The organism is Hymenobacter metallilatus, assembly GCF_003944705.1.
Taxonomy (GTDB): Bacteria; Bacteroidota; Bacteroidia; order Cytophagales; family Hymenobacteraceae; genus Hymenobacter; species Hymenobacter metallilatus.
The window spans coordinates 344,895-402,565 of sequence record NZ_RWIS01000002.1 but is presented as its reverse complement, the minus strand read 5'-3'; the positions used below and the strand labels follow the sequence as shown (position 1 = coordinate 402,565).

43 protein-coding genes (2 of these 43 cut by a window edge) are annotated in these 57,671 nt (G+C 60.8%); 23 read left to right on the top strand and 20 right to left on the bottom strand.

The window, feature by feature from the left end; translation table 11 throughout:
* Positions 1 to 27, top strand: the final stretch of a protein-coding gene (locus tag EI290_RS05055) for a DUF6799 domain-containing protein (RefSeq protein ID WP_125427382.1). 555 nt of this gene lie to the left of the window's left edge; only the last 27 of its 582 coding nucleotides appear in the window; the start codon falls outside the window, past its left edge; the stop codon is at positions 25 to 27.
* Between the two features lie 100 nt (positions 28 to 127).
* Here EI290_RS05055 and EI290_RS05050 read toward each other — a convergent pair whose 3' ends face one another.
* Complete coding sequence (locus EI290_RS05050; RefSeq protein WP_125427380.1) at positions 128 to 1,129, bottom strand: dipeptide epimerase; 1,002 nt, start codon at positions 1,127 to 1,129, stop codon at positions 128 to 130.
* 178 nt (positions 1,130 to 1,307) lie between these two features.
* On the opposite strand from EI290_RS05050, the gene EI290_RS05045 reads away from it, so the two are divergent.
* The 5 genes from EI290_RS05045 to EI290_RS05025 all read left to right on the top strand — a co-directional run bounded on the left by EI290_RS05045 (position 1,308) and on the right by EI290_RS05025 (position 8,812).
* Positions 1,308 to 2,729 carry a dicarboxylate/amino acid:cation symporter gene (locus EI290_RS05045; protein WP_125427378.1) on the top strand — a complete coding sequence of 474 codons (1,422 nt, stop codon included), beginning with the start codon at positions 1,308 to 1,310 and terminating at the stop codon, positions 2,727 to 2,729.
* 217 nt (positions 2,730 to 2,946) lie between these two features.
* Positions 2,947 to 3,603 (top strand): hypothetical protein, encoded by a 657-nt coding sequence (locus tag EI290_RS05040; protein ID WP_125427376.1) that lies wholly within the window; start codon positions 2,947 to 2,949, stop codon positions 3,601 to 3,603.
* A gap of 144 nt (positions 3,604 to 3,747) precedes the next feature.
* Positions 3,748 to 5,391: a CTP synthase gene (locus tag EI290_RS05035; RefSeq protein ID WP_125427374.1), complete on the top strand. Its 1,644-nt coding sequence runs from the start codon at positions 3,748 to 3,750 to the stop codon at positions 5,389 to 5,391.
* Between the two features lie 250 nt (positions 5,392 to 5,641).
* The gene (gene yidC / locus EI290_RS05030) at positions 5,642 to 7,528 is read left to right on the top strand and encodes a membrane protein insertase YidC (RefSeq protein WP_125427372.1); all 1,887 of its coding nucleotides are present in this window, start codon (positions 5,642 to 5,644) and stop codon (positions 7,526 to 7,528) included.
* Between the two features lie 135 nt (positions 7,529 to 7,663).
* Entirely contained in the window at positions 7,664 to 8,812 is a 1,149-nt protein-coding gene (locus EI290_RS05025) for a DUF6438 domain-containing protein (protein WP_125427370.1), read from the top strand.
* A 163-nt stretch (positions 8,813 to 8,975) separates the two neighbouring features.
* Here the strand turns inward: EI290_RS05025 and EI290_RS05020 are convergent, their stop codons facing one another.
* A complete protein-coding gene (locus EI290_RS05020; RefSeq protein WP_125427368.1) occupies positions 8,976 to 9,725 on the bottom strand; it encodes a superoxide dismutase in 750 nt (249 codons plus the stop codon).
* 209 nt (positions 9,726 to 9,934) lie between these two features.
* On the opposite strand from EI290_RS05020, the gene EI290_RS05015 reads away from it, so the two are divergent.
* Complete coding sequence (locus tag EI290_RS05015) at positions 9,935 to 11,224, top strand: carboxypeptidase-like regulatory domain-containing protein (protein WP_125427366.1); 1,290 nt, start codon at positions 9,935 to 9,937, stop codon at positions 11,222 to 11,224.
* A 169-nt stretch (positions 11,225 to 11,393) separates the two neighbouring features.
* Here EI290_RS05015 and EI290_RS22370 read toward each other — a convergent pair whose 3' ends face one another.
* Positions 11,394 to 11,534, bottom strand: coding sequence for a hypothetical protein (locus EI290_RS22370; RefSeq protein WP_185816852.1), 141 nt, complete (start codon positions 11,532 to 11,534; stop codon positions 11,394 to 11,396).
* Between the two features lie 96 nt (positions 11,535 to 11,630).
* Here EI290_RS22370 and EI290_RS05010 point away from each other — a divergent pair, with 96 nt between their 5' ends.
* The gene (locus EI290_RS05010; protein ID WP_125427364.1) at positions 11,631 to 12,662 is read left to right on the top strand and encodes an alkaline phosphatase D family protein; all 1,032 of its coding nucleotides are present in this window, start codon (positions 11,631 to 11,633) and stop codon (positions 12,660 to 12,662) included.
* A 102-nt stretch (positions 12,663 to 12,764) separates the two neighbouring features.
* Here the strand turns inward: EI290_RS05010 and EI290_RS05005 are convergent, their stop codons facing one another.
* Positions 12,765 to 14,471 (bottom strand): cellulase family glycosylhydrolase, encoded by a 1,707-nt coding sequence (locus EI290_RS05005; RefSeq protein ID WP_125427362.1) that lies wholly within the window; start codon positions 14,469 to 14,471, stop codon positions 12,765 to 12,767.
* A gap of 99 nt (positions 14,472 to 14,570) precedes the next feature.
* A complete protein-coding gene (locus EI290_RS05000) occupies positions 14,571 to 15,680 on the bottom strand; it encodes a pectate lyase family protein (RefSeq protein WP_125427360.1) in 1,110 nt (369 codons plus the stop codon).
* Between the two features lie 645 nt (positions 15,681 to 16,325).
* On the opposite strand from EI290_RS05000, the gene EI290_RS04995 reads away from it, so the two are divergent.
* The 3 genes from EI290_RS04995 to EI290_RS04985 all read left to right on the top strand — a co-directional run bounded on the left by EI290_RS04995 (position 16,326) and on the right by EI290_RS04985 (position 21,702).
* Positions 16,326 to 19,577 (top strand): glycoside hydrolase family 3 N-terminal domain-containing protein, encoded by a 3,252-nt coding sequence (locus tag EI290_RS04995; RefSeq protein ID WP_246008855.1) that lies wholly within the window; start codon positions 16,326 to 16,328, stop codon positions 19,575 to 19,577.
* Between the two features lie 58 nt (positions 19,578 to 19,635).
* The gene (locus EI290_RS04990; RefSeq protein ID WP_125427358.1) at positions 19,636 to 20,013 is read left to right on the top strand and encodes a GxxExxY protein; all 378 of its coding nucleotides are present in this window, start codon (positions 19,636 to 19,638) and stop codon (positions 20,011 to 20,013) included.
* A gap of 66 nt (positions 20,014 to 20,079) precedes the next feature.
* Positions 20,080 to 21,702, top strand: a complete 1,623-nt coding sequence (locus EI290_RS04985) for a 3-(methylthio)propionyl-CoA ligase (protein WP_246008854.1) — start codon at positions 20,080 to 20,082, stop codon at positions 21,700 to 21,702.
* Between the two features lie 162 nt (positions 21,703 to 21,864).
* On the opposite strand, the gene EI290_RS04980 is transcribed toward EI290_RS04985, so the two are convergent.
* The 3 genes from EI290_RS04980 to EI290_RS04970 form a co-directional block, all read right to left on the bottom strand.
* A complete protein-coding gene (locus tag EI290_RS04980; RefSeq protein ID WP_185816851.1) occupies positions 21,865 to 22,374 on the bottom strand; it encodes a DUF2059 domain-containing protein in 510 nt (169 codons plus the stop codon).
* Between the two features lie 41 nt (positions 22,375 to 22,415).
* Positions 22,416 to 23,549: an acyltransferase family protein gene (locus EI290_RS04975; RefSeq protein WP_125427354.1), complete on the bottom strand. Its 1,134-nt coding sequence runs from the start codon at positions 23,547 to 23,549 to the stop codon at positions 22,416 to 22,418.
* Positions 23,550 to 23,625: 76 nt separating this feature from the next.
* The gene (locus EI290_RS04970; RefSeq protein ID WP_125427352.1) at positions 23,626 to 24,804 is read right to left on the bottom strand and encodes an acyltransferase family protein; all 1,179 of its coding nucleotides are present in this window, start codon (positions 24,802 to 24,804) and stop codon (positions 23,626 to 23,628) included.
* A 412-nt stretch (positions 24,805 to 25,216) separates the two neighbouring features.
* Here EI290_RS04970 and EI290_RS04965 point away from each other — a divergent pair, with 412 nt between their 5' ends.
* The 3 genes from EI290_RS04965 to EI290_RS04955 all read left to right on the top strand — a co-directional run bounded on the left by EI290_RS04965 (position 25,217) and on the right by EI290_RS04955 (position 31,328).
* Positions 25,217 to 28,345, top strand: coding sequence for a SusC/RagA family TonB-linked outer membrane protein (locus tag EI290_RS04965; RefSeq protein ID WP_125427350.1), 3,129 nt, complete (start codon positions 25,217 to 25,219; stop codon positions 28,343 to 28,345).
* Between the two features lie 94 nt (positions 28,346 to 28,439).
* Positions 28,440 to 30,008 carry a SusD/RagB family nutrient-binding outer membrane lipoprotein gene (locus EI290_RS04960; RefSeq protein WP_125427348.1) on the top strand — a complete coding sequence of 523 codons (1,569 nt, stop codon included), beginning with the start codon at positions 28,440 to 28,442 and terminating at the stop codon, positions 30,006 to 30,008.
* 45 nt (positions 30,009 to 30,053) lie between these two features.
* Positions 30,054 to 31,328 carry a hypothetical protein gene (locus EI290_RS04955; RefSeq protein ID WP_125427346.1) on the top strand — a complete coding sequence of 425 codons (1,275 nt, stop codon included), beginning with the start codon at positions 30,054 to 30,056 and terminating at the stop codon, positions 31,326 to 31,328.
* Between the two features lie 96 nt (positions 31,329 to 31,424).
* Here EI290_RS04955 and EI290_RS04950 read toward each other — a convergent pair whose 3' ends face one another.
* The 4 genes from EI290_RS04950 to EI290_RS04935 form a co-directional block, all read right to left on the bottom strand.
* Positions 31,425 to 33,206 carry a glycoside hydrolase family 10 protein gene (locus tag EI290_RS04950; RefSeq protein WP_125427344.1) on the bottom strand — a complete coding sequence of 594 codons (1,782 nt, stop codon included), beginning with the start codon at positions 33,204 to 33,206 and terminating at the stop codon, positions 31,425 to 31,427.
* A 91-nt stretch (positions 33,207 to 33,297) separates the two neighbouring features.
* Positions 33,298 to 33,933 carry a M15 family metallopeptidase gene (locus tag EI290_RS04945; RefSeq protein ID WP_125427342.1) on the bottom strand — a complete coding sequence of 212 codons (636 nt, stop codon included), beginning with the start codon at positions 33,931 to 33,933 and terminating at the stop codon, positions 33,298 to 33,300.
* A 67-nt stretch (positions 33,934 to 34,000) separates the two neighbouring features.
* Positions 34,001 to 35,248, bottom strand: a complete 1,248-nt coding sequence (locus EI290_RS04940; protein ID WP_125427341.1) for a serine hydrolase — start codon at positions 35,246 to 35,248, stop codon at positions 34,001 to 34,003.
* A gap of 89 nt (positions 35,249 to 35,337) precedes the next feature.
* Entirely contained in the window at positions 35,338 to 35,535 is a 198-nt protein-coding gene (locus EI290_RS04935) for a hypothetical protein (RefSeq protein WP_125427339.1), read from the bottom strand.
* Between the two features lie 293 nt (positions 35,536 to 35,828).
* Between EI290_RS04935 and EI290_RS04930 the strand changes: the two genes are divergently transcribed.
* From EI290_RS04930 to EI290_RS22365, 4 genes are all read left to right on the top strand, one after another.
* Entirely contained in the window at positions 35,829 to 36,962 is a 1,134-nt protein-coding gene (locus EI290_RS04930) for a hypothetical protein (protein WP_125427337.1), read from the top strand.
* A gap of 89 nt (positions 36,963 to 37,051) precedes the next feature.
* The gene (locus EI290_RS04925; protein ID WP_125427335.1) at positions 37,052 to 37,903 is read left to right on the top strand and encodes a rhomboid family intramembrane serine protease; all 852 of its coding nucleotides are present in this window, start codon (positions 37,052 to 37,054) and stop codon (positions 37,901 to 37,903) included.
* Positions 37,904 to 38,046: 143 nt separating this feature from the next.
* Entirely contained in the window at positions 38,047 to 38,955 is a 909-nt protein-coding gene (locus tag EI290_RS04920; protein WP_125427333.1) for a T9SS type A sorting domain-containing protein, read from the top strand.
* Complete coding sequence (locus tag EI290_RS22365; protein ID WP_185816850.1) at positions 38,952 to 40,145, top strand: esterase/lipase family protein; 1,194 nt, start codon at positions 38,952 to 38,954, stop codon at positions 40,143 to 40,145. Before EI290_RS04920 ends, EI290_RS22365 begins: the two co-directional genes overlap by 4 nt.
* A 124-nt stretch (positions 40,146 to 40,269) precedes the next feature.
* Here the strand turns inward: EI290_RS22365 and EI290_RS04905 are convergent, their stop codons facing one another.
* From EI290_RS04905 to EI290_RS04895, 3 genes are all read right to left on the bottom strand, one after another.
* Positions 40,270 to 40,989: a hypothetical protein gene (locus EI290_RS04905; RefSeq protein WP_125427327.1), complete on the bottom strand. Its 720-nt coding sequence runs from the start codon at positions 40,987 to 40,989 to the stop codon at positions 40,270 to 40,272.
* Positions 40,990 to 40,991: 2 nt separating this feature from the next.
* Entirely contained in the window at positions 40,992 to 41,837 is an 846-nt protein-coding gene (locus EI290_RS04900) for a hypothetical protein (protein WP_125427325.1), read from the bottom strand.
* 244 nt (positions 41,838 to 42,081) lie between these two features.
* Positions 42,082 to 44,511 carry a glycoside hydrolase family 31 protein gene (locus EI290_RS04895; RefSeq protein WP_246008853.1) on the bottom strand — a complete coding sequence of 810 codons (2,430 nt, stop codon included), beginning with the start codon at positions 44,509 to 44,511 and terminating at the stop codon, positions 42,082 to 42,084.
* Positions 44,512 to 44,714: 203 nt separating this feature from the next.
* Here EI290_RS04895 and EI290_RS04890 point away from each other — a divergent pair, with 203 nt between their 5' ends.
* Together EI290_RS04890 and EI290_RS04885 are read left to right on the top strand one after the other, a co-directional pair.
* Complete coding sequence (locus EI290_RS04890) at positions 44,715 to 45,848, top strand: glycosyltransferase (protein WP_125427323.1); 1,134 nt, start codon at positions 44,715 to 44,717, stop codon at positions 45,846 to 45,848.
* On the top strand, positions 45,845 to 46,327 hold the full coding sequence (locus EI290_RS04885) for a YdeI/OmpD-associated family protein (protein ID WP_125427321.1): 483 nt from the start codon (positions 45,845 to 45,847) through the stop codon (positions 46,325 to 46,327). The genes EI290_RS04890 and EI290_RS04885 overlap by 4 nt, the downstream gene beginning before the upstream one ends.
* 119 nt (positions 46,328 to 46,446) lie before the next feature.
* Here the strand turns inward: EI290_RS04885 and EI290_RS04880 are convergent, their stop codons facing one another.
* Entirely contained in the window at positions 46,447 to 48,501 is a 2,055-nt protein-coding gene (locus EI290_RS04880; RefSeq protein WP_125427319.1) for an alpha amylase C-terminal domain-containing protein, read from the bottom strand.
* A gap of 365 nt (positions 48,502 to 48,866) precedes the next feature.
* Between EI290_RS04880 and ggt the strand changes: the two genes are divergently transcribed.
* Entirely contained in the window at positions 48,867 to 50,600 is a 1,734-nt protein-coding gene (gene ggt, locus EI290_RS04875; protein WP_125427317.1) for a gamma-glutamyltransferase, read from the top strand.
* A gap of 156 nt (positions 50,601 to 50,756) precedes the next feature.
* Here ggt and EI290_RS04870 read toward each other — a convergent pair whose 3' ends face one another.
* On the bottom strand, positions 50,757 to 51,098 hold the full coding sequence (locus EI290_RS04870) for a hypothetical protein (RefSeq protein WP_125427315.1): 342 nt from the start codon (positions 51,096 to 51,098) through the stop codon (positions 50,757 to 50,759).
* A 214-nt stretch (positions 51,099 to 51,312) separates the two neighbouring features.
* On the opposite strand from EI290_RS04870, the gene EI290_RS04865 reads away from it, so the two are divergent.
* Complete coding sequence (locus EI290_RS04865) at positions 51,313 to 54,348, top strand: TIM-barrel domain-containing protein (protein ID WP_125427313.1); 3,036 nt, start codon at positions 51,313 to 51,315, stop codon at positions 54,346 to 54,348.
* A gap of 186 nt (positions 54,349 to 54,534) precedes the next feature.
* On the opposite strand, the gene EI290_RS04860 is transcribed toward EI290_RS04865, so the two are convergent.
* The 3 genes from EI290_RS04860 to EI290_RS04850 form a co-directional block, all read right to left on the bottom strand.
* Positions 54,535 to 55,092: a YceI family protein gene (locus EI290_RS04860; protein ID WP_125427311.1), complete on the bottom strand. Its 558-nt coding sequence runs from the start codon at positions 55,090 to 55,092 to the stop codon at positions 54,535 to 54,537.
* A gap of 200 nt (positions 55,093 to 55,292) precedes the next feature.
* Positions 55,293 to 55,811, bottom strand: a complete 519-nt coding sequence (locus tag EI290_RS04855) for a hypothetical protein (protein ID WP_125427309.1) — start codon at positions 55,809 to 55,811, stop codon at positions 55,293 to 55,295.
* A gap of 296 nt (positions 55,812 to 56,107) precedes the next feature.
* Complete coding sequence (locus tag EI290_RS04850) at positions 56,108 to 57,283, bottom strand: helix-turn-helix domain-containing protein (RefSeq protein ID WP_125427307.1); 1,176 nt, start codon at positions 57,281 to 57,283, stop codon at positions 56,108 to 56,110.
* A gap of 60 nt (positions 57,284 to 57,343) precedes the next feature.
* On the opposite strand from EI290_RS04850, the gene EI290_RS04845 reads away from it, so the two are divergent.
* Positions 57,344 to 57,671, top strand: partial view of a hypothetical protein gene (locus tag EI290_RS04845; protein WP_125427305.1) — the 5' portion only. It continues 140 nt past the right edge of the window; the window shows 328 of its 468 coding nt (coding positions 1–328); the start codon lies at positions 57,344 to 57,346; its stop codon lies beyond the right edge, outside the window.

Genomic DNA, 57,671 nt, shown 5'->3' with positions numbered 1-57,671 from the left:
CAGGCCATTGACGCGAAGCTGAAATGAGGTAGTGGGATGAGGGATGAAGAGGTAGTGGGATGAGGGATGAAGGTAGTAGGATAAAGGACTTTTGTTCAACGGTATCCTTCATCCTACTACCTACTACCTATATCCTCAACCTTCCCTCCTGTTCCCACACCAGCCCAAAGGGCTCGTGTTGCAGAATGACGAAGCCGTCCAGGTCGTGCACGTCAGCCAGGGCGCTTACCTGCAGCGCCGACCAAATTCCCAGGGAAGTTTCTACCATGCAGCCGAGCATGGTTTGCAAGCCGTGGGTACGGGTTTCACGCAGAATTCGCAAGCCGTTGAGGTAGCCGCCGGCTTTCATCAGCTTCATATTCACCCCATCGAACTGCCGGGCTATGTCGGCAAAATCGGCCGCATCAGTTACCGACTCATCGGCGAAAACCGGGCAGTGCAGCTGGCCTTTCAGCGCCCGATAATCATCGGTACAGGCAGCAGGCAGGGGCTGTTCCAGCAGGCGCACGTGCAGGCCGGGCAAGGCCCGTATCTGCTCCCAGCTTCGGCGCAGACTGTCGGCATCGGTCCAGGCCTCGTTGCCATCCACAATCAGCGGATGCCCCGGCAGCAGGCGCGTTACCTCTCCCAGCAGGTCGGTGGCTCCTTCCCGGTTTACCTTCACTTTCAGCACCGGGAACCGGCCCAGCCCCTGCGCCTGCACAAAGCCCGCCACCTCGCCCGGCTCCATGATGGGCAGGGTAACGGCCGTGCCCACGTCTGCTGCCGGCGCTGGCACTCCCAGCCACTGCGGCACCGTTTGGCCTGTACGGGCGGCCTCCCGATGCACAAAGGCTGCCTCCAGCGCGAAGCGCAGGGCATGTGCCGGTTGCTGCTGGCTCAGGAAGATGGTCAGTTCCTCCAGGGTTTCACACTCGCCCAGGCCGGCTGCCTGCAACTGGGCAAACTCCTGCTGCAGGCCCTCCGGCGACTCATTGTACCGCACGTTGGGAGCAGCTTCGCCCTGCCCGCTCCATGCACCGCCTGTTACCTGCACTAGCAGGTTGGTTTTGGAGGTGGAGGCATTGCGGGAGATTTTCCAGGTGTAGCGCAGCGGCAGCACCAGGGGAGTAATGGACCAAGTAAGCATGGTGGAAGGCAGAGCGGAGGGGCAGAAGTGACGTGAGAAAAAGAAAGGCGTAATAATCCGGCAGAGACGCAAAATCGGGAAGCCCGGGCCAAGCTACTTCTTCGGGCACATTTCTCAGCTATAGGAACCCTATCTTTGCCTGATTCCCACTGTTTCCTTTCCCCCTGAATTGCCGCGCATGAAGTTTTCGCGACTCTCGCTTCTCGTTCTTATTCTGTTCCTGGTAGCGGCTGTACTCACGGTGCTGACCGCCCAAACGCCTCCCGCCCTCGACCCCACAATAGCGTTGATTGTGCGCTGGCTAGCCCTGGCCGGAGTAGGTGCGCTGGCCATCCAGCGCCGCTCCATTACGTTCTGGATTGTGGTAAGCATGTTGGTAGGGGCCGAAATCGGCCACGATTTCCCGAAGCAGGCCGTGGAGCTGAAAGTACTCAGCGACGTATTTCTGCGGCTGGTGAAGACTATTATTGCCCCGCTGGTATTTGCCACACTGGTAGTGGGCATTGCCGGCCACGCCGACCTTAAGCAAGTGGGCAAGATGGGACTCAAGGCGCTGGTGTACTTTGAGGTAGTTACCACCTTCGCCCTGTTTATCGGGCTGGCGGCCATCAACCTCACCCGGGCCGGGGAGGGCGTGGACCGCAGCGGCCTTGCGGCTGACACCGAGCAGCTGGCCACCGTGAAGCAAACTACCGCCGACATTATTCTGCACATCTTCCCCGAAAACATTGCCAAATCGGTTGCTGAGGGGCAGGTGCTACAGGTAGTGGTGTTTGCCATCATTTTTGCCATTGGCCTGGCGATGGTACACCAGAAACACCGGCAGCCCATGCTGCAGTGGACGGAAAGCCTCTCGGAGGTGATGTTCAAATTCACCAATGTAGTAATGTTTTTTGCTCCCCTGGGCGTGGGCGGAGCCCTGGCTTATACGGTAGGTAAAATGGGGTTTGCCCCTTTGCTCAACGCATTTAAGCTGCTACTTACGCTGTACGGAGCCCTGTTTGCCTTCGTGCTGCTTATTCTGGTGCCTATTGCCCTGCTGGCCCGTATTCCGCTCAAGCGGTTTGTACAGGCCATTGCCGAGCCGGTGAGTATCGCCTTTGCCACAACCTCCTCGGAGGCCGCTCTGCCCCGGGCCATGGAAGCCATGGAAAGCATTGGGGTGCCGCGCCGCATTGTGGCCTTCGTGATGCCCACGGGCTACTCCTTCAACCTCGACGGCACCACGCTCTACCTCTCTCTGGCCGCCATCTTTGTAGCCCAGGCTGCCGGCGTCGACCTCACGTTTGGCCAGCAGCTGGTGATGGTGTTTACGCTGATGCTGACCTCGAAAGGCGTAGCCGGGGTACCACGCGCCTCGCTGGTGATTCTGCTGGCTACGGTAGCCTCCTTTAACCTGCCGTCCTGGCCGGTGTTCATCATCCTGGGTATTGATGCGCTGATGGACATGGCCCGTACCGCCGTGAACGTAATGGGCAACTGCCTGGCCACGGCTGTGGTAGCCCGCTGGGAGGGTGAGTTTATCGACAACTACGTGGCCCCGGAACCCTTGCAGGACCTGGCCGAGGCCGACAGCTCCCTGGCCCGGCACGCGCACTAGGCGGCGGTGCCCGTTCGGATTATGCCAACATTTCCCTGCCGGTTGCCCCGGCAGGGAAATGTTTTTTCGGCCAGATGTAGTACTCGGTAATCGACTGATTCTCGGCTGTTCATCGAGTTTCTACGTACTTTCTATCTACGCGAGTACCATAAGGGGCACTTACCAGTTATTTTTGGACTTCTTCCTGAATAGCCGCCTTCTGCTTATCCTCTTTCGAATGATGCACCGCTACACTTTTCTCCTTTGTTTAGGGGGGTTTCTGGCCCTTGCCGGCTGTAAATCAACGGAAAAGGCCGTTTACCGGACCATTCGCTCCAACAACTCGGTAGCACTGGGCCGATTGCCCAAACTGGAAGCCGTGGTGGAACCCGGCCCGCTGAATTCGGCGGAAGGTGAAGGCGCCCACCCCGATGATGCCAGTAAGGTGTTCCGGCAGGAGCTGGCCTACCACCTGGCCGAGCCCCAGGATGACACCGTCCGCTACGGCTACGCTAAATTTATGGTAACCAAGGTGGAGCAGCAGCGCACCGGGCACCTGCTGCAGGCTGTGCAGATGCTTACCCTAATGACCCCCAGCCTGTTGGGCGTACCGCTGGAGTGGTACCGCACCAACGTAACGGCCGAAATTCAAATTATCAACGCCCGGGGCGAGGTGATTGGTACTTACGCCGGTTCTGGCCGCAGCAAGGTGCGCGTGGCCATGTACCACGGCTACAGCCAGTCGAAAGCCGCCCGCCTCTCCGACGTGCAGGCCCTGCGCCTGGCCCTCGACCAGATCCGCCCCCAGCTGGATGCCGACGCCGATACGCTGCGCTTGCAGCTGGCTACCTCCGGCCCGCTGGAGGAGGTAATTGGCTCAGCGGAGTTGAAGTAGAGTGAACCTGGGTGAACTTCCTTCCTCGGCTTCGCTCGGAAGGAAGTTCTATGTTTGTTAGACAAAAACCCTGTCTTCTTACCCCAAAAAAAACAACCTGCAAGCCCGGCCGGCCGGAGATAAAGCCTACCTTTGTTTCCCGTTATGCCAGACCGAAATTCCACTTCCGCGGCTGCCACTACGGCCAAATTCATTTTTGTAACGGGCGGCGTTACTTCCTCGCTGGGCAAAGGCATCATTTCGGCCTCCCTGGCCAAGCTGCTGCAAGCCCGCGGCTTCCGGGTGACCATCCAGAAGTTCGACCCGTACATCAACATCGACCCCGGCACGCTCAATCCCTATGAGCACGGCGAATGTTACGTAACCGACGACGGCGCTGAAACGGACCTGGACCTGGGCCACTACGAGCGGTTCCTGAACGTGCCCACCTCCCAGGCCAACAACGTAACCACCGGCCGCATTTACGACCACGTGATTACCAAGGAGCGGGAAGGCGCGTACCTGGGCAAAACCGTGCAGGTGGTGCCCCACATTACCGACGAGATTAAGCGCCGTATGCTGCTGCTGGGCCAGACCGGGCAGTTTGACGTGGTGATTACCGAAATCGGGGGGTCCATTGGCGACATTGAAAGCCTGCCCTTCGTGGAATCGGTGCGGCAGCTGCGCTGGGAGCTGCCCGAGAACAGCTCCCTCGTGATTCACCTTACGCTGCTCCCCTACCTGAAGGCGGCCGGCGAGCTGAAAACCAAGCCCACTCAGCACTCAGTGCGTGATTTGCGCAGTGCCGGCCTGCAGCCCGATATTCTGGTGTGCCGCTCCGAGTACCCAATTCCGGCCGAGATGCGCCGCAAAATTGCCCTGTTCTGCAACGTCAACATCAACTCCGTTATCGAGAGTCTGGATGCTGACAGCATTTACTCGGTACCCCTGCTCATGCTGAAAGAGCATCTGGATGAGCGGGTTATCAAAAAGCTGAAGCTTCAGGGCGGAGCTCACCCCGACCTGGAGGCCTGGAAGGATTTTCTGGGCCGGTTGAAAAACCCTACCGAGGAAGTTACCATTGCCTTGGTGGGCAAATACGTGGAGCTGCCCGACGCCTACAAATCCATTAACGAGGCCTTCGTGCACGCCGGGGCCCAGAACGAGTGTAAGGTGACGGTGCGCAGCATCCAATCAGACCACCTCAACGCCGACAATGTGGCCCAGCTGCTGCACGGCGTGGATGGGGTGCTGGTGGCACCGGGATTTGGGGAACGGGGCTTCGAGGGGAAAATTCAGGCCGTGAAATACGTGCGGGAAAATGACATTCCTTTCTTTGGCATTTGCCTGGGTATGCAGGTGGCCGTGGTGGAGTTTGCCCGCAACGTGCTGGGCCTGCCGGAAGCGTCGTCGACGGAGATGAATGCCCAGACGCCCGACCCGGTTATTGCCATGATGGAGGAGCAGAAGAGCATCACCCAAAAGGGCGGCACCATGCGCCTGGGAGCTTACGACTGTGAGCTGCGCAAAGGCTCGAAAGCGGCCAAAGCCTACGGCCGCAACCACATCAGCGAGCGGCACCGCCACCGCTACGAATTCAACAACGAGTACCTGCAACGCTACGAAGAGGCCGGGATGCTGGCTTCGGGCCGCAACCCTGAAACCGGCCTGGTAGAAGTGGTAGAGCTGCCCAACCACCCCTGGTTTGTGGCCGGGCAGTTTCACCCCGAGCTGAAAAGCACCGTGCAAAACCCCCACCCGCTGTTCGTGCGCTTCGTGCGGGCGGCCATTCAGTTCCGGAAAGGGTAGGTGAGCTAGTGAACTGGTGAAATGGTGAGTTTCCTGTTTGAGAAGGCTCAGAGGTCCGGTGCTGCGCAAGCCGCGCCGTAAGCGGCAGCCGAATATAAAACTCACCATTTCACCACCTCACCATTTCATCTTTCCTGACAAAAAAGCCGCCGCGAAAAATATTCGCCTGACAACACCGACCTTTGTAGCAGGGTTGCCGGATTTTTGCTGGTGGCCCTGCTTCTTATTTGTTTGCTTCACCAGTACCTGAATGGACAGAAATTCAGCAATTGGCGTCTTCCTGATGGCCGCCTTGCTTCTGATTTACCTCCAGTTTGCGCCTAAGCCGCAGCCGGAGAAGGCCGCCCCCGCCAAAACCACGGCTGCCGCTGCTCCCAGCGCGCCCGGTGCCACTCCCGCGGCTCCCGATTCGGTGGCGCTGGCCCGGCAGCTGGGCTCGTTTGCCGCCGCTGCCCAAGGCACGGCCCAAACCCTGGAGCTGAAGAATGACCGGCTTACGGTAACGTTTTCCTCGAAAGGCGGCCGGGTGCAGGCTGCGCGCCTGAACAAATACAAAACGTTCTTTGGGCAGCCGCTGGATATTTTTGACGCCAAAAGTGCCCAGCTCGATACCCGCTTCCGCACCACCGATGGCCGCCAGGTGAAGCTCTCGGACCTGTATTTCCGGGCCGAGCCCCAGGGCAGCAACGCTCTGCGCTTCGTGGCCGACGTGGCCGGAGGGCAGATTGAGCAGTTGTACACGTTGCCGGCTACTAGCTACGAGCTGAGCTATAACCTGCGCTTCAATGGCCTGACGGCTTCCATGGCCCAGGAGCCGCTTACGTTTACGTTCGTGGACAACGTGCGCCAGACCGAGCAGGACCGTAAGCAGAACCGCAACCACACCACCATCAACCGGTACCTGAGCTCCGGCGACCATACAGCCCTAGCCGAAGCCTCGGAAAACCCCGAGGAAATTAAGGTAACTGAGCCCATGAAATGGGTGGCCCACAAGCACGACTTCTTCGTGGCGGGTATTGTAGCCGACCGGGAGTTCTCCTCGGGGCAGTTGAACGCTACCGTTGACCTCAACGACTCTACTTACATTAAGACCCTGACCTCGACCCTGGCAATTCCGGTGGCCGATGTGCAGCAGGGCAAGGCGAATTTCCGCTTTTACTTCGGTCCGAACTCCTTCAATATTCTGAAGGAAGTGGCGCCTGATTTTGACCGGAACGTGTACCTGGGCTGGGGCTTATTCCGGTGGGTAAACCGCTTCGTGGTACTGCCGGTGTTTCACTTCCTGGAGCAGTTCATCAGCTCCTACGGCATTATCATTGTGCTGCTGGTAGTGTTGATTAAGCTGGTAACCTGGCCGCTCACGTACAAAACCTACGAGAGCCAGGCCAAAATGAAGGTGTTGAAGCCGGAGCTGGACGCCATCAAGGCCAAGTACCCCGACGACCAGGTGAAGCAGCAGCAGGAAACCATGAAGCTGCACCAGAGCATGGGCGTAAACCCGCTCAGTGGCTGCGTGCCCACCCTGCTCACCATCCCGATTCTGTTTGCCATGTTCCAGTTCTTCCCGAACGCCATTGAACTGCGCCAACAGCCCTTCCTCTGGGCCCATGACCTGAGTACCTACGACGACCTGATTAAGCTGCCGTTTACGGTGCCGTTCCTGGGCAACCATATTAGCCTATTTACGGTGCTCATGACCATTTCTACGCTGGCCATGACCTACCAGAGCAACCAGAGCAACCCGGCCGCCATGCAGGGTCCGATGAAGTTCTACAGCTACCTGATGCCGTTGATTTTCTTCTTCGTGCTCAACAGCTTTGCCGCCGGCCTGACTTGGTACTACCTGGTATCCAACCTGGTAACAATGGCCCAGCAGGCCATTACCCGCCGCTTCGTGGATGATACCAAGGTGCGGGCCAAGCTGGAAGCCAACAAAGAGAAGAATAAGGACAAGAAGCCCAGCGGCTTTGCGGCCCGCCTGCAGGATGCCATGAAGGCTGCTCAGGAAAAGGAAGCCCAGTCGAGGCAGACCAGCCGTACCGCAGCTACTGCTCCCGACGAAGATACCGACGCAGAGTCCGGCACGGGCGCGGCGGACATCTCGCCCAAAAAACCCCGCAAAACGCGCCGTTCCTAATCGGCCGCCTGCTACGGACCCCGCAAAACGCCCCGTTACCCGCTGTGGTAGCGGGGCGTTTTTCAGATCTGGCATCAAGTTTGGCTATAGGGTTTCAGCTATATTGCTGTTCGCACCTCTCTCCCGTTTCCCGCCATGCGCTCTTCTCTACTCGTTCCGATTATTACCCTGCTGGGACTGGCAGCCTTGCCGGCCTGCACGGTAAACTACTACGTGCCGGCTGCTACTGATGGGCCTACGGTAAGCAACGGCCCCCGGCGGCAGCCCCCGCGCGGCCGGTGGGAGCCGGCTCCGGGTCCCCGTACCGCGTACCCGACGGTAGCCACGGCCCCGCCGCCGTCGTATCCGGGTCCCGTCCGGCATACGCCGGCACCGGCACCGGCCCCACCTCATCATGGCCCCGTAACGCCGGCTCCGGGCACCGGCCCTACCCGCCAGAACCCGGTGCCCACCCCGGCCCCACCCCAGACGTATCCGTACCCAACGGGTGGGGTGAAGCCCCCGAAACCAGTGACGCCTACGCCGGCCCCTACGCCTACACCGGCCCCCACGCCAAGCCCGGCTCCCACGTATCCGTACCCCACTGGCGGTATCAAGCCCAGTAAGGATATAGCCGTGCCCACGCCTACCCCCGCGCCCGGTGGCCTGGAGCAAACGTATCCGTACCCGACCGGGGGCATTAAGCCCAGCAAAGAAAGCCTGACCGAAACGGTACCCGCTCCTGGCCCAACGCCAGTTGTGGTAGCGGTGCCGGCTCCGAGCCCGGCTTCTGCTGCTGAAACCATAGCCGAAACCGGGGGCATCAAACCCAGCAAAGAAAGTGGCCCCCTGGTAGATGTAGTGCCGGTTATCCAGGCAGAAAATGGCGGGGTGCGGCCTACCAAGGAGCAGCAAGCCGCCGCTCAGGACCCCGTACTGGTGTTCAGCCGGACGCCTTGTCTGGGCACCTGCCCCCACTTCACGGCCCGTTTATTCGCCGACGGCCGCGTGCAGTACGAAGGCTTCCGGTATGCGCCGGTGGAGGGCCAACGTGACACGAAGCTGGACCCAGCCATTATCAGCGGCCTGCTGCGGGAATCGGAGCTGATTGGGTTTCAGAAGCTGGAAAGCAGCTACCTCAGCGGCGCCACCGACCTGCCCGCTACCATTCTGACCATTACCTACCCTGATGGCTCCAGCAAAACGGTGCGGGCCGAGGATAACGCCCCCGTGGAGCTGCGCAACCTGTTTGCTACCATCAACGCCCACCTCAACAAAGCCCTGGGCGTTACGGCCGACCAGTAGGGCATACAATGCGGGTAAGCCGGAGCCCGGCGCTGGCTGTAAGAACGTGTACCCCGAAGCAGTGCTTCGGCTCGCGTGAGAAGGTAATTCCCGGGTTGGGTTGATTACTTTCTGACGTAAGCCGAAGCACCGCTTCGGGGTACACGTTTTAGTAGGCTGAAACTTAGCCTTTGCGGGCTTCGTCGTAGCGGCTGCTGACCTCGCCCCAGTTCACCACGTTCCAGAACGTTTTGATGTAGTCGGGGCGCTTGTTCTGGTGCTTGAGGTAGTAGGCGTGCTCCCACACATCCAGGCCCAGGATGGGCGTGCCGCGCTGAATACCGGCAATATCCATCAGGGGGTTGTCCTGGTTGGCGGTGGAGGTAACCATCAGCTTGCCGGCTTTTTTATCATACAGCAGCCAGGCCCAGCCGGAACCGAAGCGGCCGGTAGCCGCCTTGGTAAATTCCTCCGTGAATTTGTCGTAGCTGCCAAAATCCTTGTTGATGGCTGCCGCCAGGCCGGCGGTGGGCTGGCCGCCGCCTTTGGGCGAGAGAATCTGCCAGAAGAAAGAGTGGTTCCAGTGGCCGCCCGCATTGTTGCGGATGGCGTCGGGCTGCTTGCTGGCTGAGGCCAGCAACTGGGCCAGGCTCATTTTTTCTTCGGGCTTGCCCACCACGGCTTCATTCAGCTTGGATACGTACGTTTTGTGGTGCGCATCGTGGTGAATTTCCATGGTTTTGGCGTCGATGTGCGGCTCCAGGGCGTTGAAGGCGTAAGGCAGCGGCGGCAGCGTGAAGGGGCCGTCGGCCAGGGGCGTGGCCCGGGCTTCGCGCAGCAGGTTTTCTTCGTGGGCAGCGGCCAGCACGGCGGGACTGACCATAGCGCCCACGGCCGTGAGCAGGGCATTTTTCAGGAAATCTCGCTTCAGCATGGGAAATGGAAGAGAAGATAGAATGGAAGGACACAGTAGCAGCTACAGGCCGGCGGTGGCCGGAGCACCGCGCCCAAGGTAGAACTACTTACCCGGATTGAGTGCTTCCTGTTGCGTTTGGCGGCTACTTTTGTGCAAGCGGGCACGGTTTTGGGTCGGGTCTGCGTTCCACTGTCAGCCTTTGCGCTGTTTCATCTGTCTGTTTTCGTATGCTGTCTACCCAACTTCGCTCCTTCGTGCTGTCCACAGTAATTTTTCGGCGCATTTTGCCGCTTCTGTTTCTGCTGCTCGGCCTTACTTTCCGGGGGCAGGCCCAGGTGCAGCTGCGCGGCGTGGTGCGCGACAAGGACACCAAGGAAGCCCTGCCCTTTGCCAGCGTGGCCGTGCCCGGCACCACCAACGGTACCACTACCAACCTGGAAGGCGAGTTTACGCTGGTGGTAAAGCAGCTGCCCGTGACGCTGCTGTTCTCGGAGTTGAACCACGTGAAGGACACGCTACGCATCACCTCGGCCGCGGAGACACTGAATATTTCCCTGGCTGAGGCCACGGTGGTGCTGCCCGAGGTGAAGGTGGCCAGCTTCCCGTTTCAGTTGGTGGATAGAGCCTTCCGCAACCTCCAGCGCAACTACCGCCGCAGCTACTACGGCAAGGCCTTCTACCGGCAGATAACCCGCATCGATAAGCAGCCCACGGAACTGCAGGAAGTGGTCTGGAACGTGAAGTCGAACCCGGCGCGCATTGTGGGCACCACGCTGGCCCAGGGCCGCTACGCTGCCGTGCAGGCCCCCATCAACCTGAGCAACTTCTCGGTGTACCCCCGCAAGTTCGGCCTCTTCGACCCCGGCCAGGACAGCACCACCTCCCTAGCTTTGCTGAGCCCCAACGTGGAGAAAAACTACCTGCTGGAGCTGAAAGGCATCGTGGGCGAGGACTCGACGGGCGGGGTGGCGGAAATTACTTTTGAGACCCGCCCGGAGGTGAAGTACCGCGCCCAGGGTACCATCTGGATTGATATTGAAACCGACCAGGTGGTGCGCTACCGCATGGTGCAGCCCAGCTTTACGGGCAGCACCAATAACCCCCGTCAGCAGTTCACCAATGCCAAGCTCAGCATTGAAATGACCTTCCACCAGGGCGGAAAAGCCGCTGTGGCCCCACTGGAGCTGATAAAAATGGACCTGACCACCGACCTGACCGAGCCCGGCAAGCAGCCGCTGGCCATCAGCGTGTCGTCGTTTACCTATTTCTTCGACCAGAGCACTAAGGCCCAGAGCCTGCCCTACGCCCGCGCCAACCTCACCGACCGGGACCTGGACGCCATCCGGGCCAAGCCTTACGACCCCGAATTCTGGGCCAACAACCCGGTAGTAAAGCGCACCCCCGCCGAAGACGAAGTAGTGAGTGCCTTCGAGAAGAAGGGTGCGTTTGGCTCCATGGTGAAGAAAGCCACCCCAAAGTCCGACGTTATTATCCGCAACGGCCAGATCCAGAAGTAAGAGCCAGTTTGGGGCGTTACGAACACATTGTATCCTTCTTCCTGCGGAGCGCAACGGAGTTGAAGCAGAAAGTCCTATTGCAGATGCCTACATCAATGGGTATACCCAGTCGGCTCCATTACCGCGTGGCAGCCGAAGACACGCGAACAATGCTATAGTTCCCGCTAACTCACCCCAGAAACGCCACCAGCAGCATCAGCAGCAAGCCCACCAGAAAAGAGCAGCCGATACCGATGCCAATGGCTTTGAGCAGGCGGGCGTCGTCGGAGGTGAAGTGGTTGGGTCGGTCGTCGGGGCGGCGTACAGGCATACCAGGGTAACCGCTGAAACCCGAAAAAGTGCGGCGGGCAGCATGATTCTTACGGGCCTCAACGCAGCGTTGAGCTCCCAGCTGCATCTTTAGCCCATGAAAACAACCTTGCTCTGCCTGCTGACGGCGGCTCTGCTTCTGGAGAAGCGGCCGACGGCACAGGCCCAATCTGTAGTCCGCGCTTCCCCTGAATTCCGCGTGGCGTTCGGCTCCTGCAACCGCCACGATTTACCCCAGCCCCTCTGGGATGATATTGCCCGGGATACGCCCAACGTGTGGATCTGGCTGGGCGACAATATCTACGGCGACTCCGATGACCCCGCCGTGCTCCGCGCCAAGTATCAGGCCCAGCTCAACCAGCCCGGCTACCGCCACCTGCGCGAGCAGGGCACCCAGGTAATCGGGACCTGGGATGACCACGACTACGGCCGCAACGACGGCGACAGGAACTACCCCTTCAAGGCTCAGAATCAGCAGCTGGCTCTTGATTTTCTGCAGGAACCCGCCGCCAGCCCCCGCCGTCGGCAGGAGGGTATTTATGTCGCGTACACGTATGCGGTGGGCAAGCAAACAATACGGGTGATTCTGCTGGACGACCGGTACTTTCAGGACCCGCTGCTGCGCGACTCAGCTTTGGTGTACCACCCCAACCCCACCGGCGACATATTGGGCGAGGCGCAGTGGCAGTGGCTGCGGCAGCAGCTCCAAACCTCCGACGCCGACGCCCATATCATTGCCTCGGGCATTCAGTTTCTGCCCCAGGAGCACCGCTTCGAGAAGTGGGCCAACTTCCCGGCGGCCCGCCAGCGGCTGCTCGCACTACTGGCCGAAACCAAGCCCAAAGGCCTGCTGCTCATCAGCGGCGACCGGCATATTGGCGAAATATCCCGGGTACCAGTGCCGGGCCTGAAACGGCCAGTGTATGAAATAACTTCCAGTGGCCTCACCCACCCCGCCACCCACAATACCAATGAGCCCAACCGATACCGCGTGGGGCCATTAGTCAACCAGAAACACTACGCGCTGTTTCAGTTCCGGCCCCACGGCCGCCGCCTGAGCGTGACTGCTTCTCTGCGGGGTGATGAGGGGCTTGTGATTTACACCGAGAAAATTCGGCTGAATCGTTAGCCCGCCCCCTGCCAAAGGCTTCTATCCACCCCTGCTCTCCTACACAACCGGCCCGCCCAGATACCTGAGCGGGCCGGTTGTGTAGGAGGCAACAGAAAGCGGCTAGCGCTTTACAAAGCGGTGCGTGGTTGTGGCGCCATTCTGCGTCACCTGCACGGAGTAGATACCGGCTTCCAGCTCTGCTACGGCCAGCTGTATGGGTTTGCCGCCGGCAGCAACCGTGCGCGCGAGTACCTGCCGGCCCCGGGAGTTGAAGACAGCGACCTGCACACTTTCTTGGCCCGGAGCCACCTGTATATTCAGCTGACTTTCGGCGGGGTTGGGATACAGGGCCCCGGCAACGGCCGATGGTACCTCCAGAGCTGCACGGCTGCCGGTTGCGACCTTGCTGAAACTCCACCAGTTGATGTTATAACCGCCGGCCGGCACCCCAATGGCAATATCCTGGCGGCCCGCCGGCAGCGTTACGGTATGCGACACGGTGGTCCAGTTTTGCCAGCCGCCGGTGGCAGGCACGCTCACGGTGCCCCGCTGAATGGTACCGGCATTTTGCTCCAGGCTGATGCGCCCGCCCCCGCCGGGGCTGGCCACCCGGTACTGAATCAGGTAGCTGCCGGCCGTCGGCACGTCCACGGTGTAGGCCATCCAGTCGCCGGCGTCGAGCCAGCCCACGTTCTGGCCGCCGCCCGCATCGGTGGTGGTTTCCGTCTGCACCCCGCTCATGGTATGGTAGCTTTCCGCCTGCACCGTGGTGGCCCCGCCGGTGCCAGGGGGCGGTGGGGGCGGCGTGGTGGTCGTACCATTCCAGTTCTGAATGTAGCCTTTCACCAGGGAGCCGGAGGTGGTCAGGTAGTTATCCGACCAGGCGGCCGTGGGGCTGGTACCGGGCTTGAGGGCCGAAGCCGCTTCGCCTTTGTCATTGAAGGCCCAGTTGGCATGGCTAATGCCTTTCTGCCGAAGAAAATTCATCCACTCCTGGGTTGAGGCGGCATCGATGTAGCCATTGCCCGAGGCTTCGGTGGTGCCGTACTCCGTCACGAACAACGCCACGTTCCGGTTGAGGGCCGTCTGGGCTTTGTCGCGCAGGCTTTGTTTGTGGGTGGCGGCGTAGAAGTGCAGGGTGTAGGCAATGTTGGGGTAGCGCGTAATGGGGTCGGCGGCGGCCACATCCACATCCTGCGACCAGGTGGGCGTGCCCACAATGATGAGGTTATCGGGGTCGATGGCCCGGATGGCTCCGGCCACGGCCTCGGCGTAGGGCTTGATGGTACCGCTCCATGACACCTGCAAGGGCTCGTTGTACACCTCATAGATGACGTTGGGCGAGGCGCCGTAGCTGCGGGCCATGTCCTGAAAAAAGCTGATAGCCTGCTGCTGGTAGCTCTCGGCGTGGTGGGAGTGCCAGTCGATGATGACATACAGGCCCTGTGCCAGGGCGGCATCTACCATGGTTTTCACCTTCTGGCGGTTGCCGGTGGGGTTGCTGATGTAGCCGCCGCTGTCTTCCACGCCCATGGCTACGCGCACGACTTTGCTGTTCCAGCTGTTGCGCAGCCAGCTTACGGTGTTGGCCGTGTAGTATTTCTCGCCGCCCCAGCCGTCGTTGCTCCAGAACAGGCTGTTGCCGGCCAGACTCACGGGCTGGTTGTTTTTATCCACGATTTTGTTGCCGGCCACTTTCAGCAGGCCGTATTGCTGCACGGGCGTCTGGGCCAGCACGGAGCCGCTCAGCAGGCCGCCAAGCGCCAGCAGGGTGCCCCCGAGGCCGGCACGCCAGGCCGGAGTCTGGGAAGAAGTTGTTTGTTTCATAGGGTTGTGGTAGATGGGAAACAGAAAGAGAAGGTACGCACTGGAAAGCATTCCACCGCCTACCTTCTCTTACTCAATTACATAACCTGACTTAAGGCATCAGATTCCGCTGTTGGTGCACACGTTGCCGCCCACGGTAGCACCCGCGCCATTAGAGGCTGTTACGGCCGACTTCACGCTCGAAGCCGCCAGCACCGACACCGTGTAGGGCGGGGTGAAGGCCGTTTTGCCGTTGCCCACCTTCGCCCCGCTCACGCTGGTAAACAGGTTACTGATTTCCTGCACCGCCGTCGACTTCTGGTCCATCAGATCAATCGGGTTGGTTACACTCTCGAACACGTTGGCCTGAATGCGGATATCGGCCTCGAATCCGGCCTGCACGCCCGATTTGCTGGCCGGGCTGTTGAACAGGCTGTTTACTACATGCACCTTACCAAACCGTACCCGTGGCATACGGGCCACGCAGCCCGGGGCCCACCAGCAGCGGGCAAATGTGATGCGCAGCTTGCCCCGGTCGCCGGTTGCGCCGTCGGAGGAGCCAATGAGATTGGAGAAGCGGTGGTCGTCGGAGCCGCCGGAGCCGCCCGCGCGGGGTGCTTTCAGGTAGGCGAACTTGGTCCAGGAAACGGTGATGTAGTCGGAGGCATTCTTGATGTCGAAGTTACCATCCACCCCGTCCCGGAACTCGCAGTGGTCCACCCACACGTTGGTGGAGGCATCAAGAGTGCAGTTGTCCCAACCGTCGGTATCATAGGCGCCGGGGCCCTCGAATACCAGGTTGCGCAACAGGATGTTCCTGCAGCGCTTCACGTACAGGATACCCGAGTTATTCTGGCTTTGGTCGGCGGAAACCAGCCGGGCCCCGGCCGAGCCAAAAAGAGTTTTGCCGGTCTGATCCTGCAGGGAAATTCGCCCGCCTGAGGGAATGGTAATAGTGCCATTTACCTGTACCACCTTCACGCTGCTGTTCTCAAGAGCAGCTTTCAGCTGTGCGTAGGTAGCTACTACCGTGGGCGTGGCAGTGCCCCCGCCGGTAGTACCGCCGTTCTGGGAGGCCCAGCCTTGGGCTCCGCAGGTAGCGGTAGTGGCATCGGCCAGTTGGGCGGTGGTGGTAGCGGCGGGCATCGGGCCGCTGGCTTCGCAGGCCGCGAGCAGGCCGGCCAGGCCCAGCACCGACATGAGGTGGAAGGAGAATGTGGGAGTTTTCATGGGGTAGAAATGGTTGTGTGGGTAAGTGGCAGGAAGAACGAGCCCGCTGCCAATGCGCGGGCAGAGCGGGTAAAAACGGATACACTCCGGCCCAGCCCGACCGGTCCGGATAAGGCATACCAGTCCTGTTGGCCAGGGGGCCGCGAAATAGTTTGGGGCAATACAAACGAGCAACCAGGTGAGGGCCTAAGACACCGTTTGCATCACGCAAAACGGTCGGCATCGGAGCAAGAGCGGGCACTGGTAAGCCACTTCCTCAGGCAGCCGGACTCTGGGGCAGAGGCGACATACCCGGGCCACTGATGAGCAGTGGAAAGAGCACAGAAACCGGCGGCTTTCTGTACGGCGGTAAATGTTGGGGTTAATCCTCCGTACTCAAAGCATTCTGGCACATTTATCTATGCAAACGATGCCGACAACGTTACCAACTGACAATCAACGTAATTACCCCCTTGCAAACAGCTGACTGATCTGCCAGCAGCCCTGTCGTGCTTGGTGCCAGGTGTGAGCCGGGCTTACCCCGGCCGGGCCAGCCGCCGGGGTGGCAAAACGGCTGGCCCGGCCGGGATGCTCATTGGCGGCGGGCCACTCGGTTACTGCCCGACTTCGCCTAACTTCGCAACCTCACCTCATTGCTCCGCCGTTTTGTCCTTCTTCCGCTTTCTTTCCTTCCTGCTGCTGGCCCTGGTGCTGCTCAGCCCCGATACTGGTTCAGCTCAGCGCCGTCGCAAAAAATCTGCAGCCCGCAACACCACCCGTACGGTAGCTCGCCGGGCACCCGTCAGGAAAGTACGTACCGTAGGGCCGGCTCGTCGGGCAACGTCGGCCCCAGTACAGGCCCCAGTTCGGTTTGGTCCTTCCAAGCCTGTCCTGCACGAAGAAATCATGCGCAAGCCGGCCCCCACCAAGAGCCGCAACCAGCCGGTTCCGTTTGCGGGCCATCTCAGCCAGTCGCGCTGGGTTGACTCGGTGATGCAGACACTTACCCCCGACCAGCGGGTGGCGCAGCTGTTTATGGTGGCTGCTTACTCCAACCGCACCCGCGTGGATGAGGATTCAATTTCGACCCTGATTCAGCAGTACGGCATTGGGGGCCTGATTTTCTTTCAGGGCGGGCCCGTGCGCCAGAGCCGCCTGCTGAACCGCTACCAGAGCCAGAGCCGGGTGCCCCTGCTGGTAGCCATGGATGCCGAATGGGGCGTGGGTATGCGCCTGGACAGCGTGGTGCGCTTCCCCTACCAGATGAGCATGGGCGGCCTGCGCGACAACCAGCTCCTGTATGACATGGGCACCGAGGTAGCGGCCCAGTTCAAGCGGCTGGGTATGCACGTCAACTTTGCCCCGGTGGTGGATGTGAACAACAACGCTCAAAACCCCGTCATCGGCTTCCGGAGCTGGGGCGAAAACCGGGAAGAAGTAACGGAGAAAAGCTACCTCTACATGAAGGGTATGCAGGACGCGGGCGTGCTGGCCGTAGCCAAGCACTTCCCCGGCCACGGCGACACCGACACGGACTCTCACCTGGCCCTGCCCCTGCTGCGCATTGACCGCAAGCGGATTGACACCCTGGAGCTGTTTCCGTTCAAAAGCCTGATGAAGCGCGGGCTGGGCGGGATGATGGTGGCCCACCTCAATATTCCGGCCCTCGATACCACCGGCCTGCCTTCCACCCTCTCGAAGCCCATTATTCAGGGGCTGCTGCAGCAGAAGCTGGGGTTTGAGGGCCTCATCTTCACCGACGCCATGAACATGAAGGGTGTCATCAGCAAGTATCCGCCCGGCGAGGCCGACGTGCGGGCCCTGGTGGCCGGCAACGATATTCTGGAGTTCAGCAAGAACATTCCGCTGGCCCTGCGTATGGTGCGCGAGGCTATCAACCGGGGCGAGCTGACCCAGGCCGACATTGACCGGCGCTGCCGCAAGGTGCTGGCCCTGAAACAGTGGGCCGGCCTCGATAAGTACCGCCCTATTAGCCTGCCTGGCCTCACCCAGGACCTGAACACGCCCCATGCCCAGTACCTGAGCCGCCAGCTCACGGAGCTGAGCGTAACGGTGCTACGCAACCAGCGCACATTGCTGCCTCTGCAGCGCCTGGATACGCTGCGTCTGGCCACGCTCACCATCGGCACCCGGGACACTACCGATTTCCAGCGCATGGTGGCCGACTATGCGCCGGTACGCCATTTCTGGCTGCCGGCCGCGCCCAGCCTGGATGAGCTGGCCCGTATGCGCGAAACGCTGAAAGCCTACAACACCGTGCTGATTGGCCTGAATAACCTGGGCCGCCTGCCGGCTACCAACTTCGGTGTAACGCCCGAAACCAATGTGCTGCTGCGCGAGTTGGGTGGACCAGGCCAGCGGCTGGTTGTGTCGGTATTTGGCTCGGCGTATGCCGTGGCGAAAGTCCGGGACCTGGACCGCGCCGATGCGGTGGTGCTGGCTTATCAGGAAAGCAAAAACGCCCAGGAAGTAGCAGCCGAGGTTATTTTCGGGGGTATTTCGGCCAGCGGCCACTTGCCCGTTACCGTATCGGACCGCTACGCTTACGGCAAGGGCCTGGCTACTCAGGGCGGTATCCGGCTGCGTTACAGCCAGCCGGAGGCCGTGGGCATGAACAACAACCTGGAAAGCCGCGTGGACTCGCTGATAAACCTGGCCATTGCGGCCCGGGCCTTCCCCGGGGCGCAGGTGGTTATTGCCCGCCGCGGCACGGTAGTACTGCAGAAAAGCTACGGCACCCACTCCTACCCCACCGCCGGCCAAGCTGCCCGCCCCGTCCGCAGCACCGATTTGTATGATCTGGCTTCTCTGACCAAAGTATCGGCCGCGCTGCCCTCGTTGATGAAGCTCCAGGACCAGGGCAAGTTCAACCCCGACATGACCATGGGCCAGCTGTTTCCCGAGCTGATGGGCACCAACAAGCAGGACCTCAAGCTGCGCGACGTGCTTACGCACCAGGCCCGCCTGAAAGCCTGGATTCCGTTCTGGAAGGACTACACCAAGCCCCGGGGCTTCTTCAACGGCCTGCTCGGCAAAAGCCCCGAGGCCAAAGACGTATCCACTACCCAGCCTTCGGAGCTGAACCGCCGCTACTTCCGCCCCGATTCGTCGGCGCGGTTTCCGCTGCCGGCCGGCCCCCGCCTCTGGGCTCGTAAAGACTTCCCGGCGCGGATTCTGAAGGCCATTGCCGAGTCGCCGCTGAACGAGAAGCCGGGCTACGTGTACTCCGATCTGTCGTTTATCCTGTACCCGCGCTTTGTGCAGCGCGTGTCGGGCAAGCCGCTGGGCCAGTTTGTGACGGATGAGGTGTACCGGCCGCTGGGGGCTCCTACCCTGGGCTACAACCCTACCCGCCGCTTCCCGCTCAGTCGCATTGCCCCCACCGAATACGACTCCCTGTTCCGCCACGGCCAGCTGCACGGCACCGTGCATGATGAGGGCGCAGCTCTGCTGGGCGGCCTCTCCGGCCACGCCGGCCTGTTCGGCTCGGCCACCGATTTGGCTAAGCTGGTGCAGATGTATGCCTGGAACGGCCGCTACGGCGGGCAACAACTCCTGAAAGCGGAAACCGTGCAGGAGTACATCCGCTGCCAGTTCTGCCCCGATAACCGCCGCGCCCTGGGCTTCGATAGGCCCGCCGCTAACCCGGCCGTGAATTCGGCTCCGCTGGCCTCGCCCCAGAGCTACGGCCACACCGGCTTCACGGGCACCTATTTCTGGGTCGACCCCAAGGAGGAAATTACCTGCGTGGTACTCACCAACCGCGTAAACCCCACCCGCCGGAATAATAAAATCACGGAGTTGAGCGTGCGCAGCGGCGTTCTGCAAATTGCTTTGCAAAGCGTGCGGCAGGCGCAGAAGCAGGAAGTGGAAAGTACGGTGCCGAAAGAGGAGTAATAAGGGGTTTTCTCGCAGAGGTCCGCAGAGGGATGCGCTGAGGTTAAAAGGAGGTAAAATGAGCGAGAACGATATTGCTTACGTAATTCGGGGAGGGGCTTTTAAGGTACATACTGCCTTGGGGCCGGGGCTGTTGGAGTCGGTGTACGAGGCTGCTTTGGCGCATGAAATCCGCAAAGGCGGCTTGCTTGTAGCCACGCAAGTCGGTTTGCCGGCGTATTACGATGAGGTGAAACTAGACCTGGGCTTCCGGCTCGATATGCTGGTGGAAGACAAAGTAATTGTCGAAATTAAATCAGTAGATGCGCTGCTGGACGTGCATCACAAGCAACTGCTGACCTATCTGCGGCTCTCGAAACGGAAGCTGGGCCTACTCATCAACTTCAACATGCCACACGTCAAAGACGGCATCGTCCGCCTCGCCAACGGCCTGTAGCAGAACGACCTCCCTTTACCTCAGCGCATTCCTCTGCGGACCTCTGCGAGAAAACCCCATCCGAACATGCTACAAGGCCTCATGATGAACACGCCCCTGCGCATTGCGGGGCTGCTGGAACATGCCGAGAAATGGCACGCCGACACGGAAATTGTAAGCCGTTTGGCCGAAGGGGGCCTGCACCGCACTACCTACGCCGGCCTGGGCCGCCGCAGCCGCCAACTGGCCAATGCCCTGCAACGGCTGGGCATTAGCTCAGGCAACCGGGTGGGCACGCTGGCCTGGAACACCCACCGCCACCTCGAACTGTACTACGCCGTGTCGGGCAGCGCGGCGGTGTGCCACACCATCAACCCAAGGCTGTTTGCCGAGCAGCTGGTGTACATCATCAACCACGCCGAGGACCGGGTGCTCTTCTTTGACCTTACCTTTCTGCCCTTGGTAGAAAAGCTGGCTCCCAGCTGCCCCACCGTGGAAACCTGGGTGCTGATGACCGACCGGGCACACATGCCCGAAGCCACCACCCTGCCCGACCTGCGCTGCTATGAGGACTTGCTGGCCGCCGAAAACAACGAGTTCGAGTGGCCGCTGTTCGATGAAAACACCGCCTCCTCCTTGTGCTATACCTCCGGCACCACCGACCAGCCCAAGGGCGTGCTCTACTCCCACCGCTCCACGCTACTGCACAGCTTTGCGGCCGGACTGCCTGACTGTTTCAACTGCTCGGCCCGCGACGTAATTCTGCCGGTTGTGCCCATGTTCCACGTCAACGCCTGGGGTATTCCCTACCTGGCCCCCATGCTAGGCTGCAAGCTGGTGCTGCCGGGACCGGGGCTGGATGCAGCCAGCCTCTACGAGCTGTTCGAGACGGAAGGCGTGACCTTCACGGCCGGGGTACCCACCATCTGGTTCGGGCTGCTCACCTTCATGCGCGAAAAGCAGCTGCGGTTTTCCACGCTGCGCCAGATGATTGTGGGCGGGGCCTCCTGCCCGCCGGCTTTGCTGCGGGCTTTCGATGAAGAACTGGGCGTGACCATCCGCCACGCCTGGGGCATGACGGAAACCTCGCCCCTGGGCACCGTCTGCACCCTTAAGCCCCAACAGCTCCGCCTCAGCCCCGACGAGCAGTTTGCCATTCAGACCAAGCAGGGGCGGGTAATTTTTGGAGTAGATATGCAGATTGTGAACGACGAGGGCCGGGCGCTGCCCCACGACGGCGTAGCTTTCGGCGACCTGCTGGTGCGCGGGCCCTTCATCGTGGCCGACTATTTCGGCACTGAGCCCGGCCAGCTGACGCCCGACGGCTGGTTTCGCACCGGCGACGTGGCCACCATTGATGCGGCCGGCTTCATGCAGATAACTGACCGGAGCAAGGACGTCATTAAATCGGGTGGGGAGTGGATTTCAAGCATCGAGCTGGAAAACCTGGCCGTGGGCCACCCCAGCGTGGCCGAAGCCGCCGTAATTGGCGTGCCCCACCCTAAATGGAGCGAAAGGCCTTTGTTGGTAGTAGTGCGCAAGCCCGGCCAGGAAATCAGCCAAGAGGAGTTACTGGCTTACTACGACGGCAAAGTGGCCCGCTGGTGGGTGCCGGAAGCCGTGGAATTCGTAAACCAACTCCCCCACACCGCCACCGGCAAACTGCTCAAAACCCAGCTCCGCAAGGATTTCGACGGGTACCAGTGGTAAGTTGCTGATTGCTGGTTTCAGTTGTTGGTCTCAAATAGAATGGTCATGCTGAGCGGAGTCGAAGCATCTCTACCGCTTCGCTTTCATTGTTAAGTTATCCAGTGGTAAGGTCCTTCGCCCCACGAAGGATGACACCGGATTTCAGTACCGGCAACCAGCAACTCATTTCACATCAGACGGGGCTTGCGTCTTCATCTTTTCGGCAATGGCCTGCTGCAGCTCGGGTAAATGCTCCTGCACCCGGCGTTGGCCCATTTCCATACCGGCTACCATCAGCTGCGGCATTTTTTCAATGGTTTTGCGGCCGATGGGTGTCAGATAGAATTTTGTCAGCTCCTTCAGCTCTTTTTCGGTGAACTCCTGTGCATATATCTGCACCAGTTCATCTTTCAAAGAAGCCCAACTCATGTATTTGTTGATGTAAGCCCGCATTTCCGGCTCTACAGCCTTCATACCAGGGTTTTGCTCGATTTGCAGGGCCAGCATCCGGTCGATGGAAGCCGCCAGGTTTTTCTCCGTGCTGGTAGCCTGCAACAGCTCTTCGGCTGCTTTACGCTGCCCCGCGGAAACCGGTGTTTTGGCTGCCGTAGTGGCAGAAGTGGTAGTAGTCTGCGCCTGCGCCACGGAAGCAGTCAGGGCCAGCGCCACGGTCAGAATCCAGGAATATTTCATAGTTGAAGTACGGGAAATTTGGGCTGATAGCCGGGCCGACCTTATACAGTGAAGAAAATCCGCCGCCGGTACAGTACCCATAAAATGCCCACCCACACGGCTACATAGGCCACGGCGTAGGCCAGAGAGGCATGGTAGGGGTTGGCAATGCGGGCCGTGAAGAATGTGTGGTACAGCCAGTCACGGGCGTAGAATACGGAGCCGTCGGCGTGGTGCAGCTTCAGGCGGGTGAGCAGGCGTTCCAGCACCTCGGGCAGGAAAAACACCAGCAGCGCATTGCTGCCGCAGGCAATCAGCGGCCGGGTCCAGGCCCCGCGCCACTCCTGCACATCCACCAGAAAGTACAGGCCGGCCAGCATCAGTACGCTAATACCGCCGGCATACAGCACGAAGGAGCTGGTCCAGAGGGCCTTATTGATGGGAAACCAGCCGTTCCAGATCAGGCCCAGCAGCACCAGCCCGGCTCCGGCCACAAACAGCCACACGGCTTTGGCAGTACGCTCGGGGGCAGGGCGGTGCAGCCACTGGCCTACCAGCACCCCCAGCAGCCCGGTAGCAATGGTAGGCAGCGTCCCCAGCAATGATTCCGGGTCCCAGCCTTTATCCTTCAGAAACATATGATCCAGGGTAAACAGCCGCTGGTCGAGCCAGGCCCCGAGGTTGGTGGCGGGCTCCAGGTTGGCCGGCCCGATGCCCGGCACCGGCACCAGCTGCAGCAGCACGTTATATCCCACCAGCAACCCCGCACTTATCCATAGCTGCTGCCGCCAGGTAGTTTTCAGGAATAGTACGCTACAGACCCCGTACACCAGCGCAATGCGCTGCAGCACCCCCGGAATCCGGAAGGAAGTGAAATAGAAGTATGGAACCAGCCCGATGAGCAGGCCCAGCACCAGCAGCACCAGCACGCGGCGGCCAATACGCCAAAGGGTGGCCATGTGCTGCTCCGGCTGGGCCCGCACCGCCGCCAGCCCATACACCAGCGCCACGCCCATTATAAACACGAAGGACGGGAACACCAGGTCGGCGGGGGTGCAGCCGTGCCAGGGCGCGTGGGCCAGCGGCCGGTAGTACTGGGTATAGTCGCCGGCGTTGTTCACCAGCAGCATCAGGACCACCGTCAGCCCCCGAAATACATCCAGGGAAAGCAGGCGGGCCGGTTTAGCAGAGGGCATGGTATTGATTGATAATCGGTGACCGTCATTCCTCGGCAAGCTCGGAATGACGGTCTGTTTTTGTTGATTCCTCCTACTACACCTTGATGATAATATTCCGCCGGTACATTAGCCAGAGCACTACAAACCAGATAAATACGCACACCAACGCCCCGGCCAACGAGGCATTAAGGGGGCTGAAATACGGCACAAACAGCGTATCATACAGCCAGGTACGCAGGCCGGTTTCCTGGCCGTTGGCTCCGGTTACTTTTACCATGTTCAGCAGGCGCGGAATCAGGCCCGAGAGAAAAAACACCGTAATGGCATTGACCCCGTACACCAGCGCCGGCAGCGTCCAGCGGCGGTACTGCTGTACATCCACCAGCCAGTACAGGCCCGCCAGCGTAGCCAGGGCCAGCCCGCCGGTGTACAGCACGTAGGAGCTGGTCCAGAGGGCTTTGTTGATGGGAAACCAGCCGTTCCAGACCATGCCCAGCAGTACGCAGCCTCCGCCGGCAACAAACAGCCAGGCCACCCGGGTGGCCGGCTCCACCTCCCGGCGGCGCAGCCACTGGCCCGCCAGCAACCCCAGCAAACCAGTACCAAGGGCCGGCAGCGTACTCAAAAGGCCTTCGGGGTCCCAGGTACGGCTCTGCTTCCAAAGGTGAGCCTCGCCCAGCACCGTGCGGTCGAGCCAGGCCCCGAGGTTGGTGCCCGCTTCCAGGTTGGCGGGGCCGTAGCCGGGTACCGGTACCAGCTGCAGCAGCACGTTGTAGAAAATCAGGATAAAGGCCAACAGCCCGAGTTGCTGCCGGCGGTTGGTTTTCAGGAACAGAATGCCGCACACCAGAAACACCACCGCAATGCGGGCCAGCACCCCCGGAATACGCACCGTACTGAAGTCAAACTTCGGGAACAGCGCCGAAAACAGGCCCAGCCCGAACAGAATGGCCGCCCGCTTCAGCACCCGCAGCAGGGTGCGGTTGTGGGTAGCGGGCTGCTGCCGGGCCCCATCCAGCGCGTAGGTTATGCTAACGCCCACAATGAACAGGAAGAAAGGAAAGATAAGGTCGGTGGGGGTACAGCCGTGCCAGTGGGCGTGCTCCAGCGGGGCGTAGATGTGGCCCCAGTCGCCGGGGTTGTTCACCAGAATCATGGCCATAACGGTGAGGCCCCGAAACACATCAAGCGACTGTAGGCGGCCGGGCTGGGAGGCCTCGGCCAGCGGAGTGGTGTGGGTGTCAGCCTCGGCGGCCTGGGTGGTAGTTTGCATAAGCGGGTGGGCATTGAGCGGATGCCAACGGCAAGATGCACCATCCAACTCAGTTTCGCACGCAGGTGGCGGCCCTGCTTCTGCGCTTATCCTCTTGCCTTGGACAACCCATTCAGCCAGCAACATCCTACCTTCAAAAAATACCATATATAGTTGTTTCGCTAGGCTACAACTAGTAGTTTTAGATGAAATGTGTAGGTTAGCCTCCCGTTTCTGCTTTTTTCCGCCCCTGCCTTCCCACTCCCACCCTTTGCCCCTTCCTCCTTCAGTTTAGCGGCCATACAGTTCCTTTCTCTCCCGGCCCGCCCTTTCCCGCCTCCCATTATCCCGTCATAATCCAACTACCGCGTGCTCCCTCAGGCTCGTTGGTTTTGCTGTTTCCCTTCCTTTCTCTCACTTCTCTCCTTTGCGTATGAAAAAACGTTTATGGTCATCCCCACTGGCACTGGGGCTGATGCTGGCTGCCCCTTCCGCCTGGGCCCAGCAAGCCACCGTAACCATGCAGGGTGTGGTAACCGGTTCCAACGACCAGCAGCCTCTGCCCGGCGTAAACGTGCTGGTTAAGGGCACCACCATTGGCACCCAGACCGGTGCCGATGGCCGCTACACGCTGGCCAATGTTCCTACGGGCAGCACCTTGGTATTCAGCTTTATCGGTTATACCTCCCAGGAGTATCGGGTAGGAAATACTACCACCGCTACTATTGCCCTCAGCCCCGATTCCAAGAGCCTTAGCGAGGTGGTGGTAACGGGCATGGGCATTAAGCAGGAACGCCGCGAGCTGAACTACAGCGCCCCCCAGGTGCAGGGCGGCGAGCTGGTGGAAACCCGCCAGACCAACATCGTGAATGCCTTGCAGGGCAAGGTAGCCGGGGTAAGCATTACGTCGTCGGGGGGAGCTCCCGGCGAGGGGGCGGCCATTGTTATCCGGGGCGGCAACTCCCTGGATGGCAACAACCAGCCCCTGTTTGTGATTGACGGGGTGATTATGGATAACTCCTCGTTCACGGAAAGCACGGCGCCGGGCGGGGGCTCGGGCTTCAACGGGCTGCTGGGCCGCTCGGTGGCCAGCCAGAACCGGGTGGGCGACCTGAACCCCGAGGATATTGCCTCACTTACGGTGCTGAAAGGTGGGGCTGCTGCCGCTATTTACGGGCTGCGTGCCGCCAACGGGGCCGTAATCATTACCACCAAAAAAGGCGCATCCGGCCGCACTAGCATTAGCTACCGTACCCAGTTTTCGGTGGATGAGGTGCAGACGCTGCCTACCCTGCAGGACCGGTACAAACAGGGCAGCAACGGCACCTTCGACCCCACGGTGCGCTCCTCCTTCGGCCCCCAGTTCCAGCCCGGCGAAACGGTGTACGACAACGTGGGCAACTTCTTTCAGAAGGGTAAAAGCTGGCAGCACTTCCTCACCTTATCGGGGGGCTCGGAGAAGAACTCCTTTATTTTCTCGGCCTCGCGCAACACCACCGATGGCATTGTGCCCACCAGCCGCTACGAGCGCACCACCCTGCGCCTGGGCGGCTCGGCCAAGCTCTCGGAAAAACTTAGCCTGACGGGCTCCACCCAGTATATCAACTCGGGCGGCACGGTACCCATTCAGGGGCCGGGCTTGTTTGGGGGCACGGGCGGCTTTTACACCAGCCTGCTCAACTGGCCCCGCAACGACGATGCCCGCGTGTACCTGAACCCCGATGGCACACGCCGCCGCCTGCTGGGCTCGGCCACCTCGGCCAACGACGCCGACAACCCCTACTTCTCCATTTACCGCAACCCCCAAACCACCCGCAACAACCGCTTTATTGGCAGCATTCAGGCGTCGCTGGACCTGCTGAAGTGGCTGAACCTGTCCAATACCACCGGCACCGACTTCTACTTCCAGAAGGACCGCTCGGTGCGGGCCGTGGGCACCTCACTTACCGGCAATCAGGATGGCGGTATTTCGGAAACCAGCACGCTGAGCCGCCTGCTCAACTCCAATACCCTGCTGACGTTCAAGCACAATTTCTCCGATAACATTGGGGGTAACCTGGTGCTGGGCAACATGGTGGACGTGAGCCGCTCGGAAATTGTGGACAACCTGGGGCTGATTTTTCTGAACCCTAACCCGGCCGTACCCTCCATCAATAATACGGTTAACCGCAACGCACTGACCACCAACTCGGAGCGCCGACTGGTGGGCAACTTTGCCCGCCTGAATGTAAACGTCTTCAACCAGGTAAGCCTGGAGCTGGGCGGCCGCCGCGACCAAACCTCTACCCTGCCCCGCCCCAACGAGGGCAAAAACTACGGCCGCGTGTTCTACTACGGCTCGGCGGCGCTGGGCTGGGAGTTTACCCAGCTGCTGGGCCTCTCCCAGAACCCCTGGCTGAACTACGGTAAGCTGCGCGGCTCCATTGCCACAGTAGGCAAAGACACGGGTCCGTACCGGGTGGAGTCGCCGCTGGCCCAGGGCACCTACATCGGGGGCGGTTTCCGCAACGGCTTCTTCGGCTCCAATGCCAACCTGGTACCCGAGCAAACCCAGAGCCTGGAGTTTGGGGTAGACCTGCAGTTTCTGCGCAACCGCGTGGGCCTGGAGGCCAACGTGTACCAGCAAACCACCCGCGACCAGCTGATTGCCCCGCGCGTAAGCCAGGCCACCGGCTTTATTCTGCAGTACATCAACGGGGGCACTGTGGAAAACAAAGGCCTGGAAATTGCCCTGCGTGGTACGCCCGTGCAACAGGCTAATTTCACCTGGGATGTAGTGGCCAACTACTACGCCAACCGCAACCAGGCCAATAAACTACCCGGCTTCCTCACGGAGGTGTACCAGTCGGATGCCTGGGTAATTGACGTGGCCCGGGGCGGAGCCTTCCCTGGCTACGCCATTTCCTCCATCAGCGCCCTGGACTATCAGCGCGCTCCGGATGGTCAGATTCTCATCAACGCTACCACCGGCTACCCGCTGGTAAATACCAGCACGTTCGTGTACGCCGGCAACCGCGCCCCCCAGTACACGGTACAGGTTACCAACACGCTCCGCTACAAAGAGCTGTCCCTGTCCTTCCTCTGGGATTTCCGCAAGGGCGGCATGGTAGTAAACGGCAACGACTGGCTGGCTACCCGCACCGGCCTGAGTGAACGAACCCTGGACCGCTACAAAACGGCCGTGTTCGAGGGCGTTATCCGGCAGACGGATGGCTCGTATGTGCCCAATACCCGCCCCGTGGAGCTTACCCAGAGCTATTACCAGAACGTGCTGGGCGTAATTGGCACTCCCTTTATTGAGGATGGCTCCTGGTCGAGGCTGCGCTACGCCACACTTTCCTACCTGCTGCCGGCCAAACTGTTCGCCGATTCCAAGTCGGTGAAGGGCGTGGAGCTGTCGGTGACGGGCCGCAACCTGCTGCTGTTCACCAAGTACTCGGGCGGCGACCCGGAAACCTCCTCGGCCGGTGCCGGGGTGCGCGGGGGTGGCTCAGGTGGTTTCGACTACGGTGGAGTGCCCCGCACCCGCGGCGTGGACATGAGCCTGCGCGTGAATTTCTAATTAGTTAACAGTTGTTCGTTGTCAGTTGTCAGAACGATACTGACAACTGACAACGAACAACTGATAACTCCTATTCTCAACTGACTTTGTTCTGATGAAAAAATATATTTTGCTGCTGGGACTGGCCTTGAGCAGTGGGGTGCTCACGTCCTGCGACAAGTTCTTCGACGTGAATACCGACCCCAACAACCCGGTTACCTCCACGCCAAACTTCCTGCTGCCCGGCATCATTTCCCAGGGTGTGCAAACCCAGATGTTTACCTCCCTGGTAACGCCCTACCTCACGCAATACCTGGTGCGCAAGTCGGCCATTGGAGGCTCCGACCAGTTCATTCTGACCAACGCCAACAGCACCAACACCTTCAACTACAGCTACTTCTACTCGGGCGGCACCATCCCAACGCTAACCAAGGCCGCTGAGCAGGAAGGCTCGCCCTACTACATTGGGGCGGCCAAAATCATCCAGGCCATGCTGCTGGCCCACGCCACCGATATGCTGGGCGACATTCCGTACTCGGAGGCCTACCTGGGGGCGGCCAACTACACGCCCAAGTACGACTCGCAGGAGCAGATTTACCAGACCATCAACACGCTCTGCGACGAGGGCATTGCCCTGATGCAGAAGCCGGCCGGTGAGAACTTCCGGCCTTTGTACCTGACTTCGCCCAGCATCTCCGGCGACATTCTGTTCCAGGGCAATACCCAGAAGTGGATCAAGTTTGCCAACGGCCTGAAAGCCCGGCAGCTCAACCACCTTACCAAGAAAAGCTCCTATGACCCGGCCAGGGTGCTGGCCCTGGTAGACCAGAGCCTGACCTCCTCCGCCGATGACGCCCAGTTGCAGTTTCAGGTGGCGGTGGCCCCACTCACGGGCACTACCAACATTTTCGGAACTACCCGCAACAACTTCAGTACGGCTACTTTCTCCACCAACCTTATTAAGTACCTGAACGGTAACGCAGCCGGGGCCGCCTACCCCGGCGTAGTGGACCCGCGCCTGACGATTATGGCCACGGCCGGCAGCCCCGGCGCCGACCCCGGCGTGGGCACCAGCTCGGCGGCGGCTATTGTGAATGGCTTCACTGATTTCTACAGCTCCTGGTACGCCCGCGACCTGGGCTATTTTGAGGTACTGACTTACCACGAAATCAAGTTTATCGAGGCCGAAGCGGCTTTCCGGGCCGGCAACCTGAACCGGGCCCTGGCGGCCTACCGGGAGGGTATTCGGGCGCACATAGCCAAAATTGGCGTGGGCGGCACCAACTCCGTGCCTCCGGTTTCCTTCCCCCTTATTTCCGGGGCGCAGATAGAAACCTACCTGAACAGCAGCGCCGTGGCCCAGAATACCTCGGAGCTCACGCTCAAGCGCATCATGGAGCAGAAGTACATTGCTCTGTTCCTGAATCCGGAGTCGTGGTCGGATCTGCGCCGCCTGGATTTCGACCCCACTATCTACCCTAATCTGCGCTACCCCACGGGTACCAATGTGAACAGTACGCTGGCCACCAAGCCCGATTTCAAGGACCGGTGGCCCCGCCGTATGCTGCCGGGCGCCACGGAGGTACTCTATAACCCCCAGGCCGTAGCCAAGCTATTCGCCGATGCTATGGCAACGTCCAACGACGACTACATTGGCAAGCCCCTGTGGTGGGACCGTCCGTAGTCAGGACCTGCTTTAATTTTCCTCTTCTCGCTACTTCTCTCGCGCATGACACGATATAGTTCGCTTTTCGCCGCCCGCTGGTGGCAGCCCCTGGGGCTGGCCGGGCTGCTGGCTCTGGGGCTGGCCACGGCCAGCTGCAAAAAGGAAGAATTTGACGATTACTACACCCTGCAGGACAACGCGGGCTTTGGGCTGGTGACTACCCTGGGCGGAGCCCTGGCCACCAAATATGCCCCCACCGAAACCGTGCCGGTAGTTGTTGCCTTCAACCCGGGCGACAACCTCAAGGACATTACCGTTTTTCAGGTGATAAACCGCCTGGACTCGGCCGTGGTGGGCACGTACCCGGCCAACGGGCAGTACAACAGCACGCCCCAGATTCTCACCCAGGTAGTACCCTACACGGTGCCCGCCAACCTGGCTAACAAAACCCCGGTGCGGGTTGATGTGACGCTGACCTTTGCCGACGGCAGCAAGCGCCTGCGCCGCTTCACGTACACGGCGGCCAACTCGCCCACGCTGAAATTCGGTACCACGCCCGTTACCTACCGCAACGGCCTGAGCGCCACCCAACAGTCTTCGGGTGATATTCTGGGCTATTCCATCCTTCTGAATGAAGGAGGAATTTCGACGGTACCTGCCGGGGGCAGCACGGCTACCCTGTTCAAAAACGTGGACAGCCTCACCACTTTTGTGCAGGTAGGCACTGATGCGCCCCGGCGCCTGGCAGTAGTGCGCGGCCCTTCGGCCGGAGCGGCTACCACCGTCACAGTAAATGCTCCCGTACCGGCTGGCTCCAACGGCAAAACACTCACGTACTCGTTTGTAGCCTACGCCCAGAACACCTCCACCTCACTCACGGCGGCTCCCATCAACATTGTGGGGCCTACCTCCTTTGCTACAGCGCTTAAAACCGGCCGGGTAGTATTTGGGTCCGGGGCACCCTCCGATTCGCTGGCGTTCAACCTGAAAACGGCCCTGAATGAGCCGGCGGCCGGCCCCGCTGCCAACAAAGATCTGTTTGTATCGGGTATTTCGACCACCAGCTTTACGCTGGCAGCGGCCAATACCACCCGCTACTACAAGCTCACGCCGGTACAGGTAGCCTCGGGCCTGTATACCACCGCTACGGCCAACGCCATCGGCCTGCTGCTCTTCCAGAACACCACCTCCGCCGACCTGGGCACCGTGGCCGTGAACGACGTGTACGCCGTGCGCGTACGGGGTACCGGTGAAATGATGCTGCTGCGCATTACCGGCATCAAAAGCAGTGCCGCCGGCTCCACCGGCCGCGTGAAGTTCGAGTACCGGACGTTGTAAACCAGCTCCTTATCAAGCAAGAAAGCCTCTTCCCCGCTGGGGAAGAGGCTTTCTTGCGTTGCAGCCCGGTACACCAAGATCTGGAGCACGGGGCACTTACCGCCCACCAAACAGCCACTGGAAGAAGCCGCCGCGCTTGCTCTTGGTTTTGACCTTGACCTTGGTGGTGGTACTACCGGGGCGGGTAACAACGGGCCGCGGCACGGTGGGGCGCGGGACAGTGGCAACCGGCGGGGTGGGTGGCACCGGAGCGGGAGCAGGAGTGGGCGCGGGCACCGGCTCCGGGGGCGCCTGCTGGGCCACAATTACCTCGGCGGGGCGGCCATTGGTACGCACCGATATGGGGCGGCTCTCGTTGTGCAGCCTGTCAAAGGCGGTGAGGTAGTAAGCGTAGCTGCGGCCGAAACGGGCCGTGGTATCCTGAAACTGCAGCTTGCCACCCGCCTGCGGCCGGATGATGGCCAGCAGGTTGCGGGGGTCGTCGGGGGTGGGTGTCTGGTCCTCGTTGAAGCGGTAGAGTGCGTAGTAGGCGGCTTCGTCGCCGTCGGCGGCGGCGGGGCCGGGCTGCCAGGACAGCGTGTTTACCGTGAGCTGGGTGCTGGCCGTGAGCTGCTGGGCCGGGCGGGGCGGCACGGCATCCAGCCAGGGCATGGCGGGCACCAGCGCCGGGTACCGGAACTCATGCTGCCGCAGGGAGTCGGTGGTGTGCAGGGCGTTGGCCATCAGGGAGCGGGAGCTGAAGAACACGCTGCCGTTTACCTCGGCCGGAAACGTGCGGTTGAAGCGCACCTGCCGGGGCAGCTCGCGGGGGTTGCGCCACACGGTATCGGAGCGGGTGCTTTCCAGCATACGGTAGGCCCCGTGCCCGATGTATACGTGGCGGCCGTTGGCATTGCGGGCCCACCACTCCACCAGCACCGGGTACTGGGCCACCTTAAACCCAGTGCTCCAGTACAGCTGCGGCAGCACGTAATCTATCCAGCCCTGGCGCGTCCACTCCAGCGCGTCGGCGTACAGCCCGTCGTAGCCCTGAAAGGCTTTGGTAGCCGAGCCGTTGGGGTCGGTGGTTTGGTTGCGCCACACCCCAAAGGGCGAAATTCCAAACTTCACCCAGCGCTTGGCCTGATGAATAGAATCGTGCAGGTCCCGGATCAGGATGTTCACATTCTGCCGCCGCCAGTCGGCAACGGACAGGCTGTCGGGGTTGAAGCGGGCAAAGGCAACTTCATCATGAATGACCTGGTTGGCTTCCGGGTAGGGGTAGAAATAGTCGTCGAAATGCACCCCATCAATATCGTAGCGGCGCACCACGTCCAGGATAACCCGGTTGATGTACTGGCGCACTTCGGGCAGGCCAGGATTGTACAGCAGCTTTCCGGCGTAGCGCATAAACCACTCGGGGTGCTGGCGGTAGGGGTGGTTAGCGGCCAGGCGGCGCGTAACCGTGTCCATAGTGGCCCGGTAAGGATTAAACCAAGCGTGAAACTCCATGCCACGCTGGTGCGCTTCCTCAATGAGGAAGGGCAGCGGGTCCCAGAGGGGCGCGGGGGCTTTGCCCTGCACCCCGGTCAGCCACTTGCTCCAGGGCTCCAGGCTGCTCTGATAAAACGCATCGGAAGCGGGCCGCACCTGCACAAACACCGCGTTAATGCCGTTTTGCTGGTGCTCATCGAGCATGCGGCGGTATTCGCGGCGCTGCTGCTCGGGCGTGAGGCCCCGGCTGCTGGGCCAGTCAATATTTTCCACCGTAGCAATCCAGACACCCCGCAGTTCCCGCTTGGGCGGTGCATCAGCCGCGTATCCCGGCCAGGGGGCTGTCAGCATGAAGCTCAGCAGCAGAAAAATCAGAAAGGGGCGGGTGGCAGGTAATTGAAACATTACGGCAAAAATACACCGCAGAAGTTGGCAAACAGTGTCATGATTCCCTGCTTGCCCCACTCCCGACGGAGTGGGCAGGCCGCTCATCTGCTCATCCCGCCTGACTCAACTCTTCAAACGACAAATCCAGCAAGTCGAAATCGGCCCAGCTCGGATGGTCGAAGTGCCACCATTCGCCGGAATAGTTCACGAAGCCATGCAGCTTCATTGCGGCCAGCAGAATGCTGCGGTTGAAGAGCACATGCGGCGGCAGCTGGCTGTAGCGGGAATCAGTAGCAGGCAGGAGCTCATCGAAGTCGGTGGGCAGCGGCAGCGGGCGGCCACTGGCTTGCTCTACGAGGCCCACATCCACGGAGCAGCCCCGGTTGTGCCGGGAGCCCCGCCAGGGCGGAGCCGCAAATTTCTCGTCGCGCACGTGCTCAAAAAACTGTACTGTTACGGTATACGGCCGGTAAGCATCGTACACGCACAGGCCCAGCCCCAAACGGCGCAGGGCCTGCTGCACCTGGCGTAGCGCCTCAGCCACCGGCCGCCGCAAAAAGGCCCGGGCCTGCTTGTACAGAGGTTTGCCCAGCAGGTTGCGCGCTGTGGCATAGCGAATATCCAGCACCAGGTCCGGAATCAGGGTAATCAGCTCCACCAGCTCACGCTCGGGGTTGTGGGCCACGCGCTGCCGGTACTCATGCAAAGAGGAAATAACGGTAACACCGAAAGAGTTTACAGCCATACATTACCCAAACAAAATAAAGCCAGCAGCTCAACGGTATAAGCGTCAGCATACGACTAATGTTACTCTACTGTTTTTTTCTGCTGCTGACCACGGCTCGTTTGCCGGCCGTTTTAGCCTGCAGCTCCCGCTGATAAAGCACCTGGCCCAGTCGCCGCAGAAACGGTAGTCCCACAGTGTCGTAGTCGTAGTGGTCGTCGTTGAGTACGCCGTCCTGGTTTACGTAGAGCACGGCACTTAGCAGAAACTCCACTCCCTGCGCCGGGTTGGTGATGTAGGCATTATCTACCAGAAAGCCATAGGCCTGCCCTATTTTGTTGTAGATACGGATGCCCGCCGGCAACGGCCCCGCAGCCCCACCAGCCAGCAGAAACTTGGCGTAGTTATCGGGGTAGTGCGCGGCGGCGTAGTGGGGCCACTGGCTCTGGCGGGGCAGGCGGTGCATATAGTCCAGCAGCAGCCTCCGGTCGGCCGAATCCAGCTGAAACTGCCGCCGCCGGGCCACCGATGCCGGGAACAGAATGGCCCGCAGCGTGCGGTGCAAATCGGGTAAGGTGGTGGTATTCCGGGCGCTGAAATCCAGGGGCTCGGGTAGGCGCCGCCCGTTCTGCAGATGCGCCTGCCCCACCAGCAACCCATGCTGGCGCGGGCGGGGCCAGGCACCGGTAAATGTAGCCGCGGGCTGCACGTACAGCGGCCTCGTCAGGCTGGAATCAGAGAAAAACGCCACCGCGTTGGTACGCCGGGCCGTGGAATCCTGGTCGCCGACGGAAAGGCGGTGGCGCAGCACCGTGTGGCGCAGGCCGTGGGCGCGCAGGCCCTGCTGCAGAGCCGCGGGCCCCACCAGCTCGTAGAGGCGGTTATAGGCATCATTATCACTCACCAGCAGGAGCTTGCGTACGTAGTGAGCCACGCTGGCACGATGATGCTGGCTGCTGGTATCCTGCACCACGCTGGTTTGCCCCCAGGCCACAGAATCAATCCGCAGCGGCGACTCGCTGCTCAGGCCCGGCACCTGCCGGGCCAGTACCTGCATTTTTTCCAGGGCCAGTACGGCCGCGGGCAGTTTAATGGCACTGGCCGGATAAAAGTACTCCCGGGGCCGCAGCCGGTAGCGGTACTGGCGAAAGTGGGGCCGCCCCCGCTGGTCACGCCGGATGCGGGTATATATAATCTGTAGGCGGTGCTGGCGGGCGTACCGGGCCACCGGTGCCAGCACCGAATCGGTATGCAGCAGGCGGGGCAGGGGGCTCTGGGCCACGGCCGGCACCCCAATCGTGCCCACCAACAGCCCAAGCAGGAGCAGTAGCTTCATGGGGCCAATATACCCGGATCTGCACAGCAGCGCCCCGCTGCCGACAGCCGAACTGTAAGCAGCGGGGCGCTGGTAGCGGCAAGGTGCCGTTATTCCTCGGTTTTTTGCGGGGCGCTGTTCTCGGCCGGCGAGTTCTGGCCGCCTTCCAACCCATTGGTCTGGTCGGCGTTGCCGTAGCCTCCCCGAATGCCAGCCCCGCTGTTGTGCGGAAGCTGCTCCTGGGTGGTTTCGGGAGTTTTAGGGGCTTGTTGTGGTTCTTCGGCGGGTTGTGAAGGATGCTGAGCCATACGGATGCGAAAAGAGATGAGAAGTTACAGAGTTGCCCAACCCACCTCCCTACCCGAAGCATGGGTACCACTGCTCCCCGCATGGCCCTCCGGACAGAAGCCAGGAGCCTCACGGGAGAGTTCTGGGGGGTGCTGCACTATCCAGGGAAAAACCCGGGCCTTGACTCTTGCGGCGGGTGAGCTTGCTGCTATACGCATCTTAGCCGCTGGCGTTGGAGCCGGAGCCCTTGTAATGCCCCGTCTTTTCGTGAATTTAGAGCCGGTTTTTTCAGTATTTTTCTTTTCACTTACGCATGTCCTCGTCGTCTGATTCATTTTTACAGAAACCTACCGAAGAGCTGCAGTACCTGGTGCAGCACCCGGAGCTATACCATGCCGCGCTGGTGGCTGAAGCGGGCCGGGAGCTGCGCCGCCGCGGGGCAACTATAGCCAAACCCGCTCCCGACCGGGAGTTGGTGGCCGCTCCCACACCGCTGTACGATGCCTACGCCGAATCTGCTCCTTCTCCCCTGACGCGCTGGTGGCCGGCCGGGCTTATTGCCGCCGCCGTGGGAGGCCTAGCCTGGTGGGGCCTGCGCGACTCCGCTGCCCCCTCCAAGGCTACTCCAGCGGCTGCCACCCAACCCATCGTGCTGGAAGCCGTGAAAACCAACCGTATGCCCGATTTTGAGGCAGAAACGGCCCAGCAGGTAGCGGCTACCCGGCGGCAGCTACCTGCCCAGGACCGCGCCGATACAACTGCTACCGGCCGCTATGCCCGCACTACCCGCCGCTACTGGCTGGCCGAAAACGCCGCGGCCTACCTCACGGCCCAGGCTCAGGGCGACTCCGCCTCCTCGCTGTTTCCCACTCAGGTTGATCTGGCGCTGGAGCGCATCAGCTGGTTTATGAAGGCCCGCGCCTACGACCAGCATCTGCACCCGGTAATGGAAGCCCGCCTCAACGAAATGGAGCAGGGTATGCTGTTACGGCGCTCCTCCCTGCAAACGCTGAAAACGCAGTATAGCGTGGGAGCTGAGGTAACAGAATCGAAGGAGGCATTTGTGCAGGCGGCCGAAGCCGAGGACATCGGGCGGGAAGTACAGGGCCTGCCCTCCCGCAAGCAACCCATTGCCGGCTCCCTGGCCAGCCTGAATGGCACAGCCAAAACGGCTCCATCCGAAGAGTACAAAGTTGTCAGCTCCCTGCCGGCTCCGCACCGCAACCAGAACCCGCTTTATGTACTGGATGGCAGCCTCTTGCCCAGCGACGCCATGACCGGCGAAGCCCCCCACGCCGTACGCAGCATTCCGCCCGATTCCATTGCCCGCATTGTGGTGCTGAAGAAACAGCGGGCCATAGAAGCCTTTGGCCCCCGCGCCCACGATGGAGCCGTTATTGTATTTACCAAGGCCGCTGTCCGCTCTTCCGGCCGTAACCAGATGTAATCCTGTCAGGCCCCGGAGGAGCTGGCAGGATTTATGACGCGCAAACGGCACCACTCCCGGCTGGGGTGGTGCCGTTTGCGTTGTTGCGTATGTCTGCCCCACTAACTCCCGCCGAGCTGTTTGCCGGCAAAACCGATGCTGAGCTTTTGTACCTGGCCCAGCATGCCGCGCAGTATCCTGCCGCCGTCGGGCAGGCAGCGGTGCAGGAGTTGCAGCGCCGGGGCCTGGTGCCGGAGGCAGCAGCGCCGGTACCAGACCCCGGTCCGGCCCAGCCCCCGGCGCCCGAGCCCCCAGCCGGGGGCCTGCTTTGGGGTACCGTGCGGGGCATTGCGGGCTTTCGGGCAGGCTACCGCGTAACGCCGTTGCTGTTGTGGCTGAATCTGCTGGGGTACGGGCTTCTGGCCTTGGGGGGCGGCTCTCTGTGGCAGCCTACTGCGGCCACGCTGGTGCGGTGGGGCTCCAACTTTTCGCCCCTTACCCTGCACGGACAGCCCTGGCGGCTGCTGACCAGTGTGTTCCTGCACGGCAGCGTGGCCCACCTGCTTATGAATATGGCCTCGTTGGTCTTCTTGGGGCTGCTTACGGAGCGGCTTACCGGCTCACGCCGGCTGCTGCTGGTGTACGGGCTCTGTGGAGTAGGCGGCAGCCTGGCCAGTTTGTGGTGGCATACGCAGGGGGTAAACTCAGTGGGTGCTTCGGGGGCCATTTTTGGCCTGTATGGCCTGTTGCTGGCTACCCTGCTTCGACGGCCCCGGGCCCTGGCCCGCACCCAGCGCTATACGGTGGGCCTGTTTGTGCTTTACCTGCTGGCCGGCAGTCTGGCGGGCGGCCTGCAGACCTACGCCACCGACAATGCGGCCCACCTCGGGGGGCTGGTAACCGGAGCCGTACTCGGCGCTGCCTTCCCCCCGGCCAATACGGCACCCACAGACGCCGCCTGAAACAGGTACTCCGGATGCTTTCCTGCTACCTGCTCTTTATCACCTGATTATGTGATTGAACGAGCATATGATTATGACTATATTTAGTATATCGATCCGCCCCGGCCAGAAAATGAGTGCCCCTGGCCTCTTCCCCCCTAGCCATGAAAACACTGCTACACCGCCTTATGCTACTGGCCTGGCTGCTGGCCCTATCCCTGACCTTGCAGGCGCAGGGTATTCCCAACGGAGGCATGGAAACCTGGGTGCCCCGCGGTACGCTGGAAAGCCCGGATGGCTGGTACTCCTCGGATGAGTTGTATGGCAGCCAGGGAGTTCCGCTGGCCTTGGGTACCGTTACTAAATCCACTGACAAACAGGCTGGCAGCTTTGCCGCCCGTATCGAGAGCAAAACGTATTTCGGGGCGGCCTTCCCGGCTCTGCTGCTGCTTGGCAACCGTTTCCGCCCGTCTACCTACGGCATTAGTGGGGTACCGTACTCCGGCCGCCCCCGGGAGCTGCGGTTCTGGTACAAGCTCAGCACCGCCACCAACGATACGGCCGGCGTGTACATTGTGCTGACGCGCGGCGGCGGCAATGCCATTCAGTTGATTGCCGGCTACGCCGACGTACTGCCGCCGCGGACCTCGTACGGGCAGGTTTCGTTGCCCTTGGGATATATTTCGGCGGCCACCCCCGACACGCTGCGGCTGTTTTTTGTGGCTGGCAACGGCCAGGCTACCGGCACCTCCACGCTGTACGTGGATGAGGTTTCTTTGCAGGGCACGGTATCGGCTACGGCCCCACCCCGCTTTCAGGAGGCCCTCAGCATTTATCCCAATCCGGGGGCCGGCGGCGAGTTCAACCTGGCATCCCTGGCCGAGCCAACTGTGGCCACGGCAGCCTTCGACGTAACGGACGCTGCCGGCCGCGTGGTAGCCCAGGCCCCTGCCGTACCCTTGGCTCAGGCCAGTGGCCGGCACATCGAGTTGCACGGACAGCCTGCCGGAGTGTATCTTTTGCGACTAAGTACGCCGGAAGGGCTGCTGGTACGCAAACTCCTAATTCCGTGACCGAACCCCTGGACCCACCCTCCGATTCCGATTCTGCTGATGCTCCTACGCCCCCCGGCCCTGCTCCTTCGCGCTGGCGGCGGGTGGCGGCGGCCATGGGCCGGGCCGCCCGGGCCCCCTTTAACGGGGCAGGCCTGCTCTACCGTGTGGGCCAGGACAACCTGCATTTTACGCTGCCAGTACTCAATGGAGCTTTCGGCGACCAGCTGGCCGCCCGCCACGACCGGCGGGCCATCCGGATGAGCTTCCGCCGTTACGAGGCTGATGTGCCGGTGGCGGAGCTGGGCTTACAGCCGGCTGCCGATGGGCGGCCGCGCAAAACCGTGGTGTTTCTGCACGGGCTGATGGGCGACGAAATTATCTGGCAAACCGGCAATGGCCCCGACGACCTCCGCTTCGGCCCGCGGCTGCAGCAGGAAACCGACGTGTGCTGTCTGTACGTGCGCTACAATACCGGCCTGCACATTTCGGAAAACGGCCGCCAGCTGCATCAGCTGCTCTCCGAGCTGGTGGCTACCTGCCCCGAGGCTGTGGGCGAGTTGATACTGGTAGGCCATAGTATGGGCGGGCTGGTAATCCGCTCAGCTGGGTATTATGGAAGTCAGAATGAGTTGTTCGTTGCCAGTTGTCAGTTGTCAGGTTCCAACAACCAACAACGAACAACTAACAACGAACAACCAACAACTAACAACTCACTTTGGCTAGGCCGGCTGCGGGACGTGTTTCTGCTGGGCGTGCCCAACGATGGGTCGTTTCTGGAGCAGAACAGCCACCTCACCAGCCTGATTCTGCGCAAAATTAACCTCTGGCCCACCCGGGCCATCAGCGGGCTGATTGATAAGCGCAGCAACGGCATTAAGGACCTGCGCCACGCCCGGCTGGTAGATGCTGACTGGCAGAGTGAGCACGCCGACGACCTGTTTCCGCCCCGCACGGTAGTGCCGCCCTTACCGGGGGTGCGCTACCACATTCTGGTGGGTTCCCTGCTCAAATCGGCCACCTCTGCCCTGCACGACTATTTCGGCGACGGGCTGGTGGGCGCGGGCAGTGCCCGGGGCCGCGTGTTCCAGGACCCCGCCTCTCCGCCCGAGTTGCTCATCAGTACCCACGTGTACGCCAAGCTTCACCACGGCACCCTGCTCAGCAGCCCCGAGGTGTACCAGTACCTGCGGGAGCGGATTGGGGTGTGAAGATATTTCGTGTAATAAAGAATTTATTTAGTAAATAATCAAAACGTCCCGCAGAATATGCAGTTTGAAATACTACATATTCCACAGGGCGTTGTAATTTTTTTAAAAAATTTAAATAATTTATTTATAATTTATCATTTTTACCGAATTTAAAATCGAATTTGTAACGAAGACCTATAGTATGGTTACCTGTTAATCCTGTACGGTTACCAATTACGGCCGTATGTACTTCCGCGGGCACACTCTTTAAAACATGATTAAAGCCGATTTGCCCGATTATTTCCAGATTTTTATACACAAGATAACGTCCGGAGACACCAACCATAGCATAGACATTGAATGAGCTTCCTTGCACGTAATAATAACCTACTGTATCAGATCCTTCAATTCGCTTAAACTCAGAATCAGCTTTATGCTTCACGAATACTATATTACTTAAAATATCAACTTGAAGACGTTTGTTATCGTCTTTTCTAAGCGCATACCTAATCATCAATGGAAAACCTGTTGCCTTAAGACTACTAGTTAAATATTCAGCCATAGGAATACCATTTGTAGAGATACCCATTGCCGAACTTCTGCTATATTCAGTGTGTCGAAGCAATGAAGACTCAATAAATAACCGATTATTAACATTAAGTGCAGCGACTAATTGCCAGGGACCAAAATAAAGAGTTGTAGGCGGCAGGGCGGAATTATTTTTATAAAAAATTTCATATTTGTTATACCCTCTAGATACAGATATATAAAATTTAGGTTTATGTTTTTCGTGTTGTACTTCCTGACCCAAAGACCAAGCCGTAAACAAAAAATATAAAATCATCATTATCATGGCACGCTTCATAATTATCTATTTTTTTTACACAAATAGATGAATTTTCCGCCTGCCCCTTGATTCAAATCAGTTGAATATTTATACCAGCCTAATGGAGGCTGAATATTATCTGCATCACCAGAAAGTATTCCAATTTCAATTGGGTTTCCAGGTTGTTTCGTTTGATAGGACCATATATGTGACCCCCAAGCACCATTATTCAAATCCTGAGCCCCGAAATATGCATATCCCGAAGAACTATATTCGTATATATGATAATAGTATGGACTTGGGCTCGGCGGACTACTGCCACCAGTTTTTATTTCTATATTAGTAACAGGACCGCTAGCATACACTGAATTTTGGTAATACTCTCTCGCATTTTGCACTTTTTTAGGATCTCGCACAAAGGTTAAATATATATAACTCCCTCCTGCTTTGTCATTAAGGTCTATTGGCAATCTGGTATAACCGGGCGGATTATTGGGATTAACACCACTATTACTGACAATTTTAAGATCATATATATATCCATTTGGATTATCTAAGTCATTGTATAATCCATCATTTTCACTAGAAACAAAAACGGGCGTAGAATATGTAGCACCGCAACCAGCTGTTTCACAAGGTTCTGTGGGAGCCACATAGTTACTCGTATATTCTCCATCTGTTTTTTTATCTAATGAACGTTCGTAATAATTGTATTTTGCACGAACTGCACGAAGACCACTTCCATCAAAATTCAAATAATTTTTCTTACTTACATATTGCCCAAGTGGATCTTCCTGTTCATTATTTTCAATTTTATTCAAAAAATCACTCCAAATTTCTTTTTTACTATTTTGCACTCTTGAACTTGTACCATCTACCGGCTTCACCTTCTCACAACTCCCCCCACAAAACGCTTGCCAACAAACCAAATTGCACAATTTTTCTCATAGCTTTATGAAGTTAGGTGATTAATGAGTTCAATAATACATCTAGTCTTTTTACTATCAAATTATTTTTTATTCAAGTGACTTAATCTTTATGAAAGTCCTACCGCGTATCTCTCTGCTATAGCGAGTATGTTGGCCCCTTTTGACGCGCAGAACGTCCTTCGTCCTCGCAATGATAGTGGTTCTACCCAATCACCAGCTCCGTGAAACCAGCCCCGACTACCACGGCGGGCAGGGTGAGGCCGGTTTCCAGGGCGGCTTCGGTGGCGGTGGCGGGCTGGCCATCGGTGCTGAAGGCAGTGGGCTGGAACGGCAGGCCATGCAGCACCACGCGGTAGGTGCTCCAGGTGGGCTGATACTGACCTTCCTGCTCCTGCTGCAGCAGCAGGCCGTTCTCGGAGCCGGTTACGCGGAAACGGCGGGTGGTGCTCTGGCCCTGCTGGTAACCGTAGCCCTCACCCCCATCCTCGTACAGCACGCTGGTTTCGGTTCCCTGCTTGAAGTACACATGCAGGGTCACTTCTTCCACCACTTTCTCGCCCACGTACTGCATGAGCGGGTACATTGGAATAACGGCTCCGGCCTTGATAAACAGCGGAATTCGAGACAGGTCGGCGGCGGCCCACACCTCCTGGCCACCGGTTTTGGCCTCGTCGGTGTAGTAGTAGAACCAGTCGCCGCGGGGCAGGTACATCCAGCGGCCATCGGCGCCGGGCGTGGTAATGGGGCATACCAGCAGGTGGTCGCCGAGGCTGAACTCGGCCATCCGCAGGTAGGTATCGGTGTCGGCCTGGTCGAGGAAGGCCAGGGGGCGCAGCATGGGCGTGCCCTGCTGTACATGCTGCCAGAAGGTGGTGTACACGTAGGGCAGCAGGCGGTAGCGTAGTTCAATAAAGCCCCGGGCCAGCTCCATGTAGTTCTCCCCGAAGCTCCAAGGCTCCTGGTCGCCATGGTCGCCGGAGCTGTGGGTGCGGAAGAACGGGTGGAAGGCCCCCAGCGCCACCCAGCGCACGTACAGCTCGCCATCGGGCGTATCAATGAAACCGCCAATATCGGAACCGATAAACGAGAAGCCCGAAATGCTCAGGCGCTGGCACTGGATGTTGGCCAGCCACAGGTGCTCCCAGGAGGCAATGTTGTCGCCGGTCCAGCCGGAGGAGTAGCGCTGCCCGCCCGCGTAAGTGCTGCGCGTGATGGTGAAGGGCCGGTCGGGGTAGCTGAAACGCTTCACGCCCTCGTTGGTGGCGCGGGCCATCTGCATCCCGTAGATGTTGTGGGCCTTTTTGTGGGAGGCGTGGTGGCCGTCGTAGCCAAAGCGCACGTCATCCGGGAAGGTGCCCTTCTCAAACACGGCCGGCTCGTTCATGTCGTTCCACACGCCCTTCACGCCCACTTCCTCAATCAGGCCCTTGAACAGGCCAGCCCACCACTCGCGCACCTCGGGGCGGGTGTAGTCGGGGAAGTTGCAGAGACCGGGCCACACCGAGCCCTTCATCAGGGGCCCATCGGCACGGCGGCAGAAATAGTCGTTCTTCAGCCCCTCCCGGAATACCGCGTAATCGGGGTCAATCTTGATGCCGGGGTCGATAATCACCACGGTTTTGAAGCCATCCTGAGCCAGCTCCTGCACCATGCGCTTCGGCTCCGGGAAATGGGTGGGGTTCCAGGTAAAGCACCGGTACCCATCCATGTAGTCAATGTCGAGGTAGAGGGCGTCGCAGGGGATTTTCCGGTCGCGGAAGCCCTGGGCAATGGCCTTCACGTTGCTCTCGGGGAAGTAGCTCCACTTACACTGCTGGTAGCCCAGAGCCCAGAGTGGGGGCAGCTCGGGCGGGGCCGTGAGGCGGGTATATTCCTCGGTGACTTCCATCAAGGAAGGACCGTAGATGAAGTAGTAGTTCATTTCCCCGCCCTGGGCCCAGAAGGAGGCCACATCGGCCCGCTCGGCGGCAAAATCGAAGGAGGCCCGGAAGGTGTTATCGAAAAAGATGCCGTGGGCTACCTTCTGGTGCAGGGCCAGGAAGAAGGGAATGTTCTTGTAGAGCGGGTCGGAGCCTTTCTGGTAGCCGTAGGTATCGGTGCCCCAGTTGGTGAACTGCTTGCCGCGCAGGTTCATGTTGTCGGGCTTGTCGCCGAGGCCGTAGTAATGGGCCCCGCTCTGCACCTGCTTGCTCATCTTCACCAGGTCGTTGCCCGAGTCGTAGTCGTACTCCCAGTGGAAGCCTTTTTCGTCGTCGGTAAGCACCAGGCCGGAGCGGTTGAGCACCCGGGTGCGCAGGTTTTCCTTGTCCACCACGCAAATCAGCCGGTCGGTGGTAATGCGGAAGTGGTCGGGCTTCTCACGAAACTCCAGAAACTCCAGCTCCTGGCGGGCGGGCACGCCCTCGGGGAAGGCATAGCTGAAATCGGGCGGAAACATACCCTCCGTGATGTAGCGGAAGCGCAGTACTTTATCGGTAATCACCTGCAGGCTAAGCTGCACGCCATTGTCGCAGCGGAAAATAAAATCAGTGCCCTGCCGCTGGCCCGAAAGTACCCGGCCCGGATACATTTCCTGGCGGGAGCGGGTAGCCAGGTCATTGACCATGTAGTTGCTATCGAAATTTTCGGCCATGCGAAGGGGTCAGGTCAGGAGAAGACGGGAAAAGGGCGCGCCTGGCAGCGGGGCTGCAGCAGCGGCGAACAACAAAGGTAAAAAGCTACCGGCTACGGCCCAGCACCCCGGGCAGGTTTTCGACTGAATGCAGATTTGGCACTACCGGTACCTTTTTTCTCTACCTTGCCGTACTCCGGGTTACTGCCTAGCTACCTTTTTTTATGCCTTCTGCTCCCTTGCCTGTGCTGTTGCTTGGCTGGAACGATGCGCCCCGCACGGGGGAATCGGTTCCGGCGCTTGGTTTGTTGGTTGAAACCCTGGCTACTACTGCTCCGGTGCGGGTGATGGTTCCGCATCTGCCGGCAGCAACACTGGCACCGGCAGCGCAGGTAACCTCCCTGGCCGACCTGACACCCGACCAGGCCCTGGCTCCGAGCCAACCAGCCAACCAGCACCCGGCAGCCTGGCAGCACCCGGCGGCCCCCTACTCCGGCACCGCCACCGATGGCGCAGCCGGCCCCGCAGCCGGCCCCGACACCAGTCCCGGCAACAGGCCCAGCGGGGCCAGCGGCGGCTGGAACACGCCCGCCTCACCCTACCTGGGGGCCACACCGGGCCTGGCTGCGGCCACCCTGCCCATGCTGCCGGCCCTGGAGGAGCGGCCCGCCGTTATCGACCAGCGGGCGACGCGGGCCGCCGTGTTACACTCTATTGCGACCCTCACGGAGGCTACGGAAGAAGGACAAGCCGATGAGCTGCTCCGGAATCAGAGCGAGTTAGCTCCGGCAGAAGCTGAGCCCGGCCCGGGCACAGCGGCGGCACCCACCCGCCCGACTGCCCCCGTACAGCCCGAGGCGGCGGGGATTCGGACGGCCGTACATGCTACGCTGCCCGAGGCACTGGCCGTGCTCGGAGTGGACCTGGCCCCGGATGCCGACCTCAACTTTCAGGTAATTCAGTATGCCCGCTTTGCTACCCGCCAGGCCTTGCAGGATACCTTTGCCGTAATTTACGCCCCCGATTGGCCCACCTGGCTGGCGGCGCTGGAAATCCGGCAGCAAACCGGCCGGCCGCTGGTATTGCACGTGCACAGCCTGGCCCAGGAGCGCGCCACCCCCGCCGACCGGGGCTGGGCCCTGGAGTTGGAACGCCTGGCCCTGCGCCGCGCCGACCTGATACTGGCCGCCTCCGACGAGCTGGCCCACCGCCTGCGGACGCGCTACCAGGTGGCCCCCGACCGCCTGCAACTGGTAGAGCCCACCGACGCGGAAACGCTCCGCCGCCTGCTGCAGCAACTTGAAACCCGTTTGCCCGGACACCAGTCCGCAGTTCCTTTTTTTCCGCCTACCGCATGAGTACCGACACCCCCCTCCGCCATGAATTCGACGCGCCCCTGGAAATGGATGGGGCCGATAGTGGCGTTTTCCTGGTCGTTCCGTTCAGTGTACCCGATACCTATGGGGTAAAAGGTCCGCTGCCGGTTATTGGCACCATTGATGGATTTCCCATCCGCACCAACCTAGTGCCGTTCGGCGACGGGCAACATATGCTCAGCATCCGCAAAGAAGTGCGCAACGCCATCAACAAAACCTGGACGGATACCGCGCACCTGATACTGGAGCGCGACACCGAACCCGGCGGTATTGAACTGCCCGCCGACTTTGAGCAAGCCCTCGAACGGGCTGGCCTCCGCGGGCAGTTTGATGCCCTGCCCTTTACTCAGCGCAAGGACCTGGCCATGCGCATTGCCCGCACCAAAAAAGACGAGGCCCGCTTCCAGCGCATTGAAGACGCCCTGGAAGTTGCCCGCACCGGCCGCAAAACCAAGCAGTAGTTGTTCGTTGTCAGTTGTTCGTTGTCAGTTGTTAGGATCTTTCTAACAACTGACAACGAACAACTAACAACTAACAACGAACAACGAACAACTGACAACGAACAACTGACAACTAAAAACTATACCCGGGCCAGCACCAGCACCGTGCGGCTGGTAATGTAGAGGCTGAGTTTATCCACTCCATCCTCCCTGAAGGTTTCGTAGGTCAGGCCGGCATCAACCCGCCCGAAACCGCCAAACTGGGCGTCGTCGGAGTTGAGCACGATGCGGTAACGGCCGGCGGTAGGTACCGGGAACCGGTAGTCGGGCACGCTACGGTCAACGTGGAAGCTGAACACGAACACCAGATTGCCCCGCTCGAAAATGAGGACCTGATTGGTTGTATCCAGGTTGAGCTGACGGGCCGGCCCCGCCGTGAGCAGCCGGTTGCCTTTTACCAGGCGGAGCATGGCTTGGTCGAACTGCAGCAGGTACTGGAATTTCAGTTCCGGGTTATCGGCCAAGCTCCATTGGCGACGGGCGAAATGGTGGCTCCAGCCGTTGCCTTCCCGGGGAAAATCCACCCACTCGGGGTGGCCGAACTCGTTGCCGATAAAGTTGAGGTAGGCCTCGCCGCCCAGGCTAAGCGTAGCCAGCCGGATAAGCTTGTGTAGGGCCACGCCCCGGGCCGCCACGGGGTCGGGGTCATCCTTGTGCATATGCTCGTAAATGGCCTTATCGAGCAGCCAGTGGGCCAGGGTTTTGTCGCCTACCAGGGCCTGGTCGTGACTTTCGGCGTAGGCCACGGTTTTTTCGCCCTGGCGGCGGTTGGTGAGCACGTGCCACAGGTCGTGCAGGTTCCAGTCTTCGTCGCGGGTGTGTTTGAGCAGCTTGATCCAGTAATCCGGGATGCCCATGGCCAGGCGGAAATCAAACCCGATGCCGCCCTCTTCAATGGGCCGGCACAGGCCGGGCATACCACTCATATCCTCGGCAATGAGCAGGGCGCTGCGTTTCAGTTCCCGCACCAGGGTGGTAGCCAGCTGCAGGTAAAGAATAGCATCCTCGTCGGCGTCTTGGCCGAAGTACTGCTCGTAGCTCCCGAAACCTACTCCCTCGCCGTGGTGGTGGTAGAGCATACTGGTGATGCCATCAAAGCGAAATCCATCGAAATGGAATTCCTCCAGCCAGTAGCGCAGGTTGCTGAGCAGAAACTGCTGCACCTCAGGCTTGGCGTAGTCGAACAGCTTGGAATCCCAGCCGGGGTGGTTGCCGCGGGGCCCCTCGTGGAAATACTGGCCGCCGGAGCCGTCAAAATCGGCCAGGCCCTCGGCCTCGTTTTTTACGGCGTGGGAATGCACCACGTCCAGCAGCACGGCAATGCCCCGGCGGTGGGCCTCGTTGATGAGCTGCTTGAGCTCCTCGGGCGTACCGAACCGCGACGACACCCCGAAGAAGTTAGCCACGTGGTAGCCGAAGGAGCCGTAGTACGGGTGCTCCATCACGGCCATCAGCTGCAGACAGTTGTAGCCCTCGGCCTGAATACGGGGCAGAATGTGCTCGGCAAATTCCAGGTAGGAGCCCACTTTCCCCTCTTCCAGGGCCATGCCCACGTGGGCCTCGTAAATCAGCGGCTCACGCACAAAATTCGGCACCCGAAACTTCTGATCCGACCACACGAAGGGCTGCTCCGGGCGCCACACCTGCCCGGCGAAGTCCTTGGTTTCGGGGTTTTGCACGGCCCGGCGCAGCATGGCCGGCAACCGGTCTTTGCCTCCCTTGGCCGTTACCACGTGTACTTTATAGAGCGAGTGGTGAGTGAGACGGTCTTTGTAGTCTTTATCGGCCAGAAACACTTCCCATACCCCATCCTGGCCGCGGGTAAGCGGAGTAGCCTGCCGGTCCCAGCCGTTGAAGTCGCCAACCAGATACAGGGCTTCGGCGGCCGGAGCCCACTCCCGGAACCAATACCCCCGGCGGCGGCCGTCGTAGTTGAGCCCCAGGCGCTGGTGGGCCAGCGCAAACTTACCCACGGAGCCATGCTGGGCCGTAATTTCGGTCAGGCGCTGCGCCAGCCGCTGCTGCCGCCGCCGCAATACCGGCTCATACGGGGCCAGCCAGGGGTCGTGCTGCACGAGAGGCAGCTGGTTGGTCGGATCAGAGGGAGAAGCAGTAGCCAGTGAGTCGGTTGTCATAGTCGGGGGGCACAGTTCAGGTTCAGGCCAAAGCTACGCGGATTGTGGATGGGGGGTTGGTTTTGGATTAGCAGGTAGTGGTTGTGGGTTAGCCAGTTGTAGCATATACAGCATCTTTGCCCAACGAGGCCAATTTGAGAAGTTGCGGCTAAGCGCCAACTACTGCCCCCGTATGCAGTAGCCTGGCTGCAACAAGACCATAGGAGTACGTCTTTGCACGGGGTTCAGCTAACGGTGTCCGCTCTGGTAGCCTACTGGCGGCCGAAGCGAGGCAGCCGCCACTACGCTCACCACTTATACCAGGTGTACTAGCGGAACAAAGTGCGGTGCGTTTCCTTGCGGGCCTCGCCTACCTTTACGCTCCTATGCGCCACCGTATTTCCTTCCTGCTGCTCACGGCCCTGGCAGCCTGCACCACTGCCCAGCCTTCCGCTACTGCTCCCGGGCAGGCTACTGCCGCCCTGGCCTCCCCCATTCCGACCGCAACGCCAGTTGTAACGGGTCGGGCAATGGTCACCTCGGCCCACCCGGAGGCCACCCGCATTGGGGTCGAGATTCTGCGCAGGGGCGGTAATGCCTACGATGCGGCGGTGGCCGTGCAGTTTGCCCTGGCGGTGGCGCTACCGGTGGCCGGCAACATCGGGGGCGGAGGCTTCCTGCTCTACCGCGGAGCCGCTGGGCAGGAAGGTGCTCTGGATTTCCGCGAAACTGCCCCGGCCGCCGCCTCCCGGGATATGTACCTGGATGCCCAGGGCAACGTAATTCCTAACCTGAGCACCCTGGGCCACTTGGCCGCCGGCGTACCGGGCACCGTGGCCGGCATGTGGGAGCTGCACCGCAAACTGGGCAAGCTTCCCTGGAAGGAATTGGTGCAACCCGCCGTAGAGTTAGCCGCCAAGGGCCTAAAACTCACAGAAAAGGAAGCCAGCGGCCTGAATGGGCAGCATGATACCTTTGCCCTGCTCAACCCCGGTAGCGCCTATCTGAAACTAACTGCCTGGCAAGCCGGCGAAACCATTACCCACCCCGATCTGGCCCGTACCCTGAAGCGCATCCGGGACCAGGGCCGGGCAGGTTTCTACGAAGGCGAAACGGCTGACCTGCTGGTGGCGGAAATGCAGCGCGGCCGGGGCCTCATCAGCAAGCAGGATCTACTGAAGTACGAGCCCAGGTGGCGTACTCCATTACACGGCCAATACCGGGGCTACGAGGTGCTCACGTTTCCGCCGCCCAGCTCCGGCGGCGTGGCGCTGCTCCAGATGCTGCAGATGCTGGAGCCCTACAACCTGGGCCGGGCCGGCTGGCACTCACCCCAGGCCACGCACTGGATAACTGAGGCCCAGCGCCGCGTGTACGCCGACCGCGCCACCTACCTCGGCGACCCGGACTTTGGGCGGGTACCCGTGCCGCAGCTGCTGGAAAAGACCTACAACCGGCAGCGTATGGCCACTACTTTACCTTACCGGGCCACGCCCAGCGCTCAGGTAACGGCCGGGGCCGGCCTGCCCGGCTACGAAACCGACCAGACCACGCACTACAACGTGGTGGATGCTCAAGGCAACGCCGTAAGCTGTACTACCACCCTCAACGGCGCCTACGGCAGCAAAGTGGTAGTGGCCGGGGCCGGCTTCCTGCTCAATAACGAAATGGACGATTTCAGCAGCAAGCCCGGTACGCCCAACGCCTACGGCCTAGTGGGTGGTGCGGCCAACGCCATTGCGCCCGGCAAGCGGATGCTCTCCTCCATGACGCCGGCCATCCTCACCCGCAACCGTAAGCTGGCCCTGGTCACCGGTACGCCCGGCGGCAGCACCATTATTACCAGCGTACTGCAATCCATCCTGAACGTGGTGGACTATGGCATGAATGCCCAGCAGGCCGTGGCTGCTCCCCGCCTGCACCACCAGTGGCTCCCGGACCAGATTGACGTGGAAGCCGGCGCTTTGCTACCCGTCGCTCAGGACACCCTGCAGGCCCGGGGCTACAAGCTGAACCCGCGCAGTGCCTGGGGCCGGGTAGAAGTTATCCGGGTGCTGCCGGGCGGACAACTGGAAGGCGGCGCCGACCCGCGCGGCGACGATACGGCGGCCGGGTATTAAGCCTGATAACAACGTTAGAGAACTATAGACAGGGCAAACAGCTATGCCGGCAGGCGCCAGACTGCTTGCCGGGCCTGCCGCCTGCGGACCCTATGGCCGGCTACTGCTCCCGGAATGGGAGTAGTAGTCGGTAAGGTGCTAATTCCAGCAGACTTCTTACGATACCTTCAGGTTGCCGGCCGCCGTGATGAGCGTCTGACCCAGGTGGCGGAGCTGGTCGCCGGTAGCATCGTGCAGGTTGCGGGCAATGAGGGAGGTTTCCTGGCCCAGGTGCTGCAGGGAGCCCGCAATGGCGGCCCGGTCGTCGCGCTCCACATAGGTACGCAGGCTGCGCAGCTCGGCTTGCAGGCCGGTCAGGGCCGAACCTCCAAGGCCGTCGAGAGCCGAAATCCAGCCGTCGATGTAGCCGATACCATTTTCGACGGGGTGGTTGTGGTGATTTTCCAGGGCATCGTAAATGTTCTGGATAGTTTCCTCAATACGGGCGTTGTGGTTCATGGGGCGTGGGGTTGAGAGGACAGCATTACGGGTTTCTGAAACTGTTACGCCGGCCGGGCCACTGGTGTTGCCTGCGGTTCGGCCGGCACGCCCGGGCCGCTGCTGCCAAAAAGTTGGACGGACGCAGCCAGCGTAGCAGTCTGCCAGACCCGCGGCAGTCCAAAAGCCTGCCCGGGGTCCTATCTTGACGCACTTTTTCCGCTTCTGTTCTCCTATGCCTCCCTTTCTACGCCGCTTCTGGTCCTTCTTGTTTCTGGCTGTGCTGGCCGTGCCGGCGTGGGCCCAGCAGGAGCATGGCCGCCCTACTCAGGCCCCCTTTCCGCAACCCGCGCCACCCGAGGCCCGCCCGGTGTTCGTGGGTAACTATAAAGCCCACCGCTACGACTACGCCACCAATACCCTCCTCATCCAAAGCACCGATGGCGGCACCCTGCGCCTGCGGCCCTGGGCACGGGGCGTACTGCGGGTCGAATATTTCCCGGCCGGCACGCCCGTGCGCGACATTCCGTCCATTAGCGTAGTACAGCCGCCCGAACCCTTGACCACCTTGGATGAGTGCAACCCCGGCTGCGACGGACCACCCAGCGCAAAGATTCTGGCAGAATTGGGCAAGGATTTCTGCGCCCGCATCAAAACATACCCGCAGCAGATTACCTGGCAGCTGGATTGCCCGAATGGGCTGTTGGTGGTGCAGAAAAACCCGCTGCGGGTAAGCTATCAGCAAGAGGGCGAAACGCTGGTAGCTGATGCAGGCGGGGTATTTCAGCGGCTCACCACCGAAGCCAGCGGGCCGGGCGGCACGGGTGTTTCGTTGCGGCTGCAGCCCGGGGAGCACCTTTACGGCACCGGCTCCCGGGCCCTGCCCCTGGACCGGCGCGGCCGCCGCCTCAGCCTCTACAACGAAGCCCACTACGGCTACCAGAACGGCGAGCCGACCCTGAACGTGAGCTTGCCCTCGGTGCTCAGCAGCCGGGGCTACATGCTGCTCTTCGACCACCATGCCGCCGCCACCCTCGACCTGGGCGCCACCGACTCCAACACGCTCACTTACAGCGGCGAAGACCTGCTGAACCTGGGCTATTTCATCATCCTGGGCCGCAGCAACGCCGAAATCCTGGCCCGCTACACCCGCCTGACGGGGCGGCAGCCGCTACCACCCCGCTGGGCCCTGGGCCTGATTCAGAGCCGCTTCGGGTACCGATCCGACGCGGAGATGCTACAGGTGGCCGGCCGGATGCGCCAAGCAGGTTTCCCGCTGGATGCCCTGGTGCTGGACCTGTACTGGTTTGGGGGCACCTCCCGGCAGGGCGACTTGCACTGGGACTACTCGCAGTTCCGGCAGCCCCAGCGCATGATGCGCCGCTTGGACTCCGTGGGCGTGAAAACCATCCTGATTTCGGAGCCCTACGTGATGCGCACTTCCCGCCACGATGGCCTGGTGCGGGCCCTGGGCTTGGTGGGTACCCAGGCCAGCGGCAAGCCCTACACCGTGGAGTCGTTCTGGGCCGGGCCGGCTACTCTGCTGGACATGCAGCGCCCCGAAACACAGGACTGGCTCTGGAACCTCTATAAGCAGCGTAAGGAGGAAGGCGTGGCTGGCTGGTGGAGCGACCTGGGCGAGCCGGAAAACCACCCGCCGGATATGCGCCACTACAAGGGCAGCACCCGCCAGGTACATAATGCCCTGGGCCTGGCCTGGGCCGGCATCTTTCAGGAAAAATACACCCAGGAATACCGCAACGAGCGGGTGTTTAACCTGGCCCGCTCGGGCTGGGCGGGTATGCAGCGCAACTCGGTGTTTCCGTGGTCGGGTGATGTAAGCCGGTCGTGGAGTGGGTTGCAGGCCCAGGTGCCCATCATGCTGAGCATGAGCCTGGGCGGGGTGGGATACATGCACTCCGACGCGGGCGGCTTTGCCGGCAATACCGTGGATGCCGAGCTGTACACCCGCTGGCTGCAGATGGCCAGCTTCTCGCCCGTGCTACGCCCCCACGGCGCGGGCACCCCGCCCGAGCCCTACTGGTGGCCGGAGCCCTACCGCAGCATCGTGCGTGAGGCCACTCACTTGCGCTACCAGCTGCTCCCCTACCTCTACACCCTGGCCTGGGAAAACACCCAAACCGGCGCACCCCTGGTGCGGCCCCTGAATTTCGGGGAGGGAAGTACTAATCTGTTGCGCACATTTATCGAGACGTTACCCGAGGCGACTCCGCAGCAAACAGCAGCGGATGGTACCGCAGATACTGACACCACTAGTTGGGGCAGCCCCTCACCAAGTGCCCCTGTTCAACCCAGTAACGACCTTTTTGTACCGCCTGACAACGCCCTGGCTAACGTAAATGACCAGTACCTGCTGGGGCCGAGCCTGCTGGTGGCTCCGGTGCTGCAGCCGGGGCAGCGCCGCCGCAACGTGGTGCTGCCGGCCGGTAGCTGGGTTGATTTCTACAGCAACGAAACCCTGCCGGGCGGCCGCACGGTGGGCCGCCCGGCCCCGCTCCGCCGCCTGCCCCTGCTGGTACGGGCCGGCGCGTTTCTACCTCTGACGCCCTACGTTGCCACCACCGCCGCCTACTCCACCGATACGCTGCTGGTCCGCTACTACCCCGACCCCGCCGTGGCTAGCAGCCACTTCACCTTGTATGATGACGACGGAAAATCGGCGCTGGTAGCACGTAATGGGCAGTTTCAGCTGCTCACTTTCACCGGCACCACCTCAGCCAGCCAGACGGAAATACGGGTGGCACTGGCGGGGCGGCTGTTCGAGGGCGCTCCGGTGTGGCGGCGCATCGAGTTGCAGCTGCCCCGCGTGGCGGCCGCGCCCACGGCCGTGCTGCTCGACGGCGAAACCATGCCTTCCTCCGAATACCGGTACGAGGCCCGCACGCAAACGCTGTACCTGCCGCTGCTACTCGAGAGCCAGCCCCTGCGCCTCACGGTACAAGGCCTGCGCCTGAATACCACGCCCGCCCCCGATACCGCGCCCGAAGCCTTTACGCTGGAAGCCCCCAGCGCCCACACTTTCAGCCACCGAACCGAGCTGCGCTACACCCTGCACCAGGCAGGAGCAGCTGGTCCGTTGCGCATTTTCGACAGCCAGGGCCAGCTAGTACGCACCCTGCCCACCACCACCGAAGCCGGCCCCCACACCACCACCTGGAACACCGATGATGCCCAGCAGCGCCCCGTTCCCCCCGGCGTGTACCGGGCCGAACTAGGAGGCCAGCACCAACGACTGGTAGTTATAAGGTGAGTGCAGTGTCATCCTGAGTTTGCGAAGAACCTGTTGCCACCAGCACAAGCCGTTGGCAGGGTTGTTCAATCGGCATAGGGCAAGCTGCCGAGCCCCAGGGCGGCGTAGTACTTGGCTTCGAGTCGTCGTTCAACTGGCATAAGGTCCTTCGCAGGCTCAGGATGACAACTTCACTCACTCACTCACTCACTCACTCACTGCTACCACATCGAAAGCCAGCCGGAACTCGTTGCGGATGGCGTAGCTGCCCAGGTTCTGAAAAAAGCTGCTGGAGTTGTAGTTGATACCGAACTGGGTACGGTCGAGGGTGGCGGCACCAGTGACCCGCAGCTGCCCGTTGGGCAAGGTTGTGAGGGTACACGGGAACTGCACGGGTTTGGTAACGCCTCGCAGCGTGAGCTGGCCGCTGGCGGTGCCGTTACGTACTTCCCGCAGCGCAAATACGGCCGTAGGGTACTTCACCACATCAAAAAAATCGGGGCCGCGCAGGTGCTCGGCCAGTTGGGCCTGCTCCTGCTCCAGGGTACGCATATCGAACACGAAACGGCCGCCCCGGATGGTGCGGCCGTCGTAGCTGAAGGAGCCAGCTTGCAGCCGCACGGTGCCCGTAGGTGCATAGCTCCCGACTTCGGCATACCCCGTCCAGGTGATGCGGCTGGCAGTGGGGCTTATGCGGTAGGTATTGGCGGCGGGCCGGGCGGCGGCCAGAGTGAGTAGGAGCAGAAAAACAAGTAAGGTTTTCATGACGGAAAGTGGTTGTAGGGAGGGTGTAAGGAAAGTAGTCAGAACGTGTACCCCGGAGCTGGGCTGTTGTTGAAGTTGTACCCCGGAGCTGGGCTCCGGCCCGCGCCTGGGGGTAATTATCTTCTCACGCGGGCCGAAGCCCAGCTTCGGGGTACACGTTCTGGCGGCCGGAGCCGGAAAACAGCTCCGGGGGACACGTTCTAGCGTACCGTGGCTTCGGTTTCGAGCAGGCCCATGCCTTTGTAGAGTTTGCCGGCCGCGTCGCGGGCCAGGATGTACCAGAGCGCGTCGCCGCCGTAGAGCTGACGGGCGTTGTCGGCGTAGCGGTAATTCTTGGCGAAGGTGTAGGTGCGGCCGGTCAGCAGGCGGCCGCCAGGGCACTGGAACAGCTCGGCAAATTCGGCGGGCGTCTGGGTCAGGTTCTGCTTCCAGCCGGTTTCATCGTACCAGATAAAGCTGCCACACTCCACTACCGTCAGTTCCCCCACCTCGGAGCGGAGCAGGGTGCTGTGCTTCCAGAGGTAGGCGCCCGGCTGCGCGGGGTTGGGCTCGGGGTAGTTGGGGTTGGGTGTATGCCAGAGCGTGAGGCCCACCGGCACCTGCCGCAGCTTATCGGGCAGCACGCGGCGGTGGTCGGTCCAGGCCGGTTTGGCGGGGGCCGTCTGGGCCAGCAGCGGGGCCGCCGGGGTCAGCAGCAACAGCATCAGCAAAGTTCTCATGGGTCGTGGGGATGAATGAACGACCCAAAGGTGACCGTTCACTTCGCCCCAAACGCCCCGAATCAGGCCCTGGAACGCCCCACATCATGATATGGGACGAAGTTGGGTAGTGGGTAGTGGGTAATAAGATTGTCATCCTGAGCTTGCGAAGGACCTTATCACGTGTTCGGGCGTCGGTTCCCGCAGAGGTTTGCAGAGGAATGCGCGGAGGTTCGCGGAGTCGTTCTGTCGTTAAAAGGTCCTTCGCAAGCTCAGGATGACAATCTTATTACCCACTACCCACTACCCACTACTCACTACCTCCACTCCCGCGGGGCGACGCCGGTGAACTGCTTGAAGATGCGGTTGAAAGTGGTTTTGGAGTTGAAGCCGCTTTCCAGGGCAATGCCCAGTAGGGTGAAGCGCTGCGCATCGGGGGCAGCCAGGCGGCGTTTTACCTCGGCTACCCGAAGGCCATTTACCACATCGTTAAAGCTCTGCCCAAACCCCTGGTTGACGGTGGCGGAAATCAGCCGGGGGGCCAGGCCGGTGTGCGCCGCCAGCTCAGCCAGGGTAAGCGTAGGGTTCAGGTACAGCTGCTCTTCCTCCAATGCCTGCCGAATGCGGTGCAGCGCCGCCTCGTTCAGCGCGGGGGCGAGGGCTTCGTTTGCCGCTGGGGTATCGGGCCGCGGCTGGCCTGACGGAACAGCGGCCGGGGCAGCGGCCGGCTCGGGCGGGGCCGGGAGGGCTGGTTCCGGGGCTTCGGGCTCGAAGCGCACGGCCCGCATATCGGCCTGGCGCAGCCCCACGATGCCAATCAGGAACAGCATCACGCCCAGCAGCTCGGTGGAGTAGTCATACTCGTAGTACAGCCCGAAAAACTCACGCAACACCACTTCCAGCAGCCACTGCAGGCTCACTACTCCCACCGCCACCAGCAGCACCCGCAGCCATTGCAGCCGCAGCCGGGATACCTCCGAGAAATTGTCGGTGAGCCAGTGGCGGTAGCGCCGCAGCAGCTGCAAGCTCAGCAGCAGGTACACCGCCAGGGAAATCCAGGTGCCAACAAACTCCAGACGGTAGGTAACGGGCCGGTGTACCTGCTGCCAAAACCACAGCCGCGTGGCGTAGGGCTGCAGCCGCAGCCACCAATACAGACCGGCCTGCACCAGCACTGGCCCGAAATGCACAAGGTGCCCACGGGTGAACCGGAAATTGTGGTTGATGAGGCTGCGCACATAAAAATACAGCAGCGGCCCGAATGCAAAGGAGTAGTAGATGGGCACGAAATACCACTCGGGGTTTTGCCCGTACACGTTGGCCACCCGGAAAAACCCATCGAGCAGCCACAGGGCCAGACTTAGCATCAGCAAAGCCAGAAACCGGTTGGGCAGTCGGTTGGCCGGAGCTGCCCACAGCAGCCCGGCCGCCAGCAGCGCCTGTGCCACCACGGCCCACAACAGCAGCACCAACGGTGTAAACGGTATTTGCATAAGTGGGGCAGTATCTTTGGCGGGCTCCGGAAAAATAGCCGTTTCTTTTTGCCTCCCCGCATGAAAGCCAAAGTTGTGGAATGGCTGCGCCGCTACCTGCCCGCCGAAATTCTCTCGGTGCTGGCCACGCTGGGCGGGGCCGGCCTGGCCTGGCAGCTGGCACCCGGCCAGGAGGTGCGGGCGGCCCTGGCCGGCACCTGGGCTGGCAACGTGGCCTACTTTGGCTGGCTGCTGCTGCAGGATGTGCGCCGTACCCGCCGCCAGCTGCGCGCCAACGGCCGCCGCTATACCCGCCGCACCCTCAGGCAAAACCTACTGGCGTTGGCGGTTGAATTTGGCCCCGCTGAACTTCTCGATAGTCTGCTGATCCGGCCGGTCCTGATGGTGT

Bases quoted from the DNA above. Each gene is read 5' to 3' on its own strand.
- EI290_RS04925 (WP_125427335.1), top strand. From the start codon at position 37,052: ATGTCTGCCCCACTAACTCCCGCCGAGCTGTTTGCCGGCAAAACCGAT.
- EI290_RS04975 (WP_125427354.1), bottom strand. From the start codon at position 23,549: ATGCCCTCTGCTAAACCGGCCCGCCTGCTTTCCCTGGATGTATTTCGG.
- EI290_RS05000 (WP_125427360.1), bottom strand. From the start codon at position 15,680: ATGAAAACTCCCACATTCTCCTTCCACCTCATGTCGGTGCTGGGCCTG.
- EI290_RS04850 (WP_125427307.1), bottom strand. From the start codon at position 57,283: ATGCAAATACCGTTTACACCGTTGGTGCTGCTGTTGTGGGCCGTGGTG.
- EI290_RS05050 (WP_125427380.1), bottom strand. From the start codon at position 1,129: ATGCTTACTTGGTCCATTACTCCCCTGGTGCTGCCGCTGCGCTACACC.
- EI290_RS04980 (WP_185816851.1), bottom strand. From the start codon at position 22,374: ATGAAATATTCCTGGATTCTGACCGTGGCGCTGGCCCTGACTGCTTCC.
- EI290_RS04895 (WP_246008853.1), bottom strand. From the start codon at position 44,511: ATGGCCGAAAATTTCGATAGCAACTACATGGTCAATGACCTGGCTACC.
- EI290_RS04855 (WP_125427309.1), bottom strand. From the start codon at position 55,811: ATGAGAACTTTGCTGATGCTGTTGCTGCTGACCCCGGCGGCCCCGCTG.
- EI290_RS05045 (WP_125427378.1), top strand. From the start codon at position 1,308: ATGAAGTTTTCGCGACTCTCGCTTCTCGTTCTTATTCTGTTCCTGGTA.
- EI290_RS04945 (WP_125427342.1), bottom strand. From the start codon at position 33,933: ATGGCTGTAAACTCTTTCGGTGTTACCGTTATTTCCTCTTTGCATGAG.
- EI290_RS04860 (WP_125427311.1), bottom strand. From the start codon at position 55,092: ATGAAAACCTTACTTGTTTTTCTGCTCCTACTCACTCTGGCCGCCGCC.
- EI290_RS04940 (WP_125427341.1), bottom strand. From the start codon at position 35,248: ATGAAGCTACTGCTCCTGCTTGGGCTGTTGGTGGGCACGATTGGGGTG.
- EI290_RS04950 (WP_125427344.1), bottom strand. From the start codon at position 33,206: ATGTTTCAATTACCTGCCACCCGCCCCTTTCTGATTTTTCTGCTGCTG.
- EI290_RS05010 (WP_125427364.1), top strand. From the start codon at position 11,631: ATGAAAACAACCTTGCTCTGCCTGCTGACGGCGGCTCTGCTTCTGGAG.
- EI290_RS04920 (WP_125427333.1), top strand. From the start codon at position 38,047: ATGAAAACACTGCTACACCGCCTTATGCTACTGGCCTGGCTGCTGGCC.
- EI290_RS05035 (WP_125427374.1), top strand. From the start codon at position 3,748: ATGCCAGACCGAAATTCCACTTCCGCGGCTGCCACTACGGCCAAATTC.
- EI290_RS04990 (WP_125427358.1), top strand. From the start codon at position 19,636: ATGAGCGAGAACGATATTGCTTACGTAATTCGGGGAGGGGCTTTTAAG.
- EI290_RS05020 (WP_125427368.1), bottom strand. From the start codon at position 9,725: ATGCTGAAGCGAGATTTCCTGAAAAATGCCCTGCTCACGGCCGTGGGC.
- EI290_RS04935 (WP_125427339.1), bottom strand. From the start codon at position 35,535: ATGGCTCAGCATCCTTCACAACCCGCCGAAGAACCACAACAAGCCCCT.
- EI290_RS04955 (WP_125427346.1), top strand. From the start codon at position 30,054: ATGACACGATATAGTTCGCTTTTCGCCGCCCGCTGGTGGCAGCCCCTG.
- EI290_RS05025 (WP_125427370.1), top strand. From the start codon at position 7,664: ATGCGCTCTTCTCTACTCGTTCCGATTATTACCCTGCTGGGACTGGCA.
- EI290_RS04905 (WP_125427327.1), bottom strand. From the start codon at position 40,989: ATGAAGCGTGCCATGATAATGATGATTTTATATTTTTTGTTTACGGCT.
- EI290_RS04880 (WP_125427319.1), bottom strand. From the start codon at position 48,501: ATGACAACCGACTCACTGGCTACTGCTTCTCCCTCTGATCCGACCAAC.
- EI290_RS05040 (WP_125427376.1), top strand. From the start codon at position 2,947: ATGATGCACCGCTACACTTTTCTCCTTTGTTTAGGGGGGTTTCTGGCC.
- EI290_RS04970 (WP_125427352.1), bottom strand. From the start codon at position 24,804: ATGCAAACTACCACCCAGGCCGCCGAGGCTGACACCCACACCACTCCG.
- EI290_RS04965 (WP_125427350.1), top strand. From the start codon at position 25,217: ATGAAAAAACGTTTATGGTCATCCCCACTGGCACTGGGGCTGATGCTG.
- yidC (WP_125427372.1), top strand. From the start codon at position 5,642: ATGGACAGAAATTCAGCAATTGGCGTCTTCCTGATGGCCGCCTTGCTT.
- EI290_RS05005 (WP_125427362.1), bottom strand. From the start codon at position 14,471: ATGAAACAAACAACTTCTTCCCAGACTCCGGCCTGGCGTGCCGGCCTC.
- EI290_RS04870 (WP_125427315.1), bottom strand. From the start codon at position 51,098: ATGAACCACAACGCCCGTATTGAGGAAACTATCCAGAACATTTACGAT.
- EI290_RS04985 (WP_246008854.1), top strand. From the start codon at position 20,080: ATGCTACAAGGCCTCATGATGAACACGCCCCTGCGCATTGCGGGGCTG.
- EI290_RS05015 (WP_125427366.1), top strand. From the start codon at position 9,935: ATGCTGTCTACCCAACTTCGCTCCTTCGTGCTGTCCACAGTAATTTTT.
- ggt (WP_125427317.1), top strand. From the start codon at position 48,867: ATGCGCCACCGTATTTCCTTCCTGCTGCTCACGGCCCTGGCAGCCTGC.
- EI290_RS04960 (WP_125427348.1), top strand. From the start codon at position 28,440: ATGAAAAAATATATTTTGCTGCTGGGACTGGCCTTGAGCAGTGGGGTG.
- EI290_RS04865 (WP_125427313.1), top strand. From the start codon at position 51,313: ATGCCTCCCTTTCTACGCCGCTTCTGGTCCTTCTTGTTTCTGGCTGTG.
- EI290_RS04930 (WP_125427337.1), top strand. From the start codon at position 35,829: ATGTCCTCGTCGTCTGATTCATTTTTACAGAAACCTACCGAAGAGCTG.
- EI290_RS22370 (WP_185816852.1), bottom strand. From the start codon at position 11,534: ATGCCTGTACGCCGCCCCGACGACCGACCCAACCACTTCACCTCCGAC.
- EI290_RS04890 (WP_125427323.1), top strand. From the start codon at position 44,715: ATGCCTTCTGCTCCCTTGCCTGTGCTGTTGCTTGGCTGGAACGATGCG.
- EI290_RS04885 (WP_125427321.1), top strand. From the start codon at position 45,845: ATGAGTACCGACACCCCCCTCCGCCATGAATTCGACGCGCCCCTGGAA.